We start from the raw sequence: 47,003 nt of genomic DNA on the forward strand, positions 1-47,003 counted from the left end.
AGTTCATTTTTTATTCATAATAGTCTTGAGAAATAGGGTAGGTTATGTTATGATACAAACAACAAAGAAACGTGTCAAAATGTACACGTTCTTAAAGTAAATATGGAAGAAGGAGTGCTGAAAATGGAAACTGTTCAACAAAATGTATCGCAAAATACCCCCAATTTTTCTGCGCCGGTAGGCCAGCTCAAAACAAACCGAGGATTGGCAAAGTATATTCTTCTTGGAATAATTACTTTGGGAATCTACCCCATTGTGGTCATGTCCTCAATTTCCAGCGATATCAATATTATTGCCGGGCGCTATGATGGAAAGCGGACTATGCACTATTGCCTGCTTATCTTCCTGGTTAGTTGGCTTACCTTGGGTATCGGCGTGCTGGTCTGGTATCACAATTTATCCTCCCGCATTGGCAATGAGCTTCGCCGCAGAAATATTTCCTATCAGTTTGGGGCGGGCAGCTACTGGGGATGGTCCATCCTGGGCGCGCTCATCGTTGTAGGACCTTTTATTTATATTTATAAACTACTCAAAGCAATGAATCTTTTGTCGTCTCATTATAATGTCAATGGATGACTTATAACCGTAGATTACCTGCATGTACAATTCAATTGTATAACTTGGAGGAAGTACCATGGCATTTTGGGATAATCTAACACAAAAGGCTTCTCAAACCACGGCAAAGGCTGTGCAAAAAGCAAAGGATCTATCAGAGGTAGCAAAACTTAACTCCCTTATAACTACGGAAGAGGGGAAAATTAACAATACTTATTCCCAAATCGGGAAGCTATATATGTCCCTGCATTTACAAGATTACGAAGATGAGTTTTCTGGGATGATTAACTCCATCATCGAATCTGAACAAAAAATTCGGGACTATCAGCAGCAGATTCAAGATATCAAAGGAATACAAAAATGCCCAAATTGTGGCGCCGAGGTGGCATCTGGCTTGGCTTTCTGTGGCTCCTGTGGCGCTTCCATGCCCAAAGATCCGTCTGTTACCTCAAACGTTGATCTCGTCCAGTGTGAAAGCTGCGGTGCCATGATCAAAGGGGAAATGCAATTTTGCACCAACTGTGGTAAGCCCTTGCGCCAAGAGCCCAAGCATCCGCCGGCAGAATCCAGTCCCTATATCTCTGAATGTATCTGTCCCCATTGTGGCGCGAAATTAGAGGACGCTGTATCTTTCTGTACGGAGTGTGGCACAAAACTACGATAGTTTCCCCACAACCTTGGCAGTGTTCAACAATCTCCGAAGGGAAAGAAAGGGATCATCTCTTAATTATTCTTAACGTGAAATCGAGGAAGGGAAAAGATACGGATAAGTTTTGCGGGAAATGCGGCGCGCCCTTAAACGGCGGGAAATTCTGTCCGAATTGCGGGGCACAGGTGGAAGGTGCTCCTTCCCCTACGCCCGATAAGGCCGAGCGGCTCCTTGTCTCCACCCAATCCAGCCGCACTGCCCTGAAAAGCTTTCAGATTGTTTTTTTAACCCTTTACTATGTTATTGTGCTCATTCTCCTGCTGATGATTTTCACCCATTGGTCTGAATATATGATCAGAACGGGCCTGATCGGCTTGGATCTCTTCGACAGCATCGACATAGGACATTTCCTTGGTTTTGCCGTCATTCCTTTGCTTTTATGTCTGCCTATTGCGTCTATACGTTCTGTCATCGTCACCTTTTGTCAGGACAAGTCTTATTTAAATGTATATGAAAGCCACCTTGAAGGGGTAACAGCCTTATCCTATACAGAGGCCATGACAAAATTCCGGCTGCACTATCGTGAAATACTGAATGTGGCTGAGTCGGGACAGCACATTGTGATTTATACCTCCTATGCAACCTATGAAGTCCTGGCAAAGAATAACCGGGTGGAAGCACTCCGGGAAATATCCCGGAGATTACCCCATCGCCCTGAAGAACCTTCATCAGCGGCCAGCAATACCTACAACTGAAAATTTAGGAGGAAAAAATATGCCTTTTTGCGGAAAATGTGGCGCACCCTTAGACGGCGGGAAATTCTGCCCCAACTGCGGTGCAAAAACGGAATCTACACCACTGGTTGCCGGTGGCGCGGCGGCTATAAACTCACCTAAAAAGACCGGAGGGAAGCGCAGGATGGCTATCATAGCGGCCGTCATTGCAGCTATTGCCATTGCCGTCATCTTGGGAGCTTTTCTGCTTCCTGGAAGGAGCTATGAGTCCACTGTAGAAAAATTTGTGGACGCCCAATTCAGTGCCGACATGGAATCTGCTATTAACCTCATGCCTAAAAAGTTTATCGACTATCAGATGGAGCAGGACGGATATGATTCCGATGATTTTGACGAAGTGGTCGATGACCTCAACGGTCAGATTCAAGATCAATTGGACTCGTTCGACCAGCATCTAGGCGAAGGGTGGAAAATCTCCCATGAAATTGTCGATGCCGGGGAGATAGATCGTGAAGAATTAGAACGCACTAAAGACGCATATGCAGATATAGGGATCAAGGTATCTGCCGCGAAAACTGCGGAGGTAGAAATAACAATTACAGCGGATGAAACAGAGGTCAGTAACACATTGGAGATTCCTCTCGTCAAGGTAGGACGTTCCTGGTATCTGGATGGTATGCGTATTGGCAACCTTATTTAAATGTTGCTAATCCTCTGTGTCGAAGTTCATCACAGTAATATTTTGTCAAAAAATTCCGCAATATTACTACGAGTGATAGGAAGTAGCTGAATGTCATCTATCCCTGTCGATTTGTAAGGAGGAAAAAATATGCCTTTTTGTGGAAAATGTGGTGCACCCTTAAACGGGGAGGAAACCTGCCCCAACTGCGGTGCAAAAACGGAATCTACGCCACTGGTTGCCGGTGGCGCGGCGGCTATAAACTCACCTAAAAAGACCGGCCTTTGGAAAATCATCATAGCGGCGGCATTGATCATAGCCGTCATGGTATGGATTTTTACCAGTTGCTCTTCTACTGTCGACGTACCCTGCGATTGGTGCGGAAAGACTCCATCGGTGGCATATCAAACCAGTGACGGATCAGATGCTTATGTCTGCAAGGATTGTAGCAAGGTCTGCGCACTATGCGGTGAAAAAGCTACTAAACACTATGAAAATCTTTTAGGCATGGTGATCTTCGTCTGCAACGACTGCTATGGAATGGCAACAAACTAATTAAAGGAGTGCTTTAAGATGAAAAAAAAGAGTTTATTGCGCATATTAAGCGCGCTGCTTCTTATAACTTTATTATTAACCGGTTGTGGTCCGAAATCTCCTGATGAGTTAATTGTGGGGCGGTGGGTTTTTGAGGAAGATACGACCACAGGTTTTGAGTTTTTCTCAGACGGGGATGCGGTCGGATTTAACGGAGATGACACATATGAAGCGAATTGGAGTATTTCGGAAGATAGTTTGAAACTATCTAATCCTTATGGAGATGACATGCTATTAATGAATATCGAGGATCTGACGGAGGATCGTTTAGTTCTTTCTGCCGAAGGTCAAGAGCTTGTTTTATTGAAGGAATAATATTGAAAGGGGTAGATCGATATGCAAAAAACAAGGTTGGGTATTTCAGTAGGCATGCTGGGGGCCACAATCTACCTCAGCGGATTATTTGGAGGCTATGTAGCCATCCTGCTTCTGGCGGGTTATTCTCTTCTCTTTGAAGAAAATATCTGGCTGAAAAAAAGCGCTGTCAAGGCGGTTGCGTTGCTACTATTTTTCTCTTTTCTTTCCGTAATCATCCAGTTTATCCCCGACGTATTGGATCTTGCCCGAAATATCACCGCCATTTTTGACGACATGTTTGGAATGACGGCGTTGGATTACATCGTCTCCGCCATCGTTGGCATCATTGATATCGTGAAAAAAATCCTATTTCTCCTTCTTGGGATCAAGGCCCTAAGCCAGGGAACAGTTACCGTCCCCGTAGTAGACAATCTGATCAACAAATACATGGGATAATTCGAAGGGCAAAGAAGCTGCGGATGGTATGTCCATTCGCGGCTTCTTACGTTTTTATTCTGCTTAAAATTTATATATTTCCTGTACAAAATATGGTATACCTCGACAAGATCATTTCCGTCAGAACATGTGAAAGAGATAAAAAGGAGGGCTTTTTATGTATTGTCCCAACTGTGGTTCTAATGCAGCGGAAACAGACGTCTTTTGCGCCAATTGTGGCACACCTCTGGATCAGGCATCCAACTCAAGCCCAGAGTCAACCGTAACATCATCTACCTATGTGAATGCACCAGGTAATCCTCCTAGAGGAAATAAAACAAAACTCATAGTAGGAAGCGTCATCGTGGCTATTGTTATCATCGTTGCCACTATAATGATCCTACTATCGCAGCCTACAACCATCCACTTAGAAGATATGGTAACCATAGAATTTTCCGGATATAACACCGTTGGACAAGCTACCGCTTATCTAAATTCCGAGGAATTCGATCTGCGTCTCGCCAAGGCTCTGGGCAAGGGGAAATTTGACCTCACTTCTACAAATGCATATGCTATTTGTAGAAACGCTATTCAACTTTCCGTAGAACCTGCGAATGGACTTTCCAACGGTGACAAAGCTGTTGTCCGTATTTCTTATGACAATGAAGCCGTAAAAGAATATGACATCAAGTTCTCAGGAAAATCTGCTTCATTTACTGTGGAAGGATTGGCCAATCTGACAGAGATTGACCCATTCGAGGGGCTCAATGTTTCTTTTTCCGGATTTTCACCTGACGGACAGGTTGAATTTGAATATTCAGGTGACAACCCCTATGTTGGTTCTATTGGATTTGTCTGTGATAAGTCCTCTGGACTTAAGAACGGAGACGTTATAACCATATCTTTTCAAAAAGACAGCGAGTCTGCCGCTGTCCAAGATGGATACAAACTAGTCCAAGACTCAAAAAAATACACAGTAGATGGTTTGGATGAGTATGTGGACAGCTACAGTGATCTTCCCCAGGACTTTCTTGAAATGGCAAAACAAGAAGCTGAAGATCTCATCCAGTCCTATGTGGCCCAGTACTACAGCAAGCAGAGCAGCTTGGGACCTATCTCCTATGCCGGATATGTATTCAATACGGCAAAGCCTGGGAAGGACGCCGATTGCTATAACGAGTTTTACATCATCTATCGCGGGATGGTCTCCCATGTGGAACAGGAATTTCATGAAACCATGGTGTATTATCCTGTCCGTTTTGAAAATCTGCTGTCCTCTTCCGGAACCCTGGATTTTACAATGGATGACAGCATAGCTGGTAGTTCCCCCCTCTCCTACGGAAGCCTGGTAAACTCCAACTATACCGATGGATATGCCAATCCCCTGGTTGCCTACACCGAACTTATCACCTCTCGCCAGGACAATTATAACTGTACCGCTGGGGATGGCTTTGAAAAATACGCCTCTTACTCGCCAATTGCCGGCCTCACTGATATTGCGGACAGTGATTTACAGAATCTGGACAATCTTGCCATGGATTCCATCGCCGCCTACATTGCTGACAGCTATTCCGACACCTCTCACGCGTCTGAATTGTCATTGGTCGGCCAATATCTGCTCATCGCGAAATCACAAGGAAACGATTTCCGAAACAACAATCGATTAATTATCGTTTTTAGCGCTACCGTTTCCAGCAGCAACAATCGATTTGAACCCACCACCGTCTATTTCCCTGTCCAGTTTGAAGGGCTGGTCAACCTGCCCGGCGATGAATTCATTTATACAGAGGGCGGAGATATTTTAGGTGCCACCCAGTTTCCCCATAGTAGTTCCGTTACCAAAGGATATATCGATGGTGCTGAAATGTTCAGAGACCTCGTCACTGCCAATCGGACCGACTACACCTATGAAATTACAGAGGGGCTAAAAGCGTTCGGTGAGTAATGTAGGTAACGATTAACTATGATTGAGCACCGGTCACTTTCCTATCGCTGCCTGATGGGAAAAGAAGGGAGAAGTTGCAACATGGCAAAATTTTGCGGAAAATGCGGCTCTAGGCTAGACGTGGATACCGGTCTATGCCCACATTGCGGCCAAGAGAAACTGGAAACTACACAAGATCTTCCAAAAATTGAAGAGGAAGTATTCCAAGGAGGGAAAGATCATTCCCTGCCCACCGATGGGAAGCAATCTTCTTCCATCAACAATGAAAAAAAGCCTCATAGCCGTAGAAAGAAAGGATTTGCACTAAAAATATGCCTCACCTCGCTGGCGGTTGTTATCCTTCTTGGTGGCATTCTTTGTGCGCTTACATATTTTGATATGATCCGCGTTCCGTTCTTGTCGGACATCGTTGCTCCCTCCGCTTCCACTTCGGATGCGGGTGATTGGGAGGATATCCCGGAAACCGATACTGGTGGTATAACCTACTATCCCTCTGCCCCAGAGAATATAGTACAGGATCCGCAAACAGGGATCACCTTTGTCAACAACGAAATCCTGGTAGCCTTGGAATCAGAAGCGTATCGGAGCCAGCTGGAAGATACACTTCAACCCACTCAAGGGCAGATTGTGGGAGAAATCCCCCAGGTAGCTCAATATCAGGTTTTGCTGGATCGTGCATTGGGATACAATGAAATGGAAGACCTGGTCGCCTATTTGGAGTCTTTTGACTGGGTGGTTTACGCTTCCCCTAACTACGCTATGGAGACGGATGTTCAATTCATCCCCAACGACAAAGAATGGAAAAATGAGTGGGAGGACGTACCAGACGGCACCAATTGGGGATTGGAGGCCATCGATGCCCCTGGAGCCTGGGAATATCGGGAGCAGATGGAAACAGTGAACGTCGGCGTGTTCGACAACATGTTCTTGGGTAATCCTGATCTCACCTTCGCCGAAACGCCTTTGGGCCATGCAGAACTGCAGCAGGAATGGGATCAAAATCCAGATACAATGGAGCTTGACAGCCATGGCACCCATGTGTCGGGAACCATTGCAGCCGGGTTTGACAACAAAACCGGCATCTCAGGAATTCTGCCCAGCGCCAACCTGTATGGCGTGTCGTCCCAAGGTTTATGGGTAGAAGGACTTGGCACTCTGCAATGCCATAATGTTGCCTTTGCCTATTTGATCGATATTAAACAATGCTCTGTGGTCAATATGAGTTTGGGAGATGATTTTCTGTCCTTTAATGCCGCCAGAGAGGCGGAAGAGGATGGGGACGGCCCCGCTACCCAGGCATTACAAAAGCTCTCCAGCGCCGTGGGGAACTTTTTGCAGCTGCTCATTGACAGAGGACACCAGTTTGTTATCTGTAAATCTGCTGGTAATCAAAACGACCCAAACACCCAAGAGCCCAGCTATCAATACTTCCGCAAGGATGAGGACGACAATATCAACCCCTATGATTATATCTGCTATGGGGATTATCTGGATTATCTTGCAGGAAATGGAGGGCCGGACGGGGAAGAAAAATTCGGACGGTACCGAACCCGGGAAGCGGAAATCGCCGAGCGGCTGGTCAGCGGCAATCTAGATGCAGAATTTGATATTCTCGGCGCCATCCAAAACCCGGAGGTGGCCGACCGCATCATTATGGTGGGAGCTGTTGAAACCAAGGGCACCCACAAAGCGGGCGGTTTCTTTGGGATCGGCGCTACTAAGGTCCATGACGGCTATGAGATCACTCCCTACAGCCAGTGCGGAGAACGGGTGGATATCCTGGCCCCGGGAGGAGATAGTGACAGCGAAAAGATCTACAGCACTATCCAGGAACGCCAAAGGTTTGGATATAAATGGTATGGCGGGAAGGCTGGCACCTCCATGGCCTCTCCTCACGTGGCGGGGGGGGCCGCCATGGTCTTTGCTGTTAACCCAAATTTGCGCGGCGAGGATGTAAAACGGATTATCGTTGATTCTGCGGTAGGCAGCTACGGAGAGGAAGGCTATGGACTTCTCAACGCTAAAAACGCCGTGGAAATGGCTCTCGACTATAAACCTAAAGCGGAAGCGCAAAGCCGTACACTGACCAAAGAAGACTTGATCGGCTGCTATTGGGAACAGACCGTGCAGAGCCATGTGGCTTATCGTTTTTTGGAAAATGGTATTATGGAGGAATACTTTCTCGATCCCGATGTGGCCGTCACAGATGAAACAGTAGAGTTTTACCAATCTTACCAATATGAAGTGAAGGACAACCAGCTTTTCATCTACTGGGAGGAAGACTCACAATCCCCCACCAAGCTAGAGTTCGTCTACAAAACCGACGACATTCAGTGGGACAGCGGGCTCAAAAACCAGTTGGATATTATTCCTGACGGCGAAGCCTTCCTCTACTCAACTGAGTGGGAGCCTGGTGAAGGTGTTATGCGCGGCAACGCATTTTATCTCATCAAATGCATGGAAAGCCCCCATTCCGATTTGGTCGGCATCTATGAAACGACATTTGGAACCCGGCGGAGCGATTTTGTTCAGGGACCTGTCCCCGGAAAGCAAATGATTACCGTAGAACGGGTATACGGCAATCAAATTACCTTCCGATACGGGGAGTACCCGGAGGATCAGCCTTACTACCAGACAAAGCCTGTCACGGTGGAGTGGGCAGAGGGTGAAATTCCCTTTACCCTTACCGATGAAAACGGCAGCCTCTATGAAGGCGCTATTACTTTCCACGGCACACAGTCCCTTGATTTAGAATTCGAACTGGTTGACAATCCAGGCGATTGGCAAGGTTATATCACTAATTGCTGGGCAACTCTGCAAAAGATCTGGCCGGAAATCCCTGCTGCTGAAAAAGATGGTTCAACCGTCTCTTTCTCCCCTGCGCAACTAGAAGAATTGGCGCAACGACTAGGGGTACCAGAAGATTTAGACGTGGAAATCCGCCAATCAGAGCCATATTACTGGGATACTGGAGAAAGATGGCTGATTCAGGTGGATGTATATGAAAGGGGGAAGATAATCGCCGGTTCTGAATTTGATGTTTTCACTTTGGAGGCGGTTGGCGGTATCCTTATGTATGATCCGAGCCTTAGACCGTCCCAATCTTCTGGTGGGACAACCCCAGACGAGCTCATTCTTGGGCAATGGGGATATAATGGACGCTTGGTATTTGATTTTATGGGGGGAAATTTAGCGATTATTTATGGAGAAAATGAAGGCGAAATGATGCAGATGTACTATAACATTTCCGGCTCCAACATGTTTATGCGCCCATGGTTCCAGTCGGACTACGCCTCAGATACTGTCAATCCAGGTGTTGTCAATGAGGCTGTCTTCCAAATTGAATTTCCTGACCAAGATCATCTAGTGCTGCGCCATGAGGACAACGCTGAAACCCTGACCCGGATGTCTTCGTAATGGCTAAGCAAAAGAAGTATCCGTTAAAGGAGGAAAAACATGGCAAAATTTTGCGGAAAATGCGGCTCTAGGCTAGACGTGAATACCGGTCTATGCCCACATTGCGACCGGGAGAAACCGGAAACTGCACAAGGCTTTCAGGAAGTATTCGCGGCAGGGAAAGATCATTCCCTCCCCATCGATGGGAAGCGATCTTCTTCCACCGGCGATGGAAAAAAGCCTCATAGCCGTAGGAAGAAATGGTTAGCACTAAAAATATGCCTCATCTTGCTGGCAGTTGTTATCCTTCTTGGTAGCATTCTTTGCGCGCTTACATATTTTGACATGATCCGCATCCCTCTCCTGTCGGGTTTTCTCCACTCTGCCACAGATGATGCGGTTGAATCTTCCCTTTACAGTGTCCTTTCTGGTGATGATTCCGTCGCCATTGTAGATGCGCAAGGGCAGCCTGTGGATTCACTAACAGGGGGCATTATGTCCCAAAAAATGTTTGAGTCCATCTCTTATTCTATCGTAAAGACGGCACAGAAGGATAATATACTGACCGCTACCGTTGCATTTATAGTTCCAGACGCCCTTGCTTTGGTAGACGAGTATGGTGGCTTGGATTCGCCTGCGGATGATTTTTCCACGTGGCTGGTCAATCGGCTTGATGGTAACTTTCCTACAGTTAAAATGACTGTTCCTGTACAGTTTATGGTACAGGATGATGGGTTGGTTCTGATAGCTGATGAAGAACTTCTTAATGTTTTGACTGGCGGGGCATTGCAGTATTATGTGGAACAGCAAAAAAGCGCATATGAAAAAGTAATGGAGGGTATCGCAGAATGAAAAAATATTTATCCTTCTTGCTAAGCTTGATTTTGATTATTCTGCTGGCAAATCCCACTGCCCTAGCCAATGAAGAAGAAAAAATTGTCCAAATTCCATGTCAGTATATCGTGGGCAACACCGTGGCAGAAACCACGATTCAAGGAGTTATTGCTGGAGACGGCAATCTTTATGTAGCTCCTGAAGAGGTGGAAAAGGTTACCGGGCATTATTTTTCTCCGGAGGAAAATGTATTCGTCTCTCGAAACGCCTATTCAGGATATCCGACCCTCTACCGGCTAGACGTGGATGCTGGATGTTTATACGACCATGATTCTCCTTTTTATCCAAATCAGACTTGGAACATCCCCCTGCGAACTTCGAGCGACGGTTCCATTTCCCTATCGTTAAGCCACATACTCACGGCGATGAACGCAGAAATGCTGATAGAGCCCTCTGGGGAAATCCCACTCTCGATTTACCGTCCATTCACAATATTCGATGCAAAATACATGCTGCTCAATGACAACTACTTCTTTACGTGGACAGAGGTGGATGAAACTGCCACGCAGCAGGATATTGCTTTGCTTCATAACCTAAGCTCTATCATTTCCCTGATTATGGACTATAACAGCCACTTTGTGAGTGACATAGCATTTGCCTGGTGGTCCGAGGATGTTTTAAACGCCAATGAACATCAATATCTAGACGCACTTGTGGAGATTATGACCTGCTTCTCTCAAATCGACCCCAATATCACAGATTCTCTTGATTATCAGACACTGACCTTACAGGGCGAAGTATTTGGCCTTACTCATGATATGATGAAATTATTGGGAATCGATGATGATGCTCTTAAGCTGCTAGGCTTTTCTTCAAACTTTACTGGGATAGGCACTGGCATTATCGAACAGGTGAGCCAATATCAAATCTATCAGCAAATCAGTGAATCGCAAAAAGACCTTTTAGAGTCTACTTTTTTAAGTGATAGGGAGAATAGCGTATTTCAAGACGAAAAGTTAAAAATTATTAAAAACGCAGCACAGCACCTCCAAACTTTATTGGATGACAGCACTTTAGGGACAGCTACCGCTGTTTACGACGGGATCGTTGAGATTGGCTCTGACGTTGTCCAGGGTATGTCACCCCTGGGTCTGATGGACGTCGCTTCTTTTATTATGTCTATCCTCCCCGGTACCTCTCAGGCATTGGATCTCAATGAAACCATCACACGAGCAACCTGCTGTTCTATGCTGCAATCGTTTGCTCAGGAGGAATATGCTAGGATCAATGATGAAATCCGGGAAAATGGACTATCAGAAGACCTACTGCGCGAAAACAAAGAAACTTTGTTATTCGCCCTACAATCGTCCTATGCCATCCGGAATTTGTTGATTCAAAACAATGTTTTCTCATCAGATGTCACACAGCAACTGAAGCAGAATAATTCCGACACCTTGGAATTCATTCTTTTTTTACAGTCCTGTTCTACAAAGGTTGTTACTGAAAATAAATATGACTGGAATGAATACGCCGAAAAATCGCAAAACACGGTTGAAGGAGGCAGCTCTGGTTCGTCAATTGATCCAGGAGCCTACGAAAAGTATTTATCCGCAGTTACAAAAACAACTGCCTCTGGCTCATGGTCTGAGCAGCTTTCACTTGAGGCTGAAATGTCGATCTCCGCTGAGGGTGAAAGCGCAAATATTCAGGTCAGCTTGCATTCAGATTCAACCGTCTCCAATTATAAAAAAGACGACCTATCTCAGGTTGAGATATCCAGTATCTCCGATATGCAAATCATGGGTCAGAATTTCGTTTGGACTACAGAATATAGAGATGGCGTCGCTCATATTCAGTATACAGAACCGTCCCGGTCACAACAAAGCATGGAAATTCCTCCTGATCTCTTTAATTTTGATTCTATATCGCGTGAATCTATCATGAACCAAGAAATCTTGGGAAAACAAATACGGTTTACGGTTTCTGGACAGGAATTTACAGGAACAGGTTTTTCCACAGGCCAAATCAGCGGCATGAATAACCTGGAGTATGAAGATGTAGACGTGATCGTTACACTTCACGATTCTGGAAGTGTCGACCAAATTATCATGGAATTTGGTGCGTCGATGGAATATATGGGATATGACGCCACCGCTACGTATCAGATACGCTATTCTTTCTCTAGTCCTATCACTGAAACAGCTGGTCCCCTTGATTATGACACTGCTACACAAATCATCCTGGATTATTACAATCAACTACATACGGATGATGGAAACTATATCATTGTAGACGAAGAAACTCTAGAGTATGACGACCGTTATGTCGTCACCATTCGGTATCAAATGAGTGACAAGGAGGTGGAGGAACGACTGAGCAAAGGCCTGCATGTTGAACCCAATACCCTAACCAGTATGATCACCATTGAAAAAGAAACCGGCAGAATTTATGGAGACAGTATTTATGGCGAAAGTATAGTTATCCGATAAGCTATTATGGTTTATCGTCATCACTAACTCTTACTTTTTATTCTTCTCCCTTCTCACCGGCCGCCATCCCTGCGGATAAAATACGAGGGATGGCGGCCGGCTCATTTTTTCTTTTTCATCAATTTCCTCCGGTAAAATTCTGGCCTGACCATCTGTCGTAAAAAGCCACGGCATCTTTCCTCAAACAAACCTGTGCAGTAGAATGGTCTCTCTCCTCCCCGAAAAAAACAGCGGATTGCCGCCAACGAGGGCATAAGGCCCCTGTCTCCGCGCATATATATGTCACAAGATATCGTTTCACGAGGGAGGGAAATGTTTTGAAGGGTCTACCGGAAGAACGGGCAGTTTCACTTGCGGCCTATATTATCGAAAACAATGCGACGGTGAGAAAAGCGGCCACTGTTTTCCATATATCGAAAAGTACGGTACATAAAGATGTGTCAGAACGTTTAAAAAAACTCAATCCCCAGCTGTATGTCCAGGTCAAAAAGGTGCTGGATATCAACAAGCAGGAACGCCATATCCGAGGCGGCATGGCCACCCGCCGCAAATATCTTCTGTATAAAAGCGCCCACGACGAGAAAAACGCCGTAAAATAAGAAACGATTCACTCCCCTGAAATAAAAGGCCCGGGATACAGATCCCGGGCCTTTTTATAGAACTTCTTTCCTTCCCCACAATAGGAATGGGCCCTGATTTTTCAGGGCCCATTCCTAGCCTTCTGGCTAAAGGGAGAAATAAATACGTCCTATTTTATATGGCATTCTCTCGATTATAGCAGCTGCAGGCCATAGCGGCACTCCTGTCCCACATGATAAAAGCTGCCCAAATGATTGACAACGGCCTCTGTGGCCCGCTTTTCATCCCTGGCGACCAGAGCGTCCACAATCTCTTCATGAACACTTAAATCACACCGGTCATCCGCCTTTCCGGATACAATCAGCAGCCGGCTCTTTAGATACAGTTCCTGCTGGAATTTGTAAAGGATAGGGTTTTTCCCAATCTCGGACAGGTACAGATGAAACTGGGCGTCCTGCTTGGCCCGCATGTACAGGTCATCCATCTTTTCATAACACTGGCATTCCTTTGCCAGCTCGCGCAACCAGTCAAATTCTGCATTGCTGCCGTGATAGATGGCCAGCTGAACCGCCAGAATTTCCTGGTTGAGGCGGACGACCCCCAGATGGTGCATATCCTCTTCGCTGAAAGAGACAACCTCGGCAAAGCGCTTGGGATAGATGGTGATCAGCCCCTCCGCCGCCAGCCGCCGTAAGGCCTCCCGGATCGGGGTGCGGCTCATACCCAGCTGGGCTGCAATTTTGTCCTCGGGGATTCTTTCCCCGCAGACCAGCTCATAATGGAGGATCATTTCAAGGATGGTGTCGTAAACTGTGTCGCTGAGGCTTTTTCTCTTCCCATTCATCGCGTGTTCCCTTTCCTCGGCAGGTTAGATCTCTGGGAAGTATTTTGCCCCCGGCTCTGTGGTCCAGGCGTATTCAGGAACTACGGTGGTTACAATATCCTTATCGTCCTGCAGACGGATGACCCACAGATAGTATTCCGCATAGCCCGGCGCCACGCACTGGGAATGGGTCTTTTCATCCGGCATACCGGTCAGGTCATTGTGTTTAATCTTATAAGCTTCATCCCCAAACTCGCCGAAACCATAGCCATTCTCAGGCAGGAATTTGTAGAAGTAGATCTCCGGCTCTACATGGCTGTGGGGCGGGAAGCTGGACCATTTTCCGGGGAAGTTGACCACTTCACCGATAAAGAAGTTGGTCTCGGGGCAGGTGGAACGATCAAAGAAGGTCCGGACAATCCGGGTGGAAGCTTCACCCAAGGTTCCCTTCCCCCGCTCTTCCGACGGGCACAGGCAGTCGGCGGCACGGTATAGTTTCGGAGCAAAATGGCGTTTGTTGGTGGTGCGCTGAATGGACAACTCCGCGTGGTCGGACAGGCAGGTGATCTTCACCGGGGTGTTTTCCGGCACGTGGAGAAGGATAGGATCATTGTGGAAGCAGTCCGGCCGATCCGCCGTCTCCTTTTTGCCCTCAAACTCAAAGGTAATGACGCCGTTTGTCAGGGTATAAACTACCTCTTTGGGCTCGTTGTATTCTACAACATCTCCCTGATCCATGCACAGGACGCCAAAGTCCATACCCATATCCTTGTTGACTTCTTCTTTGACAATGGCATTATAGCCCTTCTGGAAAGGACCCTTCTGAGAAATTTTCATCGCTCGCGCCTCTTTCTATGTATTTCACTGTTTCTGGGACTCACCGCCCCTTTTTCTGTCCTCAGCATAGCACTACATTGTATTTTTGTCAATAAAATTGTATACAATTTTATTGACAAAAATACAATAAATCTCATCAATAAAAAAGAGCCACTTGCTAAGCGGCTCTTTCTTTCCATCTGTCAGTCCTGGAGCTTGTCCATGCTTACTAAGGGGTCAACCCATTCCCCGTCCTGCTTTAGGCCGAAGTGGAGATGGGATTCCAGCGCCACCTCGGTCAAAGGGCTTTCTCCCACATATCCGACCAGCTGGCCGATCTCCACTGCCTGGCCTTCCTTGAGGGACACATCCTCCGCCAGACCCGCATAGTAGCTTTCATAGCCTCCGGCATGGGAAATGGATACGGTTTTTCCCCACAGAGGATCATCGATGACCGATTCCACTGTACCTTCGGCCACCGCCTTTACCGGTGTTCCTGCCGCCGCAGCCATGTCGATGCCGTCGTGGGTGCGCCAGTCTCCCAGGGTCTGGTTCTTTACCAGCTCCCCGGCGCTGTATTTAGTGATCACGTCCCCAGAGAGAGGCAGCATAAACTGCACCTCTTGCTGTGTTGGCGATAACACCTGTTGTTCGGAGGGCTCGGACTGCCCGGATGACGGCTGCTGCTGCGTAGACGAGGATGAGGAGGTTGACTCCTGCGTGGAGGGCCGTGATGATATTTCCACATCGCTCTGCTCCTCGTTTGTTTCCTCTAATTCTGGAAATCCCCAATCTTCATTCACCTCACTGCTCTCTTGCGGTACTGCAATACTTTGCCCCTCGTCCAGCCCTTTCAGGGATGAATCGATGGCTACCCAAGATGCCGCTCCCGCTCCTACCAGACAAACGGCCAGGGCAATATAAAAGCCTTTGCCGGATAAAAATTTCTTCATCTTGGAATCTTTACCTGAAAAACGTGTTTCTGCCATTGCAAATGACACCTCCATGTTGATTCTTTCAGCCAAATCTGTTTTGCCACAACCTTAGTATTTATTCTTTGCTTCCAATTTAAACATGGATTTTTTCTTTCTGCGAAAAATTTTCGCAGACATCATGGCAGTATGTTTTTCTTTATATATAAAAAAATGGAGCGCTTACGCGCTCCATCATTTTTTGTGTTTTGCTTATCTCTCCAGATTCTGGGCTCTGGACGGACCCACGCCCACCATCTTTACCGGGCACTCGCACAGCTCCTCCAGCCGCGCGATGTAGTCTTTGCACAGCTGAGGAAGTGCGTCAAAGGACTGGCAGCCGGTGATATCGTCGTCAAAGCCCTTGAGGGTTTCATAGACCGGCTCGCAGTTGGCCAGCTCCTCCAGGGTAGCCGGAAAGTCTTTGATGATGGTGCCGTCCGGCAGCTTATAGGCGGTGCATACCTTCAGGTCGCCAAGACCGGACAGGGTATCCAGCTTATTGATGGCAAGGCCGGTCAAACCGTTGACCCGTACTGCGTGGCGCATGATAACGCTGTCAAACCAACCGCAGCGGCGGGGACGTCCGGTGGTGGTGCCGAACTCATTGCCTTTGTTGCGGATCTTGTCCCCCATCTCATCCAACAACTCGGTGGGGAAAGGACCTTTGCCTACCCGGGTGGTGTAGGCTTTGGCTACGCCGTAGATCTGATCGATCACCGTGGGGCCTACGCCAGTTCCGGTGCAGACGCCGGCAGAAAGGGGATGGGAAGATGTGACAAAGGGATAGGTGCCGAAATCAAGATCCAGCTGGGTTCCCTGGGCCCCCTCAAAGAGCACATTTTTGCCCGCTTTGCAAGCTTCGTAGGCAAGCACTGACACATCGTCCATATAGGGTTTGAGCCGTTTGCCGTATTCAATGTATTCATCGATAATGGCGTCAACATCCATCGCTTCGGTTTCATAAACCTTGGTCAGATAGAGATTTTTGATCTCACCCACCAGTTTGGCCTTCTCCTCCAGGAGCACCGGATGGACCAGATCGTAAAACCGGATGCCGCTGCGCTCCGCTTTGTCCATGTAGCAGGGGCCGATACCGCGGCCGGTGGTGCCGATTTCCGCCTTGCCTCTGAGTTTCTCAGACAGGCCATCCAGTTTAATGTGCCAGGGCATAATAATATGAGCCCTGGGATCTATTTTCAGATTCTCACAGGTAATACCACGGGCTTTCAGGCCGTCGATCTCCTCCAGCAACACCTTTGGGTCGATGACGGTACCTGCGCCGATGAGGCACTGAGTACCCGGATAGAGAATGCCCGAGGGAATCAGGTGCAGTTTGTAGACCTCTCCCTGATTTTCCACGGTGTGGCCCGCATTGTTGCCACCCTGGGAACGCACCACTACATCGGCACGGGAAGCCAGGATGTCAATGATTTTTCCTTTGCCTTCATCGCCCCACTGGACGCCGACAACTACGCTTGCTGGCAATGGTATAACCTCATTTCATCATTTAAAATTGGCGGTTCAGCCAAAGCTGAACACACAGTTGTTATTATAGCAAATGGTCTTTGCTGAATCAACGAAAAAGCGAAAAAAACGCAGAAAATTCATAAATCTCCGCTCCTTTTCCGGAGCCAGAGAGAGTTTTCCTCCCGGCATATTACATAATCTGTCCCGCCGGTGGGAAAATAGAGACAGTTTTCTCAAAAAATACAACAGGAGATGATGGTCTGTGTCCCTGACACCCAATGAATACGAACAGCTCAACAAAAAATATTCCCCCAGCTCCCCCACCTGGAAAAACTGTCTGATGGCCTTTCTCGTCGGCGGCCTGATCTGCACCCTGGGACAGGTCATTGTCAACATCAGCCGCTCCCTAGGGCTGCCCGCTGACGAAGCCAGTACAGCCGCTTCCATCTCCCTGATCTTTCTGGCCTCCCTGCTCACCGGCCTGAATATCTTCGATAACATCGCCAAGGTAGGCGGCGCCGGCACCCTGGTGCCCATTACCGGATTTTCCAACTCCATTACCGCCCCTGCCCTGGAATTTAAAAGCGAGGGCTTTATCCTGGGACTGGGCGCCAAGATGTTTGTCATCGCCGGGCCTGTCCTTGTCTACGGCATCACCGCTTCCATTGTCTATGGCCTGATCCTCTATCTGTTCTCAATTGTATAAGGAAGGAGTTATCCATCATGCCAACCCGTATAGGACGCTATACCCTGCTGTTAAACTCCTGCCCTTCGGTGGTGGGATTTGCTGCCCTTGGCTCCAAAAAGGAAGCCCAAGGTCCCTTGGCCCGCTGCTTTGACCTGATCAACGACGACTGCACCTTCGGAGAAACCACCTGGGAAAAGGCGGAAAGCCGGATGCAGCAGCAGGTGGTCAATAAGGCCCTAGAAAAATCCAAGCTTTCCAGCGCCGACATCGACTATATCTTCGCCGGGGACCTGCTCAACCAGTGCACCGGCTCCGCCTATGGCCTGCGGGACCTGGGCATCCCTTTTCTGGGCGTCTATGGGGCCTGCTCCACCATGGCGGAAAGCCTGCTGATGGCCTCCATCTTTGTGGACGCCGGCTGCGCCTCCCGGACGGCCGCCGTGACGTCTTCCCATTTTTGCAGCGCGGAAAAACAGTTCCGTTACCCTCTGGAGTACGGCGGCCAGCGGCCTCCCTCCGCCCAATGGACGGTGACCGGCGCCGGCTGCGCCATCGTAGGCCAGTCCGATGCCCCGCCCTATATCCGGGCGGTTACCGCTGGGCGGATTGAGGATTACGGCATCAAGGACGCCAACAATATGGGGGCCGCCATGGCTCCCGCCGCCGCCTCCACCATCAAACAGTTTCTGGAGGACACCGGGACAAAGCCCAACGACTATGACCTCATCCTCACCGGGGACCTGGGGCAGATCGGTTCAGATCTCCTCTACGATCTGCTGGGCAGGGAAAACATCGACATCAGCGGTCATCATGCCGACTGTGGACTGCTCATCTACGACCGGGAAAAACAGGATGTCCACGCCGGCGGTTCCGGCTGCGGCTGTGCGGGTTCCGTCCTCTGCTCCTACATCCTCTCCCGGGTGCGGGACGGGGAGATTAAAAACATGCTCTTTATCGCCACCGGAGCTCTCCTGAGCCCCACCAGCGTACAGCAGGGACAGTCCATCCCCGGCATTGCCCATCTTGTGCATATCTCCCATACAAAGTGAGGTGAATTTGGATGGATTATATCAAAGCCTTTGTGATCGGCGGGCTGTTCTGCGTCATCGCCCAGCTGCTCATCGATAAAACCAAACTGACCCCGGCCCGGATCCTGGTCTCCTATGTGGTGGCCGGCGTGATTCTCGGCGCTTTGGGACTCTATCAGCCCTTGGTGGACTTCGCCGGCGCCGGCGCCACCGTCCCCCTGACCGGATTTGGCAATCTGCTGGCCAAAGGCGTCCACAAGGCCGTAGCGGAACAGGGGCTCTTAGGCGCTCTGACCGGTGGTATCACTGCCGCTGCCGCCGGCATCTCCGCCGCCATCTTTTTCGGCCTACTCATCGCCCTCATTTTTAAACCAAAAGAGAAATCCTAGCCTGCCGGGCGGCAGGATTCCGCCCAGGCACCTGTGCTGCAAGGGCGGTGGATTTTATCGTCCATCTGCGGCGGCAGTATACCCCATAGACAAAATATAAAAAGGACGGCGTTTCGCCGTCCTTTACTCTCCATCGTTTATATGCCGCAGTCGTTATAGTCCTTCCATTTTTCCCGATAGGCCCGCTCGCTGGCCATCCGGTAAGCAATGTACGCCACAGAGGCCACCAAGGAAAAAATGCTCAGCACCACTGTCAAGAATTTCAGCTTGTCTCTAGACATCATCTATAAAACCTCCATCCGTCAAAGATACAGAAATAGAACACAAGGTTATCTTGTCTCTATGATAAACAAAGCGGCCCTCGGTGTCAACTGGTATTTCCTGCGGTTTTGAGCGGATTGTGTCATTCCATGAAAAAAATATCCGGGAAAGTAAAAAAGCAGTTTGTATGCTGTCACTCCAGCATACATCCTGCTTTTGCGTAAGACAATATTCGCTAAAGGCTATTTTGCAGCAGCGGCATTCATCTTGCTGACAAGATGAGATTTCTTTCTGGATGCGCAATTTTTATGCATAAGCCCCTTTGCACAAGCCTGATCGATCTTTTTAACTGCCAGCTTTACGCTGTCCTGCATATCGGCCGCACCTTCCGCAGTGGCAAGCTCAGCTTTTTTGATGACGGTTTTGAGGTTGCTCTTGAGGGCTTTGTTCTGCATGGCTTTCACTGCATTGACCTTAACTCTTTTCTTTGCAGATTTAATGTTAGGCATCATTACACCTCCTTTTATAACTCGAAGACAGTACAAATTATATTAGCATTATTTTTTCAAAAAATCAACTGGTTACGCTTAGAAAATTGCGGTTTTTCCGTAAAAAACTTGATTATTTTTGCTTTTCTCCCCGTCTGGGGGACAAAGCAGCCAGAGGAGGCCCAAAATGAACTTCCGCACCGACCTCGCCATAGAGGCAAGGGAGTTTCTCACCGAAAAGGAAATTCCCGGCATCACATCACAGGACAGCCAGATCGGCAATGTCCAGGTTAGCACCATCCAGATCCATAGTCAAGAGGCCGCTCACCGGCTGCACAAGCCCATCGGTACCTACATTACCATTACAGTGGAGGCCTTTTCCGCCTCGATTACCGCGGCTGACGACGCTGTGGAGGCCGTCTGTTCCTCCCTGCGGCGGCTTTTGCGGGGGCGGGGCCTTACCTTGGTGGTGGGACTGGGCAACCACAACATTACTCCCGACGCCCTGGGGCCTTTGGTGACCGAGGGCATCCTGGCCACCCGCCACATCCAGGGGGCGGCGGCCTCTGCGGCAGGGCTGGATACTCTGGCCCCGGTGGCGGCCATCTCCCCCGGTGTTTTGGGGCAGACCGGCATGGAAACCTCAGAAATCATCGGCGCCCTGGTCGACTTTGTAAAGCCCGATCAGGTCATCGTCATCGACGCCTTGGCCGCCCAAAATCCTCAGCGCTTGGGGCGAACTGTGCAGATCTCCGATACCGGCATCTCTCCCGGCTCCGGGGTCCTCAACCGCCGCAAGGAACTGAGCCGCTCCACCCTGGGGGTGCCCGTCATCTCCATGGGGGTACCCACTGTTGTGGATTCCACCACCCTGGCCCACAGCGTTTTGGAGCAGGCGGGGGCTTCCCTTCCCCCGCCGACCTCCCAGAGCGCCATGATGGTGACGCCCCGGGACATTGACACCCTGATTTCCCGCTCGGCCAAGGTCATCTCCCTTGGCATCAACAGCGCCCTGCAACCGGATATCAGCCGGGAAGACCTAATCTATTTGACCATGTAGCCTGCCCGTCCTCGGTAAGCATACCCTTCCCCTCCTCCGCATAGAAATGATAATGGCGTTCGTTTTGTTTCCCGATCCAAAGGGAGGAGGTTATGCATTTGATGCGAAAAAGAAGGAATCGCCGTCTGGGCCGGACGGGTAAAAAAATCCTTTCCCTTTGTCTTGTGGCGGCCATTTTGGCCGTTTGCATTAAGGTAGCGGCAGTGTCCGCCCCCTATATCGAAAAATTCACCCAGCAGGCGGCGGTTCTCTCCGCGGTCCTGGGGATGCCCGACGGCGGCCTTTCCCTGATCCGCCAGCGCTTTGCCGATGAGATCGACGACGGGGAGGAGGAATCCGACCCCTATGTGACGCCGCCCTCCACCACCCAACCGGAGTCGGAATCCTCTGAGGAATCCCAGTCCGAATCCTCTTCCTCCTCAGAGTCCATCCAGGTGGAGCCGGTGCCGGAGGAAAACCGAGGCCCCATTGTGGAGCGGACCTATACCGCCCAGGCCGGCGGTATCTACATCCCTCTGGACCACGGATTCCTCAAAAATTCCACCGAACTTTCCAACAGTGACGTGCAGGCCCAGCTGGACGAGGCGTGGGATTTGGATCTCTCCACCCCGGAGGAACCTACCGTCCTTATCTACCACACCCATGCCACCGAGGCCTATGAGCCGGTGACCCGTGACTACTATGATGACAGGTATAATTCCCGCTCTACCGAGCAGGATAAAAACATGATCCGGGTGGGGGATGAAATTGCCAAACAGCTGGAGGCTGCCGGTATCGGGGTCATCCACGACACCACCCTCCACGATTACCCTTCATACAACGGCGCCTATGAGCGCAGCGCAGAGACCATTCAGAAATATTTAGATGAATACCCTTCCATCAAAATCACCATCGACGTCCACCGGGACGCTATTGAGGAAAGCGACGGCACCCGCATTGCGCCGGTGGCGGAAATCGACGGCAAAAAGGCGGCCCAGATCATGATTATTTCCGGCTGTGACGACGGCACCATGAATATGCCAAACTGGCCGGATAACCTCCGGTTTGCCGCCGCCTTTCAAAGCCAGATGGAGGCCGATTATCCGGGGCTGACCCGCCCCATCTTCTTTTGCTACCGCCTTTATAATATGAATAAGACCCCCGGCAGCCTGCTTCTGGAGTTTGGCGCCCACGGCAATTCCCTGGAGGAGGCTGTCTATTCCGGGGAGCTGTGCGGCAAGGCCTTGGCTGAGCTGATCCTATCCCAGGGGGAATAATATAAAATAAGGAAGTCAAAACACATGTCCAAAGAGCAGCTTCGCTATTTTTTTGCCAGCTTTGCCATTTCCATCCTCCTCTATCTGGGGATGATGGGCATCTTCGTCGCTGACATTCATTCCCGCGCCCGTGGCTTCGGCGATGACAACGCCCTGCTTCTGGTTGAAAGGACAGGGGAAGATCAGGCCAATATCACCTGGCTGGGCAAGGATTACACCCTGGATACCGGCATCTTTACGGATATCCGGGAAGCTGTCTACCCTTTTCGCACCCTCATCCCCATCCGCTACCGGTTTATCCCCGATCTGATCTCCTACGCCGGAGGGCTTGACTGGCAGCAGGTTCTTCCCTTTTGAATATTTCACCAAAGCGCCCATCTCTGTTGCGAAGGGCGCTTTTGTTGTGCTATAATGAGCTGTAAATCCCTTGGATTCCGCCCTGCCTAGGGGCGCTTTAGACAACGGCGAAGAGGTGATCACTGTTGCAGTATGACCGCGAACACATCCGCAACTTCTGCATTATCGCACATATAGACCACGGCAAGTCCACCCTGGCCGACCGGATGCTGGAGATGACCAGCACCGTGGCCCAGCGGGACATGGAGGACCAGATTCTGGACAACATGGAGCTGGAACGGGAAAGGGGCATTACCATCAAAGCCCGGGCCGTCCGGCTGGATTATGAGGCTAAAAACGGGGAGCATTACTGTTTTAACCTCATCGACACCCCGGGACATGTGGACTTTAACTATGAGGTTTCCCGCTCCCTGGCGGCCTGCGAAGGGGCCCTTTTGGTGGTGGACGCCTCCCAGGGCATTGAAGCCCAGACCCTGGCCAATACCTACCTTGCCATTGAGCACGACCTGGAGGTCGTGCCTATCATCAACAAAATCGATCTGCCCGCCGCAGATCCAGACCGGGTCTGCCACGAAATCGAGGACATCATCGGCATTCCCGCCCTAGATGCCCCCCGGATCTCTGCCAAGGCGGGGATCAATATCGAAGAGGTGCTGGAACGGGTGGTCACCGATATCCCCGCTCCTCAGGGGGATGACCACGCCCCTTTGAAAGCGCTGATCTTCGACTCCTATTACGACAGCTACAAAGGCGTCATCGTCTATGTCCGGGTCATGGAGGGGACGGTCCGCCCCGGCATGACCATCCGGATGATGGCTTCCGGCTCCGAGTTTACTGTGGTGGAAGCCGGCGCCATGGGGGCGACCAACCTGATTCCTCTGGAGGAGCTTTCCGCCGGACAGGTGGGATACATCACCGCCAGCATTAAAACGGTACAGGACACCACGGTGGGCGACACTGTCACCGACGCGGCAAATCCGGCGGCGGAACCCTTGCCCGGTTACCGGAAGGTCAACCCCATGGTGTTCTGCGGCATCTACCCTGCCGACGGGGCCAAATATCCGGATCTCCGGGAGGCCCTGGAAAAGCTTCAGCTCAACGACGCCTCCCTCTCCTTTGAGCCGGAAACCTCGGTGGCGTTGGGCTTCGGCTTCCGATGCGGATTTTTGGGTCTGCTCCACATGGAGATCATCCAGGAGCGGATTGAGCGGGAGTTTAATCTGGACATCATTACCACCGCTCCCAGCGTTATCTATAAGGTCATCCTCACCTCCGGGGAGACTGTCTATATCGACAACCCCACCAACTTCCCCGACCCTGCCACCATCCAGGATGCGGAGGAGCCTATGGTCGCCGCCAACATCCTGACCCCCACCGCCTATATTGGCAACATCATGGAGCTGTGTCAGGAGCGGCGAGGCGTCTACAAGGATACCAAGTATCTTGACACCGACCGGGTAGAGCTTCACTACGACCTGCCTTTGGGGGAGATTGTCTACGACTTTTTCGACGCCCTCAAGTCCAGGACCAAAGGCTATGCCTCCTTCGACTATGAGATGAAGGGCTATGTTCCCTCCCGGCTGGTGAAGCTGGACATCCTTTTAAACGGCGAGATCGTAGACGCCCTCTCCTTCATCGTCTTTGCCGACAACGCCTATCCCAGGGCCCGCCGGATCTGCGAGAAGCTCAAAGAAAATATTCCCCGCCAGATGTTTGAGGTGCCCATCCAGGCGGCCATCGGCGGCAAGATCATCGCTCGGGAGACGGTCAAAGCCATGCGCAAGGATGTATTGGCCAAGTGCTATGGCGGCGACATCACCCGAAAAAAGAAACTTCTGGAAAAACAGAAGGAAGGCAAAAAACGGATGCGCCAGCTGGGTACTGTGGAGGTTCCCCAGGAGGCCTTTATGGCTGTCCTCAAGCTGGACGACTAAATCTGTCAAAACCGGCCGCCGCGACCTGCGGCGGCCGGTTTCTCAAAGGAGGTCTTTGGATGCCCCAGCCCATCGGCATTTACATCCACGTTCCCTTCTGCCGCTCCAAATGCCCCTACTGCGATTTCTATTCTCTCCGGGGCGGCAATGAGGCAATGGATGTCTACACAGCCGCCCTGCTCCGTCATATTGCTACCGCCCCCACGGAAAAGGTGGACTCCGTTTATCTGGGAGGCGGCACCCCTACCTTGCTGGGATCTCAGCGGCTTTCCCGGATTTTGGAGGCGGTGGCCGCCCATTTCCCACTCTCTAAGGACTGTGAAATCACCGCCGAGGCCAATCCCAGAGCCGCTGAGGGGGATACCATCGCCGCCTTAGGGGCGCTGGGTTTTACCCGAGTGAGCTTTGGCATGCAGTCGGCCGTCCCCTCCGAACTGCGCCTTCTGGGCCGCCGCCACACCCGGGAAGAGGTGGCCCAGTCGGTGGAGCTGGCCCGGCAGGGCGGGATAGACAACATCTCCCTGGACGTCATGCTGGGGGTCATCGGACAGACAGCCTCCTCCCTCTCCCAAACGCTGGATTTTGCCGCCTCCCTCGGGCCCGCCCATATCTCCTCTTATATATTAAAGGTAGAGGAGGGCACCGTTTACAACTCCCCCCGCTTTCTCTCCCAAATCCCCGACGAGGATACCCAGGCCGACCTGTATCTGGCCGCGGTGGAGGGGCTTTCCTCCTTGGGCTTTCACCAGTATGAAATTTCCAACTTTGCGAAACCGGGCTATGAGAGCCGCCACAACCTGAAATACTGGCGGTGCCAGGAATATCTGGGCTTTGGCCCTGCCGCCCATTCCTACTACGGCGGCAGCCGCTTTGCCCTGCCACGGGACCTGGAATCCTTCTGTAAAGCGCCCGGCTTCGGAGACATCCCCTTTGATGGCGTCTGCGATGGGGGCGGCTTTTTCGAGGAGTTCATGCTGGGGCTGCGGCTGGCAGAGGGGATCAACCTGGATCAGCTGGGCAGCCGGTTTTCCGTTGACGTCTCCCCTTTGGAAAGGGCTTGTCCGCCCCTGGAGCGCCGGGGTCTTCTTTGTCTCAACGGACATCATCTCTCCCTGACGACGGAGGGGTTTCTCCTCTCCAACAGCATTATTTCTCATCTCTTGAATACTATCTCCTGTTAAAAAAACGCGGCCGAAAAACAGCCGCGTTTTCTTTTTTGGCAGTCTCTGTGGACGATTGCCAACATTTTTGTAAATAAACTATGAAGTCCCTTGACATACTAAAAGAGAAGTGATACATTGATAACTGTAAGATTTAGCACTCCATAATCAAGAGTGCTAAAATAGCAAAAAGAGGTGATACGCTGTGGAACTGGATAGACGGAAGATGCAAATCCTCTCAGCGATCATCGAGATTTACACCAAAACCGGTGAGCCGGTAGGCTCCAAGCTGCTGGCATCGGTGATGGATTACGCAATCTCCCCCGCAACCATCCGCAACGAAATGGCGGCGCTGTTTGAGATGGGTTATCTTGAACAGCCCCATACTTCAGCAGGGCGTGTGCCCTCCCACAAGGGATACCGGCTCTACATCAACAACCTGATGCAGACCCAGCCCCTGACCGCCGCCGAAAAGGCGGAAATCGACGCGCTCTTTAACATTCAGCACCCCGACCCCGACCAGTTGGTGGAAGATGCGGCTACGGCCCTGGCCCAAGCCACCCACTGTGTCACCGTTTCCTCCACCATGACGCCGGAGGATGTAACGGTGCGCCGGATCGACATTATCCCCTCCGGGCCCAGGACCTTGGTGGTCTTGGTCATCGCCTCCAACGGCGTGGTCAAGAGCAAGGTCTGCCGGGTGGATTTTGCCGTCACCCCCCAGGTGCTGGATTTCTTCCGGAAATATGTCAACTCCCGGTTCAGAGGCCGGTCCTTGGAAGGCGTTTCCAAGCTCTACCTTCAATCGGTGGCTGTGGCCCTGGGAGAATATTCCCGGGTGTTCACGCCGCTGCTGGTCTGTATCTTCGATCTGTGCCGGCAGATTTACGCCGGGCGCTACTACGTAGAAGGAGAAACCAATCTGCTTACCTATCAGGAGTTCACCCCTGTAGCGCACGACCTTCTGACCTTTCTCAACAAGCGGGATGAAATGCTCCGGCTCATCAACGAGGAGATGAAGGATAAAAACGTCTCCATCGGCAAAGAAGCTGGAAAATCAGAGCTTGCCGATTCCAGCATTGTCATCGCCCGCTATAATGTAGGCTCTTCCAGATCCGGCATCATTGGCATTGTGGGGCCGGTGCGGATGGATTATCCGAAACTCATCCCCCACATCCAGTATTTTGCCGACACCTTGGGACGGCTTCTCACCGAAATTTCCGAAGAGGAGGATATCCCTCCCGAGACGTCTTCATCATCCAACGAATAACATTTCACATACATCATGAAAACCGAAAGGAGACATTGACGTGGCCGAAAAGAAAAACAAGAGCCCGGAGGCCGCCGAGCAGGAAGCTGCTTCCCAGCAGGAGGCAGCGGGCACCGAGCAGGAAAGCCCTTCTCAAAGCGCCCAAGCAGAGCAGGAGGCAAAGGCTCCCGACGAAACCGAGGCCCTCAAAGAGCAGGTCAAGGATCTCAACGATAAGCTGTTGCGCTCCATGGCCGAATTTGACAACTTCCGCAAGCGTTCCCAGCGGGAAAAAGATCAGATTTATACCGACGCCAAGGCGGATACCGCAGCTCAGTTTCTGACGGTGCTGGATAATTTCGAGCGTGCCCTGGCCACCGAAAGCACCGACGAGAACTTCCGCAAGGGAGTGCAGATGATCTACGACGGACTGCTGGAAACCATCAAAAAGCTGGGAATTGAGGAGATCAATCCCACCGAGGGAGACTTTGATCCAACACTGCATCACGCGGTGATGCATGTGGACGACGATTCCCTGGGCCAGTCCCAGGTGGTAGAGGTCTTCCAGAAAGGCTACCGGATGGGCGACAAAATCCTGCGGTACGCCATGGTGAAGGTTGCAAATTAAGAAGCAAAGGCCCTGGGCCTTTCACATAAATGCAGAATATAACGAACTGAAAAGTATAGAATTCGAATGTAAGATTCGAGGAGGAATTGATTATGGGAAAAATCATCGGCATTGACTTAGGTACTACAAACTCATGTGTCGCCGTCATGGAAGGCGGCGAGGCTGTCGTCATCCCCAACGCGGAAGGCGACCGGACAACACCTTCTGTTGTCTCTTTTAAAAACGGTGAGCGTCTGGTAGGACAGGTTGCAAAACGCCAGGCCATCGCTAATCCGGATCACACTGTCAGTTCCATCAAACGCCATATGGGCTCTGACTATAAGGTAAATATTGATGGCAAAGGCTTTACTCCCCAAGAAATTTCCGCTATGATCCTGCAAAAGCTGAAGACTGACGCAGAAGCCTATCTGGGCGAAAAGGTCTATGACGCGGTTATTACCGTACCGGCTTACTTCACCGACGCACAGCGCCAGGCTACCAAGGATGCCGGCCGGATTGCCGGACTGGAAGTCAAGAGAATTATCAACGAGCCCACCGCCGCAGCACTGGCTTACGGCGTAGATAAAGAAAACGATCAGAAGATCATGGTTTACGACCTGGGCGGCGGCACCTTCGATGTCTCCATCATCGAAATGGGCGACGGCGTACAGGAAGTATTGGCCACCGCAGGCAACAACCGCTTGGGCGGCGATGACTTTGATAACCGCATTGTCAACTATCTGGCTGACCAGTTTAAGAAAGAAAACGGCATCGACCTGACCGGCGATAAAATGGCGATGCAGCGGCTGAAAGAGGCGGCGGAGAAAGCAAAAATCGAGCTTTCCAGCGTCACCCAGGCCAACATCAACCTGCCCTTTATCACCGCGGACGCCACCGGCCCGAAACACATGGATATGAACCTGACCCGGGCAAAATTCAACGAACTGACCGCTGACCTGGTGGAAGCCACCATGGGCCCGGTACGCCAGGCCCTGTCTGACTCCGGCCTGTCCGCTTCTGATCTTGACAAGATCCTGCTGGTAGGCGGTTCCACCCGTATCCCCGCTGTTCAGGAAGCAGTTCAGAAGATCACCGGCAAAGAGCCCTTCAAGGGCATCAACCCCGATGAGTGCGTCGCCATCGGCGCGGCCATCCAGGGCGGCGTCCTGGGCGGCGACGTCAAAGGCTTGCTGCTGCTGGATGTCACCCCTCTGTCCCTGGGCCTGGAAACCCTGGGCGGTGTCTTCACCAAGATCATTGACCGCAACACCACCATCCCCACCAAGAAGTCCCAGATCTTCTCCACCGCTGCTGACGGCCAGACTTCGGTTGAGGTCCATGTCCTCCAGGGTGAGCGTGAGATGGCGAAAGATAACAAGACTCTGGGTATGTTCCGTCTGGACGGTATCCCCGCAGCGCCCCGGGGTGTGCCTCAGATCGAGGTAACCTTCGACATCGACGCCAACGGCATTGTCCATGTTACCGCAAAAGATCTCGGCACCGGCAAGGAGCAGAACATCACCATTACCTCCTCCACCAACATGTCCAAGGAGGACATTGAAAAGGCAGTCAAAGAGGCTGAGCAGTATGCCGCTGAGGATAAAAAACGCCGTGAGGAAATCGATGTAAGAAACGGCGCAGACCAGATGGTCTATCAGTGTGAGAAAACCCTCACCGACCTGGGTGACAAGATCGACGCCGCCGATAAAGCGGATGTCCAGGCCAAGGTAGACGCCCTGAAAGAAGCGCTGAAGGGCACCGACCTGGAGGCTATCAAGTCCCGCCAGGATGAGCTGCAGAAAAAGTTCTATGATGTCTCCTCCAAGGTATACCAGCAGGCCCAAGCAGCCGGTCAGGCTGCAGGCGGCGCTGCCCCTGGCGCTGAGGCTCCCCACGATGACAACGTGGTGGACGCCGACTACAAAGAGGTTGACGAAGACCAGAACAAGTAATATACTAAAACAGCTGTGCGATGATAAGACTGGGCCTATACCCGGTCTTATCTTGTGCAGGCGGTTTGTGACAATTCATACGTAAGGGTGATCAATTTGCCAGAAAAGAGAGATTATTACGAAGTCCTTGGCGTCGAAAAGGGCGCCTCGGAGGACGAGATCAAAAAAGCATATCGTAAAGTTGCAAAAAAGTATCACCCGGACCTCAATCCAGGAGATAAGGAAGCAGAAGCCAAATTCAAAGAGGTTGGAGAAGCCTATGAAGTCCTCTCCAATCCTGAAAAGCGCGCGCGTTACGATCAATTCGGCCACGCCGGCGTGGACCCGTCCTATGGGGCGGGCGCAGGCGGCGCGGGAGCTTATGGCGGTGCAGGCGGCTTTGGATTTGACGATCTGGGCGATATCTTCGACAGCTTTTTCGGTGGCGGCTTCGGTGGTTTCGGCGGAGGCGGCGGTTCTCGGAACCCCAACGGACCTGTACGGGGCAACGACCTGCGCTCCTCCATTGTCCTCAGCTTTTTGGAAGCGGCCAAAGGCTGTACCAAACGGCTGAAGATTTCCCGGCTGGAAACCTGTAAAACCTGCGGCGGCACCGGCGCCAAAAATGCCGACGCCATCAAGACCTGTCCTGACTGTCACGGCTCCGGCCAGGTACGGGTGACCCAGCGGACCCCCTTCGGCGTCATCAACTCCACCCGGACCTGCTCCAAGTGCTCCGGTAAAGGAAAAATCATTTCCGATCCCTGTACGGCTTGTAACGGCTTGGGTCGGGTTCGTGTCAACAAGACCATCGAGGTCAACATCCCCGCCGGTATCGATGACGGCCAAACCTTTGCTGTATCTGGCCAGGGGGATATGGGCATCAACGGCGGGCCTGCCGGTAACCTGAACGTCAATGTCAGCGTCCGGCCCGACCCCATCTTCGACCGGGATGGCTTTGATGTTTGGTGTGAAATCCCCATCACCTTCACCCAGGCGGTCTTTGGCGACGAGGTGGTGGTTCCCACCATCGACGGCAAGGTGAAATACAGCATTCACGAAGGAACCCAGCCTGGCACCACCTTCCGGCTCAAAAATAAGGGAATCCCCCTCATCAATGGCCGGGGACGGGGCGACCAGTACGTCAAGGTCACCATCGAGGTGCCCAAGAACCTGAGCGCAAAGCAGAAGGATCTGCTCAAGCAGTTTGAGGGTGCTTCCTCTGAGAAAAACTATGAGAAACGGAAAGGTTTCTTCGATAAGCTCAAGGACGCTTGGGAAGGTAAAAGCTAAATAGTCCTATAAGTTGTCCCACGTCTAACGGGAAACTTTAACCATATTCCCATATCCCGGGAATTTGAAACAATGAAAGGCTCCGTGAAAAAATACACGGAGCTTTTTTATTTCCGTTTACAGATTGAAATAGGAGCTTTCAAAACATTCCACCCATGTTTTTGTCCCGGCCGGAAAGAGTCTAAGGCCAGCCCCCTCGGCAACGCTCCATCGGCTTTTTGAATATTCAAAAAGTATTCACAGTTTTATCTTATGAAAGATAAAACTGTAATCTATAATCTAACCTAGTTAGTTTTTTGAGGGGAGGTCCTTTTATGGCTACCCAAGCGCAGATTGAAGCCATGCTCCATAAGCTGGAGCAATTTCATCCTACTGCTTTTTTCAAACGGATGGATGAAACCCAAGCAGGCATTGGAGCGGTGCTCCGGCTGCTTGATGAGTCTAATGAAACTATCACCGCGGGGAAGATCAGTGACATTCTGAATATCAGTACAGCGAGGGTGGCAGTTTTAATAAAAAAGATGGTAGCAAGAGGATTGATCACCAAGGAACACGATGTGTCTGACGCCCGTGTTACCATCGTGAAACTTACTCCTTTGGGAAAACAGCTCATCTTCAAGATGCGGCAGGATCTGTATCAGCAGATGGGACGCATCATTGACCAGATTGGGGAAAAACGCCTGTTGGAATTTATCGACACATTTCATGAGATCCGGAAGATCGTAAGTCCTCCGGAAATCGGCTAATTGGAAGGCTCTCGAATTTCGCCTTTCCCTCCTTTCCAATTATTCTCTCCATTTTATTCGCATGAAGTAAATGTAAGAAGGAGTGCAGTCCATGCTCAAGATTTTTAAAAATCTTAGAAAAAGGGAATGGTCACTTGTTGCCCTCTCCCTTGTCTTCATCGTCATCCAGGTATGGCTGGATCTGAAAACGCCCGAATACATGGCGGAAATCACCACCTTGGTGCAAACGGAAGGAAGCGCCATGGCGGATGTCCTTATTGCTGGCGGCCAAATGCTGCTATGCGCGCTGGGGAGCCTCATCTCATCTGTGGCGACCGCTGTCTGCGCCGCCAGTATCGCTTCCTCCTTCGGTGGAATTCTCCGGGGGAAGCTGTTCAGCAAGGTCCAATCTTTCTCCATGGAAGAGATCGGCCATTTTTCTACCGCCAGCCTAATCACCCGCTCCACCAACGATGTTACGCAGATTCAGATGCTCATCGCCATGGGTCTGCAGATGCTGGTCAAGGCGCCCATTATGGCTGTGTGGGCCGTATGTAAGATTGCCGACAAACAGTGGCAGTGGACCCTTTCCACGGCAGCGGCAGTGGTGATACTGCTCATCATCGTCGGCATCTGCCTGCTTTTGGCCACACCAAAATTCCGGAAGATGCAGAAACTCACCGACGATGTAAACCGTGTGACCAGAGAGAACCTAACAGGCCTTCGGGTTGTCCGTGCTTACAACGCAGAAGACTACCAAGAATCAAAGTTTGATCGTGCCAACACAGCCCTGACAAAAAATCAGCTTTTTGCCCAGCGCACCATGGCCTTTTTGCTGCCCAGTATCCAGATGGTAATGAGCGGTCTCTCCCTCGCCATCTATTGGATTGGCGCAGTGCTCATCGACCAGGCCGGGATGCAGGGAAAGCTCACCCTGTTCTCTGACATGATGGTGTTCTCTCAATACGCCATCCAGGTTGTCATGTCCTTTATGATGCTGGTGGTCATCTTTGTCATCCTTCCCCGTGCCTCTGTCGCCGCCAGACGTATCCAGGAGGTACTGGATACCCACCCCACCATCGTGGATGGAACAAGGACAGAGGGGCAGCAAGGCGTCACCGGCGAAGTGGAGTTTAAAAATGTATCCTTCCACTATCCCGACGCTGAAGAATGCGTGCTGAAAAACATTACGTTTACCGCCCACAAAGGGGAAACGGTGGCCTTGATCGGCTCTACCGGTTGCGGAAAAAGTACCGTCATCAACTTGGTTCCCCGTTTTTACGACGCGACCGAGGGGCAGGTTTTGGTAGACGGCGTTGACGTCCGGGAGTATTCCCAGAAAGCCCTGCGCAACAAAATCGGTTACGTTTCCCAGAAGGCCACCCTGTTTTCTGGCAGCATCCGCTCCAATGTGGCCTATGGCGACAACGGCCGAAAACCGGCTTCCCTTGACCAGGTCAAAGAAGCCGTCGCCACGGCGCAGGCAAGCGAATTTGTAGAACAGATGGACAACAGTTATGACGGTTATGTGGCGCAGGGAGGCTCCAACCTTTCCGGAGGCCAGAAACAAAGGATTTCCATTGCCCGGGCCATCGCGAGAAAGCCTGAAATCCTTATCTTTGACGATTCCTTCTCGGCACTGGACTATAAGACGGACCGGGTCCTGCGAAGCGCCTTGGACAAAGAGTGCAAGGATGTAACACGTATCGTTGTGGCCCAGCGGATTGGAACCATCCGGGACGCGGATAAGATTATCGTCCTGGATGAAGGCAAAATTGCCGGTATGGGCAAACATCAAGAGCTGATGGAAAACTGTGAAGTTTACCAGCAGATTGCCCTGTCCCAGCTCTCAAAGGAGGAATTGGCGTAATGGAACATAAAGGCTATCAAACGGGCCAGCACCAAGTCAGGCATCATGGCCCGGCAGGCGGGCCGAGAATGGCCAGAGGCGGAGAAAAGGCCAAGGACTTCATCGGCACCTGGAAAAAACTGCTCGGTTACTGCCGCAGATATAGGGCGGCCATTGTCATCGCTCTGATCTGCGCGGGGATCGGAACCATCCTCACCTTGATGGGACCGGATAAGCTGTCGGATATGACCGACACCATCACGGCGGGAATCTCACCCAACACAGAAAAAATGGAAGAAATCGCCCAGACCATTTCACAAAACCTAACAGACAATACCCAAACCGTTATGGACGCCATTGCCGCTAACATCAGCGATGAAGAGAAGCTAAGCCAAAAGGCAGCCGATATTCTGAGTTCTCCGGATCTGACGGAGCAAGAAAAGCAGGCTTTTCAGGAAGTGATGGCGAATATGAGCTCGGAAGCGGAGGGAGCCAATGCGGCAGCACAACTTCTATCCCTGCCCAATTCTGTGCTGGAAGTCCTGATCGATGACATCCAGGTGGATGGGGCCAGCATTTCGGCGGCGGATCAGTTAGCGGCCCTGTCCCTTCTTGGGAACATAGATGGAAGCGATGAAACTGCCGTTCAGAGCGCTTTGGGCCAGCTGCCGGAGCCTGTCCAAAGTGCGTTGTTCCAGGATATAACCGTTGACGGCGTCACCATCACTAGCGCAGACCAACTTTCCATGATGGAAACTCTCTCCCAAGTGGACCCTGAGGATTCCGCTGCTGCGTTAGAAGCCATGGATCGCCTTCCAGAGTCGGTCTACAGCCTGGTAAAACCCTCCATTGACATGGATAAAGTCCTGCAAATTGGTCTGCTTCTGGTTTCCTTCTATGCCCTCAGCTACATCCTCTCCGCTACCCAGGGCTGGATCATGTCCACCATTACCCAGCGGGTTTCTAAGGAAATGCGTTCCAACATCTCCCGGAAGATCAACAAACTGCCCATGTGGTTTTATAACCGCACCACCACCGGCGATGTCCTTTCCCGAGTGACAAACGATGTGGACACCATTGGCCAGTCCCTTAACCAGAGCATCGGCACCCTGATTTCCTCTGTCATCCTTTTTCTCGGCAGCTTGGTGATGATGCTGGTTACAGACGCCCGGCTGGCCTTGACCGCTATTCTGGCCAGCCTCCTGGGATTTGTCATCATGTTTGCCATTATGGGCCGAAGCCAAAAATATTTTGCCCGTCAACAGAAGCATTTGGGTGAAATCAACGGGCATATTGAGGAAATCTATTCCGGCCATACCGTTGTCAAAGCCTATAACGGAGAGGCAGCGGCCCAAGAGGCCTTCGATGAAATGAACAAAAATCTCTGCAAGAGCAACTTCAAAGCCCAGTGCCTGTCGGGTATGATGATGCCTATTATGAGCTTTATCGGAAATTTCGGCTATGTTGCCGTCTGCGTCGTAGGCGGAGCCATGGCATTAAACGGCTCCATCAGCTTCGGCGTAATCGTCGCCTTTATGATGTATGTCCGCTACTTTACCCAGCCGCTGTCCCAGATGGCCCAGGCGGTGCAGTCCCTCCAGTCCGCCGCGGCAGCCGGCGAACGTGTATTTGAGTTTCTCGAGGCCGAGGAGATGGAGGATGAAAGTGGAAAAATTCAGAAGCTGGAGAATGTCAAAGGCGACGTTGCCTTCGACCATGTCAAATTCGGCTATGAGGATTCGGATAGCATCGTTATCCACGATTTCTCCGCCGAGGCAAAACCAGGCCAGAAGGTGGCCATTGTCGGCCCCACCGGCGCGGGAAAAACCACCCTGGTCAACCTGCTCATGCGTTTCCATGAGATTCAGGGCGGCGAAATCCGTATCGACGGAGTTTCCACCAAAAAGATGACCCGGGAAGCGGTGCATTCCCTGTTCTGCATGGTGCTGCAGGACACATGGCTCTTTGAAGGGACCGTCCGGGAAAACCTGATCTACTGCACCCAAGGCGCCAGCGATGAAAAGATGGAGGAAGCTTGCAAGGCTGTGGGACTGGATCATTTTATCCGCACCCTGCCCAAAGGTTACGACACCGTTCTCAATGACCAGGTAAACCTGTCCCAGGGGCAGAAACAGCAGCTCACCATTGCCCGTGCTATGATCGCGGATAAACCCATGCTGATTTTGGATGAAGCGACCTCATCGGTGGATACCCGCACTGAGCAGCAAATCCAGTCGGCTATGGATCAATTAATGGAAAACCGCACCTCCTTCGTGATTGCCCACCGTCTTTCCACCATCAAGAATTCTGATCTGATTCTGGTGCTGAAGGATGGAGATATTATCGAAAGCGGCAACCATGAAGAGCTTCTCAGCAAAGGGGGCTTCTACGCAGAACTTTACAACAGCCAGTTCGATCAAGCATCTTAAAAAAGGGGGATTCAAAATGAAATGCAGGTATATTACAATTGAAAGAGAGTACGGCAGCGGCGGTACTTCTATTGCCCATCTGCTTTCTGAGCAGACCGGCGTTCCGTGTTATGGCAGAGAAATTCTGGAAAAGGTTGCGAGGGAGCAGAATGTCTCCATGGACAGAATGCAGAGCTATGAGGAGTCGGTGACCAACAGTTTTCTCTATTCTCTTTACATGATGTCCCAGACGGCAGCAGTGAGCAATGATATGCTGACAAAGGATGGCCATATCTATGTGGCTGAGCAAACCGCGATTCAGCAGCTTGCCGCCAAAGGCCCTGCCATTTTCCTTGGCCACTGCGCCTGTGAAGCGCTGAAAGACCGCAAAGGGGTTGTCAATGTATTTATCCGCTGCACAGATGAACAGGCCAAGCGGCAGCGGATTATGGTGGACTATCAAGTCCCCGCGGCGCAGGTAGATACCTTCAAACGGAAGTTTGACAAAAAGCGCGCAAATTACTATCATGCCAACACCTCAAAAAAGTGGGATGATCTCAAAAATTACGACATTGTCTTGGACAGCGGCACCCTGGGTATTGAAGGCTGTGTCAACGCGCTCAAATCCCTCATAGGGTAAAAGCTGTAGAACCGAATATATGCACGAAAAAGGGCCGTCCGTTGGCCAGATCAACGGACAGCCCTTTTCTTTTTCAAAAAATTTTTTCTCCCCCGGCAATGGGGAAAAAGCCCATAACTGCGCAATTGTTTCCTTTTGGTAACCGTCCAATTGTTTCCTCCCGGTAACTATACCACAATAAAGTGCGTACTTTACGGTCAAAATCCCTCTGGGTATAATATAGACAAGAGCTAAGGAACCCGGCCGGTCCAAAGCACATGACAAGATTCGTTGCACGCATCCAGACTGATGCGGCAGCACAAAAGGAGGAACCTTAGATGAAAATCGCAGTAATTTGTGCAAACGGAAAAGCAGGCAAACTGATTGTAAAAGAGGCTGTCAGCCGGGGACTTGATGTGACCGCGGTTGTTCGGGAAGAGAACCAGACACAGGCACAATCTGTACTGAAAAAGGATCTGTTTGATCTGACCTCTTCCGACCTGAAAGGATTTGATGTGGTCATCGACGCATTTGGCGCCTGGACAGAGGAAACCCTGCCCCAACACAGCACCTCTCTGGCCCATCTGTGCGATATCCTTTCCGGTACCGATACCCGGCTATTGGTGGTAGGAGGCGCCGGCAGTCTCTACGTCAACCCCGAGCACACCGCCTACGTGGCCGACGGTCCGGATTTCCCCGATGCTTTTAAGCCCTTGGCGGCAGCTATGGCAAAGGCTCTGGGAGAGCTTCGCAAGAGATCCGACGTTAAATGGACCTATCTGAGCCCGGCTGCTGACTTCCAGGCCGACGGCCCCCGCACAGGAAAGTACATCCTGGGCGGCGAGGAACTGACGCTAAACACCAAAGGGGAAAGCGTCATCAGCTATGCGGACTACGCCATCGCAATGATCGATGAGGCTGTCAGCGGCGGCAACATCCAAAAGCGGATCAGCGTTGTCGTCCAGTAAGACGAAGGTCTTCATTGATAAAGAAAGCCACGCAAAGGGGTTCTTTGCGTGGCTTTCCCAAGTTTGAGTCAGGAGAGGTAAACCATGGATTATTTGAAGTTTTTACAGCAGGAGATTCACACAACCGTCGCCGCCACCGTCGATGACGACGGTCTTCCGGTCACCTGCGCCATCGACATCATGGACGCGGACGAAAACGGCCTGTACTTTCTCACAGCCAAGGGAAAGGGATTTTATCACCGGCTCAAAACTCAGGGATACCTGGCGCTGACCGGCATGAAGGGCCGGGACACCCTGTCCTGCGTGGCGGTGTCGGTCCGGGGCAAAATCCGGGAGCTGGGGGAGGCGCCCCTGCCCCGCCTACTTCAAAAGAACCCCTATATGAAGGAAATCTATCCGACGGCGGAGTCCCAAAAGGCGCTGACAGTGTTCCAGCTCTTCGAGGGTACCGGCGAGTGGTTTGACCTTTCCCAAAAGCCTATTCAAAGGTTTTCTTTCTCCATCGGCCAGAGGAAGTCGGAAAAAGAAGGCTTTCGGATTACAGACGCTTGTACCGGCTGCCGGGCCTGTGAGGAGGTATGTCCCCAAAATTGCATCGACTTTGGCTTTCTTCCCGCGGTTATTCAGCAGGAACACTGCTTACACTGCGGCAACTGCCAGCAAGTCTGTCCCCAAAACGCGGTGATCCGGGAGGGAGCAAGATGACACAGGCAGAAAGACGGCGCTACCTCATCCAAGCGCTGCTCGAAGAGCGTCCCGAATATGCTGATATCCAGGTCCCACCGGACGTGCCGGAGCAAAAACGCCTGCTTCGCTCCCTTTTCAATGTACGCATGCCCCGGCCTATCAGCGAAGATTTTTTGAAGATGCAGGACGCCTACCTCCAGGAGGAAATCCGGCGCAAAGGCATAACCGGACTTGACAGCCTTCATCCGGTGCGGGAGGGCATCTATCTCTGGCAGGGGGACATTACCACCCTGCGCTGCGACGCCATCGTCAACGCCGCCAACAGCGGGATGCTGGGCTGCTTTGTCCCCTGCCACGGCTGCATTGACAATGCCATCCATACCTTTGCTGGGGTACAGCTGCGGCTGGCGTGCGCCCGCATCATGGATGAGCAGGGACGGCAGGAGGAAACCGGCGGGGCAAAGCTGACGCCGGCCTTTAACCTGCCCTGCCGCTATATCCTGCACACGGTGGGGCCCATTGTCAGCGGCCGGCTCACCCAGCGGGACTGTGACCTGCTGGCCTCCTGCTATCGCTCCTGCCTGGAGCTTGCGGAGGAAAAACACATCAAAAGCGTCGCTTTCTGCTGCATCTCCACCGGGGAATTTCACTTTCCCAACCAGCAGGCGGCGGAAATCGCGGTCAATACAGTCATGGAGTTCAAAGAAAAAACTCCCAGCAATATGGAGGTGATCTTTAATGTTTTCAAGGATGTGGACGCAGCCATCTACCGAGCCTTACTCCAGCAAAATTGAACGGTTAAGGGTTGCGTTGGCAGGTGCAGACGCGGTGATTATCGGCGCCGGCGCGGGCATGTCTACCTCCGCCGGCTTGACCTATGACGGGGAGCGGTTCCGGCGGCTTTTTTCCGACTTTGAGGAAAAATGTGGATTTCACGACATGTATTCCGGCGGATTCTATCCCTTCCCCACCCTGGAGGAACAGTGGGCCTATTGGAGCCGGTTTATTATGGCCAACCGCTACACAGATCCGCCCAAGCCAGTGTATGAAAGGCTGCTCCAGCTTCTCAAGGACAAGGATTACTTCGTCATCACCACCAATGTGGACCACTGCTTCCAGAAGGCGGGGATTGACCGTCACCGGCTGTTCTACACCCAGGGAGATTACGGCCTGTGGCAGTGTTCCAAGCCCTGCCACAATAAAACCTACGACAACGCGGATGTTGTCCGCCAGATGGTGGAGGCCCAAGGCTTTCAGATCACAGAAGAGGGGTTAAAACTGCCTGCCGGCAACCCGCCAAAGATGTCTGTTCCCACCGATCTGATCCCCCATTGCCCCCTATGCGGCGCTCCCATGGCCATGAACCTGCGGGCCGACAATACATTTGTGGAGGATGAGGGATGGCACCGGGCGGCCCAGCGCTACGAGAACTTTCTGCGCACAAGACAGGGGCAGCGCGTCCTATTCCTGGAGCTGGGGGTGGGCTACAACACCCCGGTCATCATCAAATATCCCTTCTGGCAGATGACGGCGAAAAATCCCAAGGCCACCTACGCCTGTGTCAATTTTGGCGACGCCCTCTGTCCCCGGGACATTGAAAAGCAGTCTATCTGCCTTGACGCGGATATCGGGGATGTGCTGAGCCAAATCGCTGGCCAGCCCTTCTCTCCTGGACTGGGAACCTAACATAGAGAAAACTTTTCCGGTTTAGCCCGGCTCATAGGAAGGCGGTTCATAAAGCCCCTCAAAGGTCCAGCTCAGTCCCAGATCTTCTGAAGTATAACGGGCCATGCCAGTGCCTCCCATCAGGTCGCCGTTTTCCCCCTGTCCCACCAGCATTACAAGCTTGCCCTCTTCCCAGGTAGGACATTGGGGGATGACAAAGGCGTCCGCCCACTCCCCTGCCGGGGGAATTTCCACCGGGGTAAAGGTTTTGCCCCCATCCTCGGTGCGGTAGAAATTGTGGGAGCCTTCTACCTCAGGATAACATAAAAATCCCACATCTTCACTGACAAACCCCGCCGACTGAAGCAGCCATGTCTCCGGTCCCCGGCCCGTCTGTTCCCAGGTGGCGCCACCGTCGGTGGTGCGGTAGATCATCTGTCCCTCCTGGGACATGGTGCGGCCGCCGGTGGCTACCACATAGCCGGTCTCCGGGGTGGGAAAGCTGACAAACTTGACCCGGACACTGTCCATGCTCCCGTCGATGAGGACATCCTGCCAGCTCTCTCCCCCGTCGTCGCTGTAGAGGATGGAAAGCCCTCTCTCCCAGGTGCCTCCATAGACAAAGGCAGTCATTTCCGGGGTGATGAGATAACTGCCCTCCTGTAGCTGGTTGTAATAGGAATTGCCATCTCCAACCGTGCAGAGGGCTTCCAGAGAGATGGGAAGCTCGGTCCAGGTCTTTCCTCCGTCTAAGCTTACCGAACAAACTTCATCCTCAATTTTATAGGTGTACTCCGTCTGCTCATAGGGGATTTCATCTATAAACTCCTGATTGTATTCATCCTGAGCCTGCTGTTCGCTGCCCTGATACTTGCCCAGCTCATAGGAAGCCAGAGTTTCCTTAAAGGTCATGTCATAGCGGAACCTTCCGTCGGAAAGCTGGGTTCGCTCAAACCATAGCACCCATTGGCAGGAGATCTCCCCGCCGTTCTGCATGCCCCAATCCTGGAAGATTTCTCCCCCTGCCCTCTGGGGTGTGGCGGTAAATTCGCAGAGTACCGCTAGATACTGCCCGTTTTCCAGCTCCTCAATGTCTGAGATATACCACTCTTCCAAGATCCGCAGACTGGAAAGATAGGGTTGTTGATACTGCTCCAAAAAGCCGTCCAGCCAGTGGACGGTAGCCAGGGTCAGGTTTTCTGTCTCCGCCTCCACCGAAAACTCCTCCGGCGCCAGGATGACGATACCCTCCTGCTGGCGGGCCCGATAGATGCCGTAGATACTAAAGCCCAGCAGCGCCGCAACCAGGACAATTCCAATGACCCAGATCATCTTCTGCCGCACCAGCCTGAAAAATTTTCCTTCCATAGCCGCCTCCTTTCTTTTGTCCCTCTATTATATCACGTCCGTCAAACCAAGGGTTTTCCAAATGTTTGTCAGTTTCCCCGTCCCCTTTTATCTTTACGGGGCGGGGAAAAACCGCTATAATAGAGGAACAAAAAACTTTGCGACAAGCACTACATCTTTGGAGGCCATCGATGAACTGGATACAAGCTGATATTTTTACCACCACCGCCGGCATCGACCCGGTGAGCACACAGCTGATTGCCCTGGGGCTTTCCGGCTTTGCCATACAGGACGCCCAGGATTTTCAAGACTTTTTGAAGGATACCACCATCCATTGGGACTATGTGGACGAAGAACTCATGAAACTGGCCCAATGTGAAACAAAAATCACCCTTTATCTGCCTGACAACCTCCAGGGGGCCGAACAGCTCTCTGGGGTAAAATCTATGCTGCGGGCACTCAAGGCCCAGGACACAGACCATTCCTATGGCCGGCTGGACATCGAGCTTGCCGATATCCAGGAGGAGGACTGGTCCACCGCCTGGAAAAAATACTACCATCCAGTGGAAATTTCTCCCCGGCTGGTGGTCTGCCCCTCTTGGGAGGACACCCCTCTGCGTCCGGGGCAGGCCATGCTCCGGCTGGATCCGGGTATGGCCTTTGGCACCGGCACCCATGACACCACCCGTCTTTGCATGCAGCTTTTGGAGCGGTATGTAGACGAAAACACCCATGTGCTGGATATTGGCTGCGGCAGTGGCATTCTCTCCATCGCGGCCCTGCTGCTGGGAGCTAAGGATGCCATCGGCGTTGACATCGACGAGAACGCGGTGAAGGTTTCCAGGGAAAACGCCGCTCTCAACGGGGTGGAAGACCGGCTCCATACCGTCTGCGGGGATCTGACCGACAAGGTCAGCGGTACCTTCCAGCTCATCTGCGCCAACATTGTGGCGGACGTCATCATCCGGCTGTGCCCGGTCATCCCCCGCTTTCTGGCCCCCGGCGGCGTCTTTATCGCCTCAGGCATTATCGATGAGCGGATCGACGACGTCCGGGCCGCCCTGGCCGAAGCTGGCCTGTCCATTGAAGAGCAGCGGGAGAGCGGCGGATGGTGCGCCCTTTCCTGCCGCTGTGAGGAGAGATAGCCATGCCCCGTTTTTTTACCGAGAACATCAGCGGCGACACCGCCCTGATCACCGGCCCTGACGCCCGCCACATCGGCCGGGTGCTCCGGATGGCGGTAGGGGAAAGCATCGTCCTGTGCGACCTGAAGGGGCTGGATTATCACTGCCGGATCGAGAGCATCCAGAAGGACGCCGTCTCCTGCCGGATTCTGTCCACCTGCCCCAGCGTTGGGGAGCCGGATTGTCAAGTCACCCTGTATCAAGCTTTCCCCAAAGGGGATAAGATGGATTTCATCATCCAAAAGGCGGTGGAGCTAGGGGTCTCCCGGGTAGTTCCGGTGCTGACCCGGCGCTGTGTGGCCCGACCCGATCCCAAAGCCATGACGGGGAAGCTGGCCCGTTTCTCCCGCATCGCTCTGGAGGCCGCCAAGCAGTCCGGCCGGGGCCGGATTCCCCAGGTGGGGGAACTTCTGGACTTTGAGAGCGCGGTCAAGATGGCGGCCTCGGATCCCCTTTCCCTCTTTTTCTATGAGGGAGGCGGCCGCCCCCTTTCCCAGCTGCTTTCCCCCCAGGTGAAGTCTCTTTCCCTCTTTGTGGGCAGCGAAGGGGGCTTTGATCCCGAGGAGGTGGATCTGGCGGCCAAAGCGGGGCTGATTCCCGTCACCCTAGGGCCCCGGATCCTCCGGTGTGAAACAGCGCCGGTATGCGCCCTTTCCGTCATCATGTACGCCACAGGAAATCTTTGACAGCAATATGCTACTGCCGCGCATGGGTCATGCCTGGCAGCGCATAGGATACCTATACATCTCAAAAACACCACCAAGGACTGTAAAAATCAGGAGGTTTTCATCATGTCCCAGCCAGTACGCCGTCCCCGCCGTAGGAAAAATAACCGAAAGACATTGCTTGTGGTCATCATACCGTTTCTCATCCTCCTCGCCTGCATCCTTCTCTTTGCAAATCTAGGCGGAAATACAGAGGGGGAATCCAGCTCACGGGAAAGCTCGTCCTCTTCATCCTCTATCAGTGAAGACGCCAGCGGGACAGAGAGCCTGGATTCCAGCAGCTCCAGTTCTTCCACAGAAGAGTCTCAAGAGCCTTCCTCCCAGTCCTCTTCTACTCCTGCCGGTTCTCCTGTAGATCCCACCGACTGGCGGCTGGTCATCGCCTCTGCCGCCCATCCTCTGGGGGATAACTATGACGTGGAACTTGCCACTGTCATCGGCAATTACCAGGTGGACGCCAGGATCCTGGAGCCCCTTAACGAAATGCTGGCCGCCGCCCAGGAAGACGGTGTGAGCCTTGCCATCACCTCCGCCTACCGGACGGTACAGCGGCAGGAAGAGCTTTACGCGGCCCAGGTCCAGCAATGGCTGGGCTACGGCTACAGCCAGGAGGCGGCGGAGAAGGAAGCCGCCCGGTGGGTGGCCCTCCCCGGCACCAGCGAGCACAACACCGGCCTAGCCCTGGATATTGTCTATCCCGGCTATTATGAAGATTACGGCGACCTCAATGAAGGCTTTGAGGAAACCGCCGCCTTTGATTGGCTGATCAACAACTGTACCGATTACGGCTTTGTCCTGCGTTATCCCAAAGATAAACAGGACATTACCGGCATTACCTATGAGCCCTGGCACTACCGCTATGTAGGGGTGGAAAATGCCAAGGCCATGGAGGCCGCAGGACAGTGCCTGGAGGAGTATCTGGGCCTGGCCTAATCTAATCCTATATAAGAAAGGAGGAGGCGCCCTGTGGCATCCCGCTTCTGGACCCGGATCAAGGCCTGCCTTTCCGGTCAGAAAAAGAATCCCGGACACCGGCTGTTTTCCCTGCTTCTGGTGGCGTTTGCCTTGGCCGCCATTATCCTGCTTTCCTCCTTCTGCGCTGAAGCCCTGCGGAATTTTTCAGTTTCGGGAGCCCAAACTGTGGTCACCAGCCTCCAGGAAAATATTTCCCTCTCCGATGTAGAGCAGATCCTGGGAAAGAAAAACACCATCCGCCTGATGCAGTCCTATGCCCAGGCCCTGGCCGGCGCTACCATTGAGTTTGACGAGCTGCCCGATTATGACACCGCTATCTTCTTCACCATTGCCGGGGCCATTCCGCCTCAGGTGGAGGTTACCTCCTTCCACTTTCAAGGCCGCGACATTATCATGGACTGCACATCTCCCGACGAGCACAGCGCTGAAGAGCTTTTCCTCGCTTTAGAAGAAAGCGCCTATTTCAGCCACGTCTATTACACCATCCCCACGGATAACGGCGATGGATATGCCTATCAGTTCTACCTGACCGTTTAATAAGTGACCATCTTTTCAACAGGACCCTATGAAGGGTCCTGTTTTTTTCTGCCAAACCGAAAATACCTATTGACAGGATTGTATCTAAGTGTTATTATCTGTATATGCTAAATATATACAGATAATAACACAAGGTGGTGACCATGTGAATATTATTGTGACCAGCGCCTCCCCCACCCCTCTTTATGAGCAGATCGAGCAGCAGATCAAAAACATGATCCTAAGCGGGGAGCTCACACAGGGGGCGGCAATGCCCTCTATCCGGCTGCTGGCCAAGGAGCTGCGGGTCAGCATCATTACCGTCAAACGGGCCTATGACGATCTGGAGGCAGACGGCTTTCTGGAGACTGCCCCTTCCAAGGGCACCTATGTGGCCGTCCAGAATATGGATCTCATCCGCAATATCGCGGTAGCCCAGATTGAGGAAAAAATCTCTGAAGCTGTTTCCTCCTCCCTGGCCATCCATATGACGCTGGAGGAACTGACGGAAATTGTCACCCTTCTCTATCGGGAGATGGAACATGATGCGGACAAAGGGCCCCCTGGCGAAAAGGAACCAGCCCATTCTGAATCCACTTGATTTTTGCCCCATGGGGCGGAACGGAGTCTATGTTATGGAAAATCGCATTGAGATTGCAGGTCTGACCAAACGGCTGGGAAGGTTTGAGCTTTCCATCGACAAATTACAGGTTCCCGCCGGTTTCATCACCGGCTTTATCGGTGAAAACGGTGCCGGGAAAACCACCACCATCAAGCTGATTCTGGATATGATCCGGCCGGATGGTGGAAAAATTTCCATTTTGGGCCATGACGCCCAGAAAGCGGGCCATCTGGCCAAGGCGGATCTTGGCTACGTGGGAGACGACGCCGGCTACTGGCCCAGTATGAAACTGCGCGCCATTGCCAAGATGACCGCTCCCTTTTTCCCCCACTGGGATTGGCCCTTCTTTGACAGGCTGCTGGACCGTTTCCATCTGGATGCCGGCGCCAAATACGCTTCCCTCTCCAAGGGGATGAAAAAGCAGTTTGAGCTTGCCATGGCCCTATGCCATCATCCCAAACTGATCATCCTGGATGAGCCCACCGCCAACCTGGATCCCTTGGTACGCCGGGATATCCTGGATCTTCTCCTGGAGATGATGGAAAAGGAGGAATGCACCGTATTTTTCTCCACCCACATCACCTCCGATCTGGATCATGCCGCCGACTATATCGCCTTTCTTCACAGGGGCCGCATGCTGCTGTTTGGGGATAAGGAAACGCTGACCGAAAACCACTGTATTGTCAAAGGGCCTGTCTCCCTCCTCGCCGGCAATGTTGAGAAAAAATTCATCAGCTTCCAGAAAAGCAGCTTCGGTTTTGAGGCCCTTTGTGACGATCCGGCCTGGGCTAAAGATACCTTTGGCACAGAAGCCGTCTATGAAACGCCGGATATTGAGCAGATCTTCATCGGTTATACCAGAAAGGATGAGCAGTAATGGTACAGAATCTCTTTCATTTAATTGGCTGCGACGCTGCTAAGCTTTTCAGCGCCTCTCCCATCTATAAATTGCTCCCCATTGCGGCCGTAGCCGTGGCCTTTTTCGCCCCTCAGGTCATCTCCTTTATTCTGCTGCTGGTAGTCTATCTGCTGGGCTATGGGCTTATCACCTATGACGAAGCCTACCACACCCAGAATTACTACGCCTTTCTTCCAATCCGGCGCAGCGAATATATCATTGGCAAATACGCCTTTACCTTCGTTATGACCATGATCGGCATCCTTCTCTGTTTTGTCTCTTCCAGTCTAGGCGGGCTTATTTTGACCGATCCCGGGCGTCCCGGTTTTGGAGAGCTTAGCGACTACTACGCTCTGGCCTTTATTATCGCCATGGTTTATCTGGCCATCCAGTATCCCTTCTCTATCTTCCTAGGCGGCGTCAAGGGGCGGATTGTCGCTATGGTCTTTTACTTCATCCTCTTTTTCTGTGCCTTTAGCACCGATATCATGAGCCGCATCCTTTCCTTTATGCAAAGTTCCTCCCTGTTTCTCCTCATGGTCATCAGCCTTCTTCTCTACTGCATCTCCTGTACCATTGTTTTGTCCCTTTATGATAAGAAGGATCTCATCGGCTGACGATTCGTATCTCTGGACCATTTCTCCCCGCTTCCCAAGGGAGCCAGAATTTCTTGCGGAATCTCCCCCTCGTTTGGGCAATAAAGACAAATAAAGGTTGACTTGTGGCGCAAATTATGCTATTATAATTTGCGTCACATTGCTATGGAGAGGTGTCCGAGGGGTTTAAGGAGCTGGTCTTGAAAACCAGTGACTCGCAAGAGCCGTGGGTTCGAATCCCACCCTCTCCGC

General features: G+C 51.9%; 47 protein-coding genes and 1 tRNA gene. 40 read left to right on the forward strand and 8 right to left on the reverse strand.

Features of this window, described 5'->3' with window-relative positions; genetic code table 11:
- Positions 1–123 precede the first annotated feature (123 nt).
- The 3 genes from ACZ25G_RS02120 to ACZ25G_RS02130 all read left to right on the forward strand — a co-directional run bounded on the left by ACZ25G_RS02120 (position 124) and on the right by ACZ25G_RS02130 (position 1,959).
- On the forward strand, positions 124–576 hold the full coding sequence (locus tag ACZ25G_RS02120) for a DUF4234 domain-containing protein (protein ID WP_463681381.1): 453 nt from the start codon (positions 124–126) through the stop codon (positions 574–576).
- A gap of 58 nt (positions 577–634) precedes the next feature.
- Positions 635–1,219: a zinc ribbon domain-containing protein gene (locus ACZ25G_RS02125; RefSeq protein ID WP_463681382.1), complete on the forward strand. Its 585-nt coding sequence runs from the start codon at positions 635–637 to the stop codon at positions 1,217–1,219.
- A 74-nt stretch (positions 1,220–1,293) separates the two neighbouring features.
- Positions 1,294–1,959: a hypothetical protein gene (locus ACZ25G_RS02130; RefSeq protein WP_463681383.1), complete on the forward strand. Its 666-nt coding sequence runs from the start codon at positions 1,294–1,296 to the stop codon at positions 1,957–1,959.
- On the opposite strand, the gene ACZ25G_RS02135 is transcribed toward ACZ25G_RS02130, so the two are convergent.
- Entirely contained in the window at positions 1,933–2,133 is a 201-nt protein-coding gene (locus tag ACZ25G_RS02135) for a hypothetical protein (protein WP_463681384.1), read from the reverse strand. The genes ACZ25G_RS02130 and ACZ25G_RS02135 overlap by 27 nt on opposite strands.
- On the opposite strand from ACZ25G_RS02135, the gene ACZ25G_RS02140 reads away from it, so the two are divergent.
- The 9 genes from ACZ25G_RS02140 (at position 2,123) to ACZ25G_RS02180 (ending at position 13,206) form a co-directional block, all read left to right on the forward strand.
- Positions 2,123–2,638, forward strand: a complete 516-nt coding sequence (locus ACZ25G_RS02140; RefSeq protein ID WP_463681385.1) for a hypothetical protein — start codon at positions 2,123–2,125, stop codon at positions 2,636–2,638. The two genes, ACZ25G_RS02135 and ACZ25G_RS02140, sit on opposite strands and share 11 nt — an antisense overlap.
- 129 nt (positions 2,639–2,767) lie before the next feature.
- A complete protein-coding gene (locus ACZ25G_RS02145) occupies positions 2,768–3,172 on the forward strand; it encodes a hypothetical protein (protein WP_342680598.1) in 405 nt (134 codons plus the stop codon).
- 18 nt (positions 3,173–3,190) lie between these two features.
- Positions 3,191–3,526 carry a lipocalin-like domain-containing protein gene (locus ACZ25G_RS02150; protein WP_342680599.1) on the forward strand — a complete coding sequence of 112 codons (336 nt, stop codon included), beginning with the start codon at positions 3,191–3,193 and terminating at the stop codon, positions 3,524–3,526.
- A 21-nt stretch (positions 3,527–3,547) separates the two neighbouring features.
- Entirely contained in the window at positions 3,548–3,964 is a 417-nt protein-coding gene (locus ACZ25G_RS02155; protein WP_342680600.1) for a hypothetical protein, read from the forward strand.
- Between the two features lie 157 nt (positions 3,965–4,121).
- Complete coding sequence (locus ACZ25G_RS02160; RefSeq protein WP_342680601.1) at positions 4,122–5,888, forward strand: zinc ribbon domain-containing protein; 1,767 nt, start codon at positions 4,122–4,124, stop codon at positions 5,886–5,888.
- Positions 5,889–5,969: 81 nt separating this feature from the next.
- On the forward strand, positions 5,970–9,305 hold the full coding sequence (locus ACZ25G_RS02165; protein ID WP_463681386.1) for a S8 family peptidase: 3,336 nt from the start codon (positions 5,970–5,972) through the stop codon (positions 9,303–9,305).
- Between the two features lie 39 nt (positions 9,306–9,344).
- A complete protein-coding gene (locus tag ACZ25G_RS02170; RefSeq protein ID WP_463681387.1) occupies positions 9,345–10,136 on the forward strand; it encodes a hypothetical protein in 792 nt (263 codons plus the stop codon).
- Positions 10,133–12,607, forward strand: a complete 2,475-nt coding sequence (locus ACZ25G_RS02175) for a hypothetical protein (RefSeq protein ID WP_463681388.1) — start codon at positions 10,133–10,135, stop codon at positions 12,605–12,607. Before ACZ25G_RS02170 ends, ACZ25G_RS02175 begins: the two co-directional genes overlap by 4 nt.
- Positions 12,608–12,924: 317 nt before the next feature.
- Positions 12,925–13,206, forward strand: coding sequence for a sporulation transcriptional regulator SpoIIID (locus ACZ25G_RS02180; protein ID WP_191482105.1), 282 nt, complete (start codon positions 12,925–12,927; stop codon positions 13,204–13,206).
- Positions 13,207–13,379: 173 nt separating this feature from the next.
- On the opposite strand, the gene ACZ25G_RS02185 is transcribed toward ACZ25G_RS02180, so the two are convergent.
- From ACZ25G_RS02185 to ACZ25G_RS02200, 4 genes are all read right to left on the reverse strand, one after another.
- Complete coding sequence (locus ACZ25G_RS02185) at positions 13,380–14,030, reverse strand: GntR family transcriptional regulator (protein ID WP_191482104.1); 651 nt, start codon at positions 14,028–14,030, stop codon at positions 13,380–13,382.
- A gap of 24 nt (positions 14,031–14,054) precedes the next feature.
- Positions 14,055–14,846, reverse strand: coding sequence for a 5-deoxy-glucuronate isomerase (locus ACZ25G_RS02190; protein ID WP_191482103.1), 792 nt, complete (start codon positions 14,844–14,846; stop codon positions 14,055–14,057).
- 182 nt (positions 14,847–15,028) lie between these two features.
- Positions 15,029–15,814, reverse strand: a complete 786-nt coding sequence (locus ACZ25G_RS02195; RefSeq protein ID WP_191482102.1) for a peptidoglycan DD-metalloendopeptidase family protein — start codon at positions 15,812–15,814, stop codon at positions 15,029–15,031.
- Between the two features lie 195 nt (positions 15,815–16,009).
- Entirely contained in the window at positions 16,010–17,284 is a 1,275-nt protein-coding gene (locus ACZ25G_RS02200) for an adenylosuccinate synthase (RefSeq protein ID WP_191482101.1), read from the reverse strand.
- A gap of 244 nt (positions 17,285–17,528) precedes the next feature.
- Here ACZ25G_RS02200 and spoVAC point away from each other — a divergent pair, with 244 nt between their 5' ends.
- The 3 genes from spoVAC to spoVAE are packed head-to-tail and all read left to right on the forward strand — an operon-like array spanning position 17,529 to position 19,371.
- A complete protein-coding gene (spoVAC, locus tag ACZ25G_RS02205; protein WP_191482100.1) occupies positions 17,529–17,972 on the forward strand; it encodes a stage V sporulation protein AC in 444 nt (147 codons plus the stop codon).
- A gap of 17 nt (positions 17,973–17,989) precedes the next feature.
- Positions 17,990–19,003, forward strand: a complete 1,014-nt coding sequence (gene spoVAD, locus ACZ25G_RS02210; protein ID WP_463681389.1) for a stage V sporulation protein AD — start codon at positions 17,990–17,992, stop codon at positions 19,001–19,003.
- An 11-nt stretch (positions 19,004–19,014) separates the two neighbouring features.
- Complete coding sequence (gene spoVAE, locus ACZ25G_RS02215) at positions 19,015–19,371, forward strand: stage V sporulation protein AE (RefSeq protein ID WP_463681390.1); 357 nt, start codon at positions 19,015–19,017, stop codon at positions 19,369–19,371.
- Positions 19,372–19,508: 137 nt separating this feature from the next.
- Here the strand turns inward: spoVAE and ACZ25G_RS02220 are convergent, their stop codons facing one another.
- A complete protein-coding gene (locus ACZ25G_RS02220; protein WP_463681391.1) occupies positions 19,509–19,655 on the reverse strand; it encodes a hypothetical protein in 147 nt (48 codons plus the stop codon).
- Between the two features lie 219 nt (positions 19,656–19,874).
- On the reverse strand, positions 19,875–20,141 hold the full coding sequence (gene rpsT, locus ACZ25G_RS02225) for a 30S ribosomal protein S20 (protein WP_191482095.1): 267 nt from the start codon (positions 20,139–20,141) through the stop codon (positions 19,875–19,877).
- Positions 20,142–20,307: 166 nt separating this feature from the next.
- Between rpsT and gpr the strand changes: the two genes are divergently transcribed.
- The 17 genes from gpr to ACZ25G_RS02310 all read left to right on the forward strand — a co-directional run bounded on the left by gpr (position 20,308) and on the right by ACZ25G_RS02310 (position 39,909).
- Entirely contained in the window at positions 20,308–21,180 is an 873-nt protein-coding gene (gene gpr / locus ACZ25G_RS02230) for a GPR endopeptidase (protein ID WP_463681392.1), read from the forward strand.
- 101 nt (positions 21,181–21,281) lie between these two features.
- A complete protein-coding gene (gene spoIIP / locus ACZ25G_RS02235; protein ID WP_463681393.1) occupies positions 21,282–22,436 on the forward strand; it encodes a stage II sporulation protein P in 1,155 nt (384 codons plus the stop codon).
- Between the two features lie 24 nt (positions 22,437–22,460).
- The gene (locus ACZ25G_RS02240; protein ID WP_463681394.1) at positions 22,461–22,793 is read left to right on the forward strand and encodes a hypothetical protein; all 333 of its coding nucleotides are present in this window, start codon (positions 22,461–22,463) and stop codon (positions 22,791–22,793) included.
- Between the two features lie 125 nt (positions 22,794–22,918).
- Positions 22,919–24,727 (forward strand): translation elongation factor 4, encoded by a 1,809-nt coding sequence (lepA, locus tag ACZ25G_RS02245; RefSeq protein WP_463681395.1) that lies wholly within the window; start codon positions 22,919–22,921, stop codon positions 24,725–24,727.
- 59 nt (positions 24,728–24,786) lie between these two features.
- Positions 24,787–25,908 carry a radical SAM family heme chaperone HemW gene (gene hemW / locus ACZ25G_RS02250; protein ID WP_463681396.1) on the forward strand — a complete coding sequence of 374 codons (1,122 nt, stop codon included), beginning with the start codon at positions 24,787–24,789 and terminating at the stop codon, positions 25,906–25,908.
- Positions 25,909–26,092: 184 nt separating this feature from the next.
- A complete protein-coding gene (gene hrcA, locus ACZ25G_RS02255) occupies positions 26,093–27,157 on the forward strand; it encodes a heat-inducible transcriptional repressor HrcA (protein WP_463681397.1) in 1,065 nt (354 codons plus the stop codon).
- A gap of 40 nt (positions 27,158–27,197) precedes the next feature.
- Positions 27,198–27,764 (forward strand): nucleotide exchange factor GrpE, encoded by a 567-nt coding sequence (gene grpE / locus ACZ25G_RS02260; protein WP_463681398.1) that lies wholly within the window; start codon positions 27,198–27,200, stop codon positions 27,762–27,764.
- Between the two features lie 92 nt (positions 27,765–27,856).
- On the forward strand, positions 27,857–29,695 hold the full coding sequence (gene dnaK / locus ACZ25G_RS02265) for a molecular chaperone DnaK (protein WP_463681399.1): 1,839 nt from the start codon (positions 27,857–27,859) through the stop codon (positions 29,693–29,695).
- Positions 29,696–29,791: 96 nt separating this feature from the next.
- The gene (gene dnaJ / locus ACZ25G_RS02270) at positions 29,792–30,967 is read left to right on the forward strand and encodes a molecular chaperone DnaJ (RefSeq protein ID WP_191482086.1); all 1,176 of its coding nucleotides are present in this window, start codon (positions 29,792–29,794) and stop codon (positions 30,965–30,967) included.
- A gap of 314 nt (positions 30,968–31,281) precedes the next feature.
- Complete coding sequence (locus ACZ25G_RS02275; protein WP_342680614.1) at positions 31,282–31,713, forward strand: MarR family winged helix-turn-helix transcriptional regulator; 432 nt, start codon at positions 31,282–31,284, stop codon at positions 31,711–31,713.
- Between the two features lie 91 nt (positions 31,714–31,804).
- On the forward strand, positions 31,805–33,562 hold the full coding sequence (locus ACZ25G_RS02280) for an ABC transporter ATP-binding protein (protein WP_342680615.1): 1,758 nt from the start codon (positions 31,805–31,807) through the stop codon (positions 33,560–33,562).
- A gap of 668 nt (positions 33,563–34,230) precedes the next feature.
- The gene (locus tag ACZ25G_RS02285) at positions 34,231–35,970 is read left to right on the forward strand and encodes an ABC transporter ATP-binding protein (RefSeq protein ID WP_463681411.1); all 1,740 of its coding nucleotides are present in this window, start codon (positions 34,231–34,233) and stop codon (positions 35,968–35,970) included.
- Between the two features lie 16 nt (positions 35,971–35,986).
- Positions 35,987–36,589 (forward strand): cytidylate kinase-like family protein, encoded by a 603-nt coding sequence (locus tag ACZ25G_RS02290; RefSeq protein ID WP_191482083.1) that lies wholly within the window; start codon positions 35,987–35,989, stop codon positions 36,587–36,589.
- Positions 36,590–36,906: 317 nt separating this feature from the next.
- The gene (locus ACZ25G_RS02295) at positions 36,907–37,536 is read left to right on the forward strand and encodes an NAD(P)-dependent oxidoreductase (RefSeq protein ID WP_463681400.1); all 630 of its coding nucleotides are present in this window, start codon (positions 36,907–36,909) and stop codon (positions 37,534–37,536) included.
- Positions 37,537–37,620: 84 nt separating this feature from the next.
- Positions 37,621–38,241, forward strand: coding sequence for a 4Fe-4S binding protein (locus ACZ25G_RS02300; RefSeq protein ID WP_463681401.1), 621 nt, complete (start codon positions 37,621–37,623; stop codon positions 38,239–38,241).
- Positions 38,238–39,017, forward strand: coding sequence for a protein-ADP-ribose hydrolase (locus ACZ25G_RS02305; RefSeq protein WP_463681402.1), 780 nt, complete (start codon positions 38,238–38,240; stop codon positions 39,015–39,017). Before ACZ25G_RS02300 ends, ACZ25G_RS02305 begins: the two co-directional genes overlap by 4 nt.
- Positions 38,974–39,909 (forward strand): SIR2 family NAD-dependent protein deacylase, encoded by a 936-nt coding sequence (locus ACZ25G_RS02310; RefSeq protein ID WP_463681403.1) that lies wholly within the window; start codon positions 38,974–38,976, stop codon positions 39,907–39,909. The genes ACZ25G_RS02305 and ACZ25G_RS02310 overlap by 44 nt, the downstream gene beginning before the upstream one ends.
- A gap of 21 nt (positions 39,910–39,930) precedes the next feature.
- On the opposite strand, the gene ACZ25G_RS02315 is transcribed toward ACZ25G_RS02310, so the two are convergent.
- Complete coding sequence (locus tag ACZ25G_RS02315; protein WP_463681404.1) at positions 39,931–41,256, reverse strand: WD40/YVTN/BNR-like repeat-containing protein; 1,326 nt, start codon at positions 41,254–41,256, stop codon at positions 39,931–39,933.
- A 170-nt stretch (positions 41,257–41,426) separates the two neighbouring features.
- On the opposite strand from ACZ25G_RS02315, the gene prmA reads away from it, so the two are divergent.
- From prmA to ACZ25G_RS02355, 8 genes are all read left to right on the forward strand, one after another.
- Positions 41,427–42,380 carry a 50S ribosomal protein L11 methyltransferase gene (gene prmA, locus ACZ25G_RS02320; RefSeq protein WP_463681405.1) on the forward strand — a complete coding sequence of 318 codons (954 nt, stop codon included), beginning with the start codon at positions 41,427–41,429 and terminating at the stop codon, positions 42,378–42,380.
- A 2-nt stretch (positions 42,381–42,382) separates the two neighbouring features.
- Positions 42,383–43,105 (forward strand): 16S rRNA (uracil(1498)-N(3))-methyltransferase, encoded by a 723-nt coding sequence (locus ACZ25G_RS02325; protein ID WP_463681406.1) that lies wholly within the window; start codon positions 42,383–42,385, stop codon positions 43,103–43,105.
- Positions 43,106–43,210: 105 nt separating this feature from the next.
- Positions 43,211–44,077, forward strand: coding sequence for a M15 family metallopeptidase (locus ACZ25G_RS02330; RefSeq protein ID WP_463681407.1), 867 nt, complete (start codon positions 43,211–43,213; stop codon positions 44,075–44,077).
- A gap of 33 nt (positions 44,078–44,110) precedes the next feature.
- The gene (locus tag ACZ25G_RS02335; RefSeq protein WP_463681408.1) at positions 44,111–44,656 is read left to right on the forward strand and encodes a hypothetical protein; all 546 of its coding nucleotides are present in this window, start codon (positions 44,111–44,113) and stop codon (positions 44,654–44,656) included.
- A 145-nt stretch (positions 44,657–44,801) separates the two neighbouring features.
- Complete coding sequence (locus ACZ25G_RS02340) at positions 44,802–45,236, forward strand: GntR family transcriptional regulator (RefSeq protein WP_191482073.1); 435 nt, start codon at positions 44,802–44,804, stop codon at positions 45,234–45,236.
- Between the two features lie 34 nt (positions 45,237–45,270).
- Positions 45,271–46,134 carry an ABC transporter ATP-binding protein gene (locus ACZ25G_RS02345; protein ID WP_463681409.1) on the forward strand — a complete coding sequence of 288 codons (864 nt, stop codon included), beginning with the start codon at positions 45,271–45,273 and terminating at the stop codon, positions 46,132–46,134.
- Entirely contained in the window at positions 46,134–46,772 is a 639-nt protein-coding gene (locus tag ACZ25G_RS02350; RefSeq protein WP_463681410.1) for an ABC-2 transporter permease, read from the forward strand. The genes ACZ25G_RS02345 and ACZ25G_RS02350 overlap by 1 nt, the downstream gene beginning before the upstream one ends.
- Before the next feature lie 146 nt (positions 46,773–46,918).
- A tRNA-Ser gene (locus ACZ25G_RS02355) sits at positions 46,919–47,002 on the forward strand.
- Position 47,003 lies beyond the last annotated feature (1 nt).

The organism is Zongyangia sp. (genome assembly GCF_965361945.1).

Excerpts from the sequence above, each read along its gene's own strand:
- ACZ25G_RS02120 (WP_463681381.1), top strand. The coding sequence starts at position 124 with ATGGAAACTGTTCAACAAAATGTATCGCAAAATACCCCCAATTTTTCT.
- ACZ25G_RS02125 (WP_463681382.1), top strand. The coding sequence starts at position 635 with ATGGCATTTTGGGATAATCTAACACAAAAGGCTTCTCAAACCACGGCA.
- ACZ25G_RS02140 (WP_463681385.1), top strand. The coding sequence starts at position 2,123 with ATGGCTATCATAGCGGCCGTCATTGCAGCTATTGCCATTGCCGTCATC.
- ACZ25G_RS02135 (WP_463681384.1), bottom strand. The coding sequence starts at position 2,133 with ATGATAGCCATCCTGCGCTTCCCTCCGGTCTTTTTAGGTGAGTTTATA.
- ACZ25G_RS02145 (WP_342680598.1), top strand. The coding sequence starts at position 2,768 with ATGCCTTTTTGTGGAAAATGTGGTGCACCCTTAAACGGGGAGGAAACC.
- ACZ25G_RS02150 (WP_342680599.1), top strand. The coding sequence starts at position 3,191 with ATGAAAAAAAAGAGTTTATTGCGCATATTAAGCGCGCTGCTTCTTATA.
- ACZ25G_RS02155 (WP_342680600.1), top strand. The coding sequence starts at position 3,548 with ATGCAAAAAACAAGGTTGGGTATTTCAGTAGGCATGCTGGGGGCCACA.
- ACZ25G_RS02160 (WP_342680601.1), top strand. The coding sequence starts at position 4,122 with ATGTATTGTCCCAACTGTGGTTCTAATGCAGCGGAAACAGACGTCTTT.
- ACZ25G_RS02165 (WP_463681386.1), top strand. The coding sequence starts at position 5,970 with ATGGCAAAATTTTGCGGAAAATGCGGCTCTAGGCTAGACGTGGATACC.
- ACZ25G_RS02170 (WP_463681387.1), top strand. The coding sequence starts at position 9,345 with ATGGCAAAATTTTGCGGAAAATGCGGCTCTAGGCTAGACGTGAATACC.
- ACZ25G_RS02175 (WP_463681388.1), top strand. The coding sequence starts at position 10,133 with ATGAAAAAATATTTATCCTTCTTGCTAAGCTTGATTTTGATTATTCTG.
- ACZ25G_RS02185 (WP_191482104.1), bottom strand. The coding sequence starts at position 14,030 with ATGAATGGGAAGAGAAAAAGCCTCAGCGACACAGTTTACGACACCATC.
- ACZ25G_RS02190 (WP_191482103.1), bottom strand. The coding sequence starts at position 14,846 with ATGAAAATTTCTCAGAAGGGTCCTTTCCAGAAGGGCTATAATGCCATT.
- ACZ25G_RS02195 (WP_191482102.1), bottom strand. The coding sequence starts at position 15,814 with ATGGCAGAAACACGTTTTTCAGGTAAAGATTCCAAGATGAAGAAATTT.
- spoVAD (WP_463681389.1), top strand. The coding sequence starts at position 17,990 with ATGCCAACCCGTATAGGACGCTATACCCTGCTGTTAAACTCCTGCCCT.
- spoVAE (WP_463681390.1), top strand. The coding sequence starts at position 19,015 with ATGGATTATATCAAAGCCTTTGTGATCGGCGGGCTGTTCTGCGTCATC.
- ACZ25G_RS02220 (WP_463681391.1), bottom strand. The coding sequence starts at position 19,655 with ATGATGTCTAGAGACAAGCTGAAATTCTTGACAGTGGTGCTGAGCATT.
- rpsT (WP_191482095.1), bottom strand. The coding sequence starts at position 20,141 with ATGCCTAACATTAAATCTGCAAAGAAAAGAGTTAAGGTCAATGCAGTG.
- gpr (WP_463681392.1), top strand. The coding sequence starts at position 20,308 with ATGAACTTCCGCACCGACCTCGCCATAGAGGCAAGGGAGTTTCTCACC.
- spoIIP (WP_463681393.1), top strand. The coding sequence starts at position 21,282 with ATGCGAAAAAGAAGGAATCGCCGTCTGGGCCGGACGGGTAAAAAAATC.
- ACZ25G_RS02240 (WP_463681394.1), top strand. The coding sequence starts at position 22,461 with ATGTCCAAAGAGCAGCTTCGCTATTTTTTTGCCAGCTTTGCCATTTCC.
- hemW (WP_463681396.1), top strand. The coding sequence starts at position 24,787 with ATGCCCCAGCCCATCGGCATTTACATCCACGTTCCCTTCTGCCGCTCC.
- dnaK (WP_463681399.1), top strand. The coding sequence starts at position 27,857 with ATGGGAAAAATCATCGGCATTGACTTAGGTACTACAAACTCATGTGTC.
- ACZ25G_RS02275 (WP_342680614.1), top strand. The coding sequence starts at position 31,282 with ATGGCTACCCAAGCGCAGATTGAAGCCATGCTCCATAAGCTGGAGCAA.
- ACZ25G_RS02280 (WP_342680615.1), top strand. The coding sequence starts at position 31,805 with ATGCTCAAGATTTTTAAAAATCTTAGAAAAAGGGAATGGTCACTTGTT.
- ACZ25G_RS02290 (WP_191482083.1), top strand. The coding sequence starts at position 35,987 with ATGAAATGCAGGTATATTACAATTGAAAGAGAGTACGGCAGCGGCGGT.
- ACZ25G_RS02295 (WP_463681400.1), top strand. The coding sequence starts at position 36,907 with ATGAAAATCGCAGTAATTTGTGCAAACGGAAAAGCAGGCAAACTGATT.
- ACZ25G_RS02300 (WP_463681401.1), top strand. The coding sequence starts at position 37,621 with ATGGATTATTTGAAGTTTTTACAGCAGGAGATTCACACAACCGTCGCC.
- ACZ25G_RS02305 (WP_463681402.1), top strand. The coding sequence starts at position 38,238 with ATGACACAGGCAGAAAGACGGCGCTACCTCATCCAAGCGCTGCTCGAA.
- ACZ25G_RS02310 (WP_463681403.1), top strand. The coding sequence starts at position 38,974 with ATGTGGACGCAGCCATCTACCGAGCCTTACTCCAGCAAAATTGAACGG.
- ACZ25G_RS02315 (WP_463681404.1), bottom strand. The coding sequence starts at position 41,256 with ATGGAAGGAAAATTTTTCAGGCTGGTGCGGCAGAAGATGATCTGGGTC.
- prmA (WP_463681405.1), top strand. The coding sequence starts at position 41,427 with ATGAACTGGATACAAGCTGATATTTTTACCACCACCGCCGGCATCGAC.
- ACZ25G_RS02325 (WP_463681406.1), top strand. The coding sequence starts at position 42,383 with ATGCCCCGTTTTTTTACCGAGAACATCAGCGGCGACACCGCCCTGATC.
- ACZ25G_RS02330 (WP_463681407.1), top strand. The coding sequence starts at position 43,211 with ATGTCCCAGCCAGTACGCCGTCCCCGCCGTAGGAAAAATAACCGAAAG.
- ACZ25G_RS02345 (WP_463681409.1), top strand. The coding sequence starts at position 45,271 with ATGGAAAATCGCATTGAGATTGCAGGTCTGACCAAACGGCTGGGAAGG.
- ACZ25G_RS02350 (WP_463681410.1), top strand. The coding sequence starts at position 46,134 with ATGGTACAGAATCTCTTTCATTTAATTGGCTGCGACGCTGCTAAGCTT.